General features: G+C 63.3%; 44 protein-coding genes and 1 tRNA gene (1 of these 45 running past the window's edge). 25 read left to right on the top strand and 20 right to left on the bottom strand.

What is annotated here, in order from left to right; all coding sequences use genetic code 11:
* The 4 genes from HV823_RS12885 to HV823_RS12870 form a co-directional block, all read left to right on the top strand.
* Positions 1–974 carry the 3' portion of a PrkA family serine protein kinase gene (locus tag HV823_RS12885; RefSeq protein WP_176950130.1) on the top strand. 976 nt of this gene lie to the left of the window's left edge, so 974 of the gene's 1,950 nt are visible here — the last part of the coding sequence; its start codon lies off the left edge, out of view; the stop codon is at positions 972–974.
* A gap of 69 nt (positions 975–1,043) precedes the next feature.
* Positions 1,044–1,184: a hypothetical protein gene (locus HV823_RS12880; RefSeq protein WP_176950129.1), complete on the top strand. Its 141-nt coding sequence runs from the start codon at positions 1,044–1,046 to the stop codon at positions 1,182–1,184.
* A gap of 1 nt (position 1,185) precedes the next feature.
* Positions 1,186–2,493, top strand: coding sequence for a YeaH/YhbH family protein (locus HV823_RS12875; protein WP_176950128.1), 1,308 nt, complete (start codon positions 1,186–1,188; stop codon positions 2,491–2,493).
* A 13-nt stretch (positions 2,494–2,506) separates the two neighbouring features.
* A complete protein-coding gene (locus HV823_RS12870) occupies positions 2,507–4,045 on the top strand; it encodes a SpoVR family protein (RefSeq protein ID WP_176950127.1) in 1,539 nt (512 codons plus the stop codon).
* Between the two features lie 15 nt (positions 4,046–4,060).
* On the opposite strand, the gene HV823_RS12865 is transcribed toward HV823_RS12870, so the two are convergent.
* The 6 genes from HV823_RS12865 to xdhC all read right to left on the bottom strand — a co-directional run bounded on the left by HV823_RS12865 (position 4,061) and on the right by xdhC (position 14,159).
* Positions 4,061–4,648, bottom strand: a complete 588-nt coding sequence (locus HV823_RS12865) for a DnaJ domain-containing protein (protein ID WP_176950344.1) — start codon at positions 4,646–4,648, stop codon at positions 4,061–4,063.
* Positions 4,649–5,026: 378 nt separating this feature from the next.
* A complete protein-coding gene (locus tag HV823_RS12860; protein WP_176950126.1) occupies positions 5,027–7,219 on the bottom strand; it encodes a cellulose synthase in 2,193 nt (730 codons plus the stop codon).
* A 264-nt stretch (positions 7,220–7,483) separates the two neighbouring features.
* On the bottom strand, positions 7,484–9,967 hold the full coding sequence (locus HV823_RS12855; protein ID WP_343051859.1) for a cellulose biosynthesis cyclic di-GMP-binding regulatory protein BcsB: 2,484 nt from the start codon (positions 9,965–9,967) through the stop codon (positions 7,484–7,486).
* Positions 9,964–12,141 carry a UDP-forming cellulose synthase catalytic subunit gene (gene bcsA / locus HV823_RS12850; RefSeq protein WP_176950125.1) on the bottom strand — a complete coding sequence of 726 codons (2,178 nt, stop codon included), beginning with the start codon at positions 12,139–12,141 and terminating at the stop codon, positions 9,964–9,966. Before bcsA ends, HV823_RS12855 begins: the two co-directional genes overlap by 4 nt.
* A gap of 88 nt (positions 12,142–12,229) precedes the next feature.
* On the bottom strand, positions 12,230–13,168 hold the full coding sequence (bcsN, locus tag HV823_RS12845) for a cellulose biosynthesis protein BcsN (RefSeq protein ID WP_210270777.1): 939 nt from the start codon (positions 13,166–13,168) through the stop codon (positions 12,230–12,232).
* Between the two features lie 133 nt (positions 13,169–13,301).
* Positions 13,302–14,159: a xanthine dehydrogenase accessory protein XdhC gene (xdhC, locus tag HV823_RS12840; RefSeq protein WP_176950124.1), complete on the bottom strand. Its 858-nt coding sequence runs from the start codon at positions 14,157–14,159 to the stop codon at positions 13,302–13,304.
* Positions 14,160–14,311: 152 nt separating this feature from the next.
* On the opposite strand from xdhC, the gene HV823_RS12835 reads away from it, so the two are divergent.
* From HV823_RS12835 to mnhG, 7 genes are all read left to right on the top strand, one after another.
* Complete coding sequence (locus tag HV823_RS12835) at positions 14,312–15,136, top strand: bifunctional allantoicase/(S)-ureidoglycine aminohydrolase (protein ID WP_246301298.1); 825 nt, start codon at positions 14,312–14,314, stop codon at positions 15,134–15,136.
* Positions 15,137–15,407: 271 nt separating this feature from the next.
* On the top strand, positions 15,408–18,317 hold the full coding sequence (locus tag HV823_RS12830; RefSeq protein ID WP_176950122.1) for a monovalent cation/H+ antiporter subunit A: 2,910 nt from the start codon (positions 15,408–15,410) through the stop codon (positions 18,315–18,317).
* Entirely contained in the window at positions 18,317–18,652 is a 336-nt protein-coding gene (locus HV823_RS12825) for a Na+/H+ antiporter subunit C (protein ID WP_176950341.1), read from the top strand. Before HV823_RS12830 ends, HV823_RS12825 begins: the two co-directional genes overlap by 1 nt.
* Complete coding sequence (locus tag HV823_RS12820) at positions 18,652–20,295, top strand: monovalent cation/H+ antiporter subunit D (RefSeq protein WP_425487659.1); 1,644 nt, start codon at positions 18,652–18,654, stop codon at positions 20,293–20,295. The genes HV823_RS12825 and HV823_RS12820 overlap by 1 nt, the downstream gene beginning before the upstream one ends.
* Positions 20,292–20,774 carry a Na+/H+ antiporter subunit E gene (locus tag HV823_RS12815; RefSeq protein ID WP_176950121.1) on the top strand — a complete coding sequence of 161 codons (483 nt, stop codon included), beginning with the start codon at positions 20,292–20,294 and terminating at the stop codon, positions 20,772–20,774. The genes HV823_RS12820 and HV823_RS12815 overlap by 4 nt, the downstream gene beginning before the upstream one ends.
* Complete coding sequence (locus HV823_RS12810; protein WP_176950120.1) at positions 20,771–21,052, top strand: K+/H+ antiporter subunit F; 282 nt, start codon at positions 20,771–20,773, stop codon at positions 21,050–21,052. The genes HV823_RS12815 and HV823_RS12810 overlap by 4 nt, the downstream gene beginning before the upstream one ends.
* A complete protein-coding gene (gene mnhG, locus HV823_RS12805) occupies positions 21,049–21,432 on the top strand; it encodes a monovalent cation/H(+) antiporter subunit G (RefSeq protein WP_176950119.1) in 384 nt (127 codons plus the stop codon). The genes HV823_RS12810 and mnhG overlap by 4 nt, the downstream gene beginning before the upstream one ends.
* Positions 21,433–21,480: 48 nt before the next feature.
* Here mnhG and HV823_RS12800 read toward each other — a convergent pair whose 3' ends face one another.
* Positions 21,481–22,422 (bottom strand): LysR family transcriptional regulator, encoded by a 942-nt coding sequence (locus HV823_RS12800; protein WP_176950118.1) that lies wholly within the window; start codon positions 22,420–22,422, stop codon positions 21,481–21,483.
* Between the two features lie 172 nt (positions 22,423–22,594).
* Between HV823_RS12800 and HV823_RS12795 the strand changes: the two genes are divergently transcribed.
* The 9 genes from HV823_RS12795 to HV823_RS12755 all read left to right on the top strand — a co-directional run bounded on the left by HV823_RS12795 (position 22,595) and on the right by HV823_RS12755 (position 33,174).
* Entirely contained in the window at positions 22,595–23,803 is a 1,209-nt protein-coding gene (locus HV823_RS12795; protein ID WP_176950117.1) for an ABC transporter substrate-binding protein, read from the top strand.
* A 17-nt stretch (positions 23,804–23,820) separates the two neighbouring features.
* Entirely contained in the window at positions 23,821–24,603 is a 783-nt protein-coding gene (locus tag HV823_RS12790) for an ABC transporter ATP-binding protein (protein WP_176950116.1), read from the top strand.
* Position 24,604: 1 nt separating this feature from the next.
* A complete protein-coding gene (locus HV823_RS12785) occupies positions 24,605–25,306 on the top strand; it encodes an ABC transporter ATP-binding protein (RefSeq protein WP_176950115.1) in 702 nt (233 codons plus the stop codon).
* 4 nt (positions 25,307–25,310) lie between these two features.
* Entirely contained in the window at positions 25,311–26,198 is an 888-nt protein-coding gene (locus tag HV823_RS12780; RefSeq protein ID WP_176950114.1) for a branched-chain amino acid ABC transporter permease, read from the top strand.
* A gap of 22 nt (positions 26,199–26,220) precedes the next feature.
* On the top strand, positions 26,221–27,183 hold the full coding sequence (locus HV823_RS12775; RefSeq protein WP_176950113.1) for a branched-chain amino acid ABC transporter permease: 963 nt from the start codon (positions 26,221–26,223) through the stop codon (positions 27,181–27,183).
* Between the two features lie 133 nt (positions 27,184–27,316).
* Entirely contained in the window at positions 27,317–28,912 is a 1,596-nt protein-coding gene (locus HV823_RS12770; RefSeq protein WP_176950112.1) for a GMC family oxidoreductase, read from the top strand.
* A gap of 104 nt (positions 28,913–29,016) precedes the next feature.
* Entirely contained in the window at positions 29,017–29,907 is an 891-nt protein-coding gene (gene mmsB / locus HV823_RS12765; RefSeq protein WP_176950111.1) for a 3-hydroxyisobutyrate dehydrogenase, read from the top strand.
* Positions 29,908–30,047: 140 nt separating this feature from the next.
* Positions 30,048–30,503, top strand: a complete 456-nt coding sequence (locus HV823_RS12760) for a MarR family winged helix-turn-helix transcriptional regulator (RefSeq protein ID WP_176950110.1) — start codon at positions 30,048–30,050, stop codon at positions 30,501–30,503.
* A 109-nt stretch (positions 30,504–30,612) separates the two neighbouring features.
* The gene (locus HV823_RS12755) at positions 30,613–33,174 is read left to right on the top strand and encodes a GcvT family protein (RefSeq protein ID WP_176950109.1); all 2,562 of its coding nucleotides are present in this window, start codon (positions 30,613–30,615) and stop codon (positions 33,172–33,174) included.
* A gap of 163 nt (positions 33,175–33,337) precedes the next feature.
* On the opposite strand, the gene HV823_RS12750 is transcribed toward HV823_RS12755, so the two are convergent.
* The 5 genes from HV823_RS12750 to HV823_RS12730 all read right to left on the bottom strand — a co-directional run bounded on the left by HV823_RS12750 (position 33,338) and on the right by HV823_RS12730 (position 42,233).
* The gene (locus tag HV823_RS12750) at positions 33,338–35,290 is read right to left on the bottom strand and encodes a methyl-accepting chemotaxis protein (protein ID WP_176950108.1); all 1,953 of its coding nucleotides are present in this window, start codon (positions 35,288–35,290) and stop codon (positions 33,338–33,340) included.
* 272 nt (positions 35,291–35,562) lie between these two features.
* On the bottom strand, positions 35,563–35,841 hold the full coding sequence (locus HV823_RS12745) for a hypothetical protein (protein WP_176950107.1): 279 nt from the start codon (positions 35,839–35,841) through the stop codon (positions 35,563–35,565).
* A 93-nt stretch (positions 35,842–35,934) separates the two neighbouring features.
* Entirely contained in the window at positions 35,935–37,638 is a 1,704-nt protein-coding gene (locus HV823_RS12740) for a hypothetical protein (RefSeq protein WP_176950106.1), read from the bottom strand.
* A gap of 77 nt (positions 37,639–37,715) precedes the next feature.
* Complete coding sequence (locus tag HV823_RS12735) at positions 37,716–40,820, bottom strand: autotransporter family protein (protein WP_176950105.1); 3,105 nt, start codon at positions 40,818–40,820, stop codon at positions 37,716–37,718.
* Positions 40,821–40,985: 165 nt separating this feature from the next.
* Positions 40,986–42,233 (bottom strand): hypothetical protein, encoded by a 1,248-nt coding sequence (locus HV823_RS12730; RefSeq protein ID WP_246301290.1) that lies wholly within the window; start codon positions 42,231–42,233, stop codon positions 40,986–40,988.
* A gap of 471 nt (positions 42,234–42,704) precedes the next feature.
* Here HV823_RS12730 and HV823_RS12725 point away from each other — a divergent pair, with 471 nt between their 5' ends.
* Positions 42,705–44,360, top strand: a complete 1,656-nt coding sequence (locus tag HV823_RS12725; protein ID WP_176950104.1) for an arylsulfatase — start codon at positions 42,705–42,707, stop codon at positions 44,358–44,360.
* 178 nt (positions 44,361–44,538) lie between these two features.
* Here HV823_RS12725 and HV823_RS12720 read toward each other — a convergent pair whose 3' ends face one another.
* The 6 genes from HV823_RS12720 to HV823_RS12695 are packed head-to-tail and all read right to left on the bottom strand — an operon-like array spanning position 44,539 to position 50,982.
* Positions 44,539–45,915: a BatD family protein gene (locus HV823_RS12720; RefSeq protein WP_176950103.1), complete on the bottom strand. Its 1,377-nt coding sequence runs from the start codon at positions 45,913–45,915 to the stop codon at positions 44,539–44,541.
* The gene (locus HV823_RS12715) at positions 45,912–47,480 is read right to left on the bottom strand and encodes a VWA domain-containing protein (RefSeq protein ID WP_176950102.1); all 1,569 of its coding nucleotides are present in this window, start codon (positions 47,478–47,480) and stop codon (positions 45,912–45,914) included. The genes HV823_RS12720 and HV823_RS12715 overlap by 4 nt, the downstream gene beginning before the upstream one ends.
* Positions 47,477–48,481 carry a vWA domain-containing protein gene (locus HV823_RS12710; RefSeq protein WP_176950101.1) on the bottom strand — a complete coding sequence of 335 codons (1,005 nt, stop codon included), beginning with the start codon at positions 48,479–48,481 and terminating at the stop codon, positions 47,477–47,479. The genes HV823_RS12715 and HV823_RS12710 overlap by 4 nt, the downstream gene beginning before the upstream one ends.
* The gene (locus HV823_RS12705; RefSeq protein ID WP_176950100.1) at positions 48,468–48,998 is read right to left on the bottom strand and encodes a DUF4381 domain-containing protein; all 531 of its coding nucleotides are present in this window, start codon (positions 48,996–48,998) and stop codon (positions 48,468–48,470) included. The genes HV823_RS12710 and HV823_RS12705 overlap by 14 nt, the downstream gene beginning before the upstream one ends.
* Complete coding sequence (locus HV823_RS12700) at positions 48,999–49,994, bottom strand: DUF58 domain-containing protein (RefSeq protein WP_176950099.1); 996 nt, start codon at positions 49,992–49,994, stop codon at positions 48,999–49,001.
* A gap of 16 nt (positions 49,995–50,010) precedes the next feature.
* A complete protein-coding gene (locus HV823_RS12695; RefSeq protein ID WP_176950098.1) occupies positions 50,011–50,982 on the bottom strand; it encodes an AAA family ATPase in 972 nt (323 codons plus the stop codon).
* A 280-nt stretch (positions 50,983–51,262) separates the two neighbouring features.
* Between HV823_RS12695 and HV823_RS12690 the strand changes: the two genes are divergently transcribed.
* The 4 genes from HV823_RS12690 to HV823_RS12675 all read left to right on the top strand — a co-directional run bounded on the left by HV823_RS12690 (position 51,263) and on the right by HV823_RS12675 (position 54,955).
* The gene (locus HV823_RS12690; protein ID WP_176950097.1) at positions 51,263–51,514 is read left to right on the top strand and encodes a hypothetical protein; all 252 of its coding nucleotides are present in this window, start codon (positions 51,263–51,265) and stop codon (positions 51,512–51,514) included.
* A gap of 33 nt (positions 51,515–51,547) precedes the next feature.
* Complete coding sequence (locus HV823_RS12685; protein ID WP_176950096.1) at positions 51,548–52,534, top strand: HAD family hydrolase; 987 nt, start codon at positions 51,548–51,550, stop codon at positions 52,532–52,534.
* A gap of 71 nt (positions 52,535–52,605) precedes the next feature.
* Positions 52,606–53,973 carry a DUF3300 domain-containing protein gene (locus tag HV823_RS12680; protein WP_176950095.1) on the top strand — a complete coding sequence of 456 codons (1,368 nt, stop codon included), beginning with the start codon at positions 52,606–52,608 and terminating at the stop codon, positions 53,971–53,973.
* 25 nt (positions 53,974–53,998) lie between these two features.
* On the top strand, positions 53,999–54,955 hold the full coding sequence (locus tag HV823_RS12675; RefSeq protein ID WP_176950094.1) for a DUF2950 family protein: 957 nt from the start codon (positions 53,999–54,001) through the stop codon (positions 54,953–54,955).
* Positions 54,956–55,009: 54 nt separating this feature from the next.
* Here the strand turns inward: HV823_RS12675 and HV823_RS12670 are convergent, their stop codons facing one another.
* Both HV823_RS12670 and HV823_RS12665 read right to left on the bottom strand, forming a co-directional pair.
* A complete protein-coding gene (locus HV823_RS12670; protein WP_176950093.1) occupies positions 55,010–56,818 on the bottom strand; it encodes a hypothetical protein in 1,809 nt (602 codons plus the stop codon).
* Between the two features lie 726 nt (positions 56,819–57,544).
* Positions 57,545–57,621: transfer RNA gene (locus tag HV823_RS12665), tRNA-Met, on the bottom strand.
* Positions 57,622–57,671 lie beyond the last annotated feature (50 nt).

The following is a 57,671-nucleotide window of genomic DNA, read 5'->3' as shown; positions in this document are numbered from 1 at the left end:
TCGACCGCATCCTCGTGGTGAAGGTCCCCTACTGCCTGCGCGTCACCGAGGAACGGCAGATCTACGAGAAGCTTTTGCGCGAAAGCGAGCTTGCGAAGAATCCTTGCGCGCCGGAAGTGCTGGAAACGCTCAGCCGCTTCACCGTCTCGACGCGGCTTGCCCCGCATGAGAATTCCTCGCTCTACACCAAGATGCGGGTCTATGACGGCGAGAACCTGAAGGACGTCGACCCCAAGGCGAAGTCCGTCCAGGAATATCGCGACGCCGCCGGCGTAGACGAGGGCATGACCGGGGTCAGCACCCGCTTCGCCTTCAAGGTGCTGTCGGAGACCTTCAACTACGATACCAAGGAAGTGGCCGCCGATCCGGTGCACCTGATGTACATCCTCGAGCAGGCGATCCGGCGCGAGCAGTATCCGAAGGAAACCGAGGCTGCCTATCTGGACTTCATTCGCTCCGAGCTTGCCAGCCGCTATGCGGAGTTCATAGGCCATGAGATCCAGAAGGCCTATCTGGAATCCTACAGCGAATATGGACAGAACCTGTTCGATCGCTACATCGCCTATGCCGACGCTTGGCTGGAAGACCAGGATTTCAAGGATCCCGACACCGGCCAGATCCTCAACCGGCAGATCCTCGACAGCGAGCTGTCGCAGATCGAAAAGCCGGCCGGTATCGCCAATCCGAAGGACTTCCGCAACGAGGTGGTCAAGTTCACGCTGCGTGCGCGGGCGAAGAACAGCGGCCGCAACCCGTCCTGGACGAGCTACGAGAAGCTTCGCGAGGTGATCGAAAAGCGAATGTTCGGTCAGGTTGAAGACCTGCTTCCGGTGATCAGCTTCGGCTCCAAGAAGGATAGCGCCACCGAGAAGCAGCATGCCGAGTTCATCCACCGCATGATCGAGCGCGGCTACACCAAGCGGCAGGTCCGGCGCCTCGTCGACTGGTACATGCGCGTGAACAAGGCCGGATGATGCGTATCTCCCGGGGGCTCCCTCCCCCGGACGGTTGTCAGTGTCCCATCGCCCCGGAAGGAATTGGCCATGGTTGCGATTTTCGTCGAAGGGCATACCCTGAGGTACGGCCGCGGCGAAGCGAGACGGTTCGAGCGCAAGACATCGGACGATGCCGAACGCGCAATGTCGCCGGGGCGTGCGCTCGATATCAACCATCCGGGGCTTTAGCATGCCGAATTTCATCGACCGGCGCCTCAATCCCAAAGACAAGAGTATCGGCAACCGGCAGCGCTTTCTGAAACGGGCGCGCGAAGAGTTGAAGCGCGCGGTGAAGGAGCAGATCAAGTCGGTCGGCATCGCCGACGTCGGCGGCGGGCAGAACGTTTCCATGCCGACGCGCGGCGTCTCGGAGCCGACGTTCCAGCCCGCGGGCGATACCGGAGACCGCGAACGCGTATTGCCCGGCAACAAGGAGTTTTCCCCGGGCGACCGGCTGCGCAAGCCGCAGGGCGGCGGAGGCGGAAAGGGCGGTGCGGGCACGGGCGAGGACGAGGACGACTTCCAGTTCTCGCTATCGCAAGACGAAGTGCTCGACCTCTTCTTCGAAGACCTCGAACTTCCCGATATGATCAAGCTGTCGCTGAAGGAGACCCTGACCTTCAAGCCGCGGCGGGCGGGCTACGCCGTCACCGGTTCTCCCACCAACATCAACGTCGCCAAGACGATGCGCAACAGCCACGGCCGCCGCATCGCACTGCGCCGCCCGAAGCAGGCGGAGATCGACGCGCTCGCCGCAGAAATCGTAGAGCTTGAGAAAAAGCCGGGTGCAGAGGCCAAGGAAAGGCTCGCCATGCTGCAGGCCGAACTGGACTGGCTGGAGCGGCGGCGGCGGCGAGTTCCCTTCATCGACACGGTCGATATCCGCTTCAACCGCTTCGAACAGCAACCGCTGCCCAATGCCAACGCGGTGATGTTCTGCCTGATGGACGTCTCCGCCTCGATGGGCGAGCGGGAGAAGGACCTGGCCAAACGCTTTTTCGTGCTGCTGCACCTGTTTCTGAGGCGCCGCTACGAACGGATCGACATCGTCTTCATCCGGCATACGGACGAGGCGCACGAGGTGGACGAGGAAACCTTCTTCTACAGCACGCAGAGCGGCGGAACGATGGTCTCCACGGCACTCGAGGAGATGCTGCGCGTGATTGCGGCGCGCTATCCGGCCAACGAGTGGAACATCTATGCCGCCCAGGCTTCCGACGGCGACAACATCTCCGGCGATTCGGAGCGCTGCGTCAGCCTCCTGAGCGCGGCGATGAAGTATTGCCAGTACTATGCCTATGTGGAGATCATCGACGAGCGCGAGAGCGAGATCTTCGCGCGCACCGACAACGGCACCTCGCTCTGGCGCGCCTACCGCACGGTCAATGGCGAGTGGCCCAATTTCCAGATGACGCGGATCGCCAAGCCCGGCGACATCTACCCGGTTTTCCGCAAGCTCTTCGCCAAGCAGTCGGCGCAGCACCAGCCGCGCAAGTAGATAGGGAGCCGCCATGACGAAGAGCGCCGGAAAGCTGCTGTTCGACGGATCCGACTGGAACTTCGCCACGCTGTCGCGCACCTACGACGCGATCGAGGAGATCGCGCTCGGCGAACTGAAGCTCGACATCTATCCGAACCAGATGGAAATCATCTCGTCCGAGCAGATGCTGGACGCCTATTCGTCCGTCGGCATGCCGCTGATGTACCAGCACTGGTCCTTCGGCAAGCGCTTCGTCTTCGAGGACCACCTCTACCGCAAGGGCCGGCGCGGGCTCGCCTACGAACTGGTCATCAACTCCAATCCCTGCATCGTCTATCTGATGGAGGAAAACACGATGGCGATGCAGGCGCTGGTCACGGCCCATGCCGCCTTCGGCCACAATCACTTCTTCAAGAACAACTACCTGTTCCGGCAGTGGACCGACGCCAGCGCGATCCTGAGCTACATGGAATTCGCCAAGAAATACATTGCCAAATGCGAGGAACGGCACGGCACCGCTGCCGTGGAGGCAATCCTGGATTCGGCGCACGCGATCATGGACCAGGGCGTCTTCCGCTATCGCCGCCCGCCGCGGCTTTCGTCGGAGAAGGAACGCGAGCGGGCGCGCGAGCGGCTGGAATACGAGGAACAGACTTTCAACGACCTCTGGCGGACGCTGCCGCCCTCCACCAGGGATCAGGAGGAAGCCGAACGGGACGCCTCGGAGCGCAAGAAGGCGCTGAACCTGCCGGAAGAAAACCTGCTCTACTTCCTCGAAAAGACCAGCCTGATCCTCGAGCCGTGGCAGCGCGAACTGCTGCGAATCGTGCGCGTCATCGCCCAGTACTTCTATCCGCAGCGGCAGACGAAGGTGATGAACGAAGGCTGCGCCACTTTCGTACACTACACGATCATGAACCGCATGTTCGAGAAGGACCAGGTCAGCGAAGGCACGATGCTGGAAGTACTGCAGAGCCATGCCAACGTCGTCTTCCAGCCGGGCTTCGACGACCCGCGCTACTACGGCATGAACCCCTATGCGCTCGGTTTCGCGATGATGCAGGACATCGAACGGATCTGCACGGCGCCCACTGCGGAAGATCGCGACTGGTTTCCCGACATCGCCGGCAACGGCAACTGGCGCGACACGCTGCTCGACGCCTGGGCGAACCACCGCGACGAATCCTTCATCCTGCAATATCTGAGCCCGGCGCTGATCCGGAAATTCCGGCTGTTCCTCCTGACGGACAATGCCGGCGACAACTTCCTCGAGGTCGCCTCCATCCACAACGAACGCGGCTACCAGGCGATCCGCGCCGCGCTGGCCCGCAGTTACGACATCGGCGCGAACCAGCAGGACATCCAGGTGGTGGACGTGGATCTGCTGGGCGACCGGCAATTGCGGCTGCGGCACAACGTCAAGGACGGCGTGCAGCTGGAAGAGACCAACCGCGACGCAACCTTGCGCCACATCCGTCATCTCTGGGGCTATGACGTCAGCCTTGTGGGGGTCGATGCCGAGACAGGCGAGACGCTCTACGAGTGCTCCACCGACGGGGACATGATGTAGAAGGCGGAAGCGCGGCTACTCGGCCGCGTTGCGCGTCTCGATCTCGACTTCGACGTCGTAGGAATAGCCGTCAAGCATGCCGTAGGCCTGCTCGATATCCTTGATCTGCGCCTCGGCCTTCTCAATCGCCTCGGCGATTGCCTCGCTGCGGGAGCGCAGCATGCTGCCGAAGACGTCGGTCGAGGGCCGCTTGCCGACGCGGTCCATGTGATTGCGTATGCGCGCACGGTGACGCTCCATTTCCATGATGTGGAAACGGGCGTTGACGATCTCGTTGGTGAGCTTGCGGCGAATGGCGGCGATCGGGTCGAAGCTTCCCGGCTCGCGCTCGTCGAGGATCACCTCGTTGATCAGTTTTTCGAGCACCATCAGACCCTTGAGGTCCTTGGTGTCGGCCAGCTCCGGGTCGTAGCCCGTATCGTCATAGACCTTGCGGCGGACCGGATCGAGCAGCAACTCGTAGGCTGCCTTGAGCCGTGCGAAGGTATCGACGTCGCCCCCGGAATCGGGATGGGCCGTCTTGGCGCGGCGGCGATAGGCGGCCTTGATGGAGGCCGTGTTGGCATCGCGCGCGACACCGATAATGTCATAGGGATCGATCACAGTTTCACCCGTCTTCGGCAAGTTCAGCCCTGACGCTTCTCCTAAAGGCTGGCGTCGCTCGCCTCAACCCCGGACTACGCGTCGTGCCCAGTTCCTTGCCCGGCCACCCGGAACGGTGCCGGATCGTCGATCCGGCCATCGCACCGCCTTTTCGTCTCGGTGTGGATGCGCAAACCGTTTCCCGGCTTTCGACATACGCTCCGACCCGCGCGACCATCATAGCCGAAATCCGGCATTCCTATGGTCCTGCTGCAGCCGGCCGGCCACATTTCGGCATTCATCCACGGAAATACGCGCCGCCAACAACCATCCGTCGCCGGCGCCGGCACCGTTCCGTCAATTCGGACGGGACAAAATGATCGTGGCACCAGGGCCTTGTCAGTGCGCCCTCGTTCCCTGGTCACGCATGTCGCCCAGCGCGCGAACCGCGTCCCGCTGACCGGTGGCTGCCAGTGCTTCGAAGATCGCACGCGCGTCGGCCGTGCGGTTCAGGCTCTTGTAGGCATAGCCGCGCAACACCATCAGGTCCTGGCGTTCCGTGCGGAGCTGCGCGAGCTGGTCCAGGAACAGAAGGGTCTCGCGGTATCTGCCGGAATCGAACGCCGCCACGGCTCGATCCGAAAGGATCGCCGACTGGAGCTCCACGGCCCGCTCGCGCGGCTGCTTTGCCTTGGTCGCAGCGACGGCGGCCTCCTTGAGCAGGCCGGCGCGGATATAGGCGAGGCTCTGCCCGTAGGCCGCATCGCGCCGGACGTTCTCGGCAGTGGCGCGCAAGCCGACGCCGAAGGACGCTGCCGCCTCCAGCGGCCGGTTCAGTTCCATCAGGCACCACCCCCGCGACAATGCCGCAGCCGGCGCCAGGGTCTGCGGGTCGAGGGTGGCCCTGCAGCCGGCAACGGTGCGGGCGCGCGCGGTCTTTTCGTTTCTCGCCATCGGGCGCTCGTAGGCGACCACACGCGGTTCTTCGGCAGCGGCCGTCGAAACCACGCCGGTCCCTGTAACGTGAGGGACCGTCTGCTCGACCAGACCAGGCACGGTCGGCTTCTTCTCCGGCTCGCCGACACGCGCGATGCGCTCGGAACGCCCCTTCCACAGCGCCTGCACGGCCTGAAGCCCCGTCATGTCCTTCATTCGCAGCCGGGAGACGGCAAGGCCGTAGGCGGACGGCTCGTCGTCGGGCTTCCAGTTCAGCACGGAAAGGAACCATTGCTCCGCGGTCTTCGGCTGCTCGAAGGCCAGCGCGTACCAACCGAACTGCTGGCCGCTCGCCGGATCGCGCTCCTTCAATGTCACCGCTGCCATTCGCTGCAGGATATCGGAGGCGATGACGACGACCGGCTCGACCGCCAGCGTATTGGCGACCGCGGCAAGGTAAGTGGCCTTGGTCTCGTCGGAAGTGTCGTACCAGCGGTACATGACCGCTTCCGCCTCGAGGGGTGCCTTGCGATCGATCAGCACCAGAGCAAGCCCTTGCGAGGCCGATGCGGTGTCCTCGATGTCGCGCGCCTTGCGGAACCAGCGTTCAGCGGTCGGCATGTCGTCGCGCCGAAGCGCGTACCACCCGACCAGGAGCGCGTCCGATGCGAGCCCCTCGCGCTCGACGAGACGCTCGACCCGCTGGATATAGGGCAGTCCCACCACCAGCTTTTCGTCGTCATCGCCTTCCGCCACGAAGCGGCGGGCGAGATCGTCGCGAATGCTCTCAAACTCGCGCGTGCCGTCGGCCAGCGTCTTCTCGTTTCCGAGCAGTTCCTGCATGTCGGCATAGTCGAGCAGCGCCGCGGCCTTCTGGATCGTGGCGACCCGCTCCGGCTGGTCCGTGCAGTTCTTCAGGATATAGGAATAGGCGTCTCGTGCGCGGATCCTGCGATCGGTGCCGGCGAACGCTTCGGCCACGCGCCAGAGGATATCGACGTCGCTGCAGGTCAGCAGGCTCGGCGCGTCCGCGGCAAGGCTCACCACTTCGGCAAACTTCTTCGCATCGGAGGCAGCGATCAGCTGGCTGCGCCGTTCGGCGAGCGCCAGGCGCTCGAGCAGATCGGCCGGAGGCGTCCAGCCGGGCTCGCGTGCCTGCCGGTCGGCGATTGCGGCGCGGACCTCGGCATAGCGCGATTCCGAATAAAGCTGCCACATGCGCTCCAGCGCCTGGTCGGCGTTCTGCGGCACGGCAAGCGGATCGCGCGGAGGCGTCCAGGTCGGATAAAGCGCCCGCAGGCGGGCGATCTCGGCTTCCAGCCGCGCCTTGTCCCCCTTGCTTGCAAAATAGCGAAGGGCACTTTCATCGACTACGACGGCTTCGCCGCCGGCGGTTGGGCTTTGCGCTTCGACGGGCGCTGGCGGTGTTTCGGCCGGCGGTGTCGCCACAGACGCCTGCGCCAGTTCGATGGGGTCCTCCACAACCCTGCCCGTCCTGGTGTCTGCTCCCGGCCCCGAGGCTCCCTGTTCCACCGACGATGTCTGGTTGAGCATGTCTATCGTGTCGCCGAACAGGTCGACGTCGGGCCTGAGCACGCCTATGACGCTGCCGGCCGCCGCGCCGACGCATGCAAGGGCCAGGATAGCAGATCTCATCGCGATGCCAGTCTCCATCACAGGCATGCATGACACATCACGCACGTCATTCCGTTTAAGGCGATCCGTCGCAAGAACCGCGCCGGAGGCGACGAGGCCAAGCGGCGTGCAAGCGACCGGTAACTATCCGGCGCCAAGCACCGCCGGTGCAATCCTGCTACGGGGGCGGCCTTCAGGTGATTCCACCCAAAAACAGCCCAGGGTCGAGAAAGCCAGATCATGGTAAACGCAGGGTAAATGATTCGGCCAGTTCCGCCGCATCGATCACCTATTCTTGCCAAAACGGCTAAGAAGCGCCGACGTCGCCAGGCCCAGCAGTACGGAGAAGCAGACCAGGAGGACGGCAAACGACAGGATGTTTGTCGAAAGCCAGTTCGCCGCGATCAGCCGGAAATTCCGGATCGAAAAGGGCTGTGTCGGCAGGAAGGACACCTGGGTCGCCGCACGCGTCTCCAAAGCCGGATCTCCGACGCCATACTGCGTCAGCGAACCGTCAAGCTGTTCCCATATCGTCTGCTGCGTCAGGCTGCTCGCTCCCCCCTGCAGCTTTTCGGAAGTCGGCGCCGTCAGGACGAGCCAAGTGCCATTGCCCGACGGGGCGACGCCCTGGCTCAGGACGACATTCGCCGTCTCGGGCGGCAGGAACATCTGCTCGTCGCCCGGAGCAAACCGCAGCGACCCCAGGGAAATGTCGAAGTTCCGGCCCAGCCAGTCGCTTATGGTGGCGAACGGAGAGATGACGCTGGTCTTCTGCCGCCACTCGTCCAGCATGTCCTGATTGAGATTGCCGGGCACGCTTTGGGCCGAGGTGCCCCAGACCTTCGGCGCCTCCTCGGACAGATGGGTCTGGGCGAGCGCGAGCGGCGGTATCTGCGAGATCTGGCCGACGAAAATGGCATCGCCCTCGCCCGTCGCGATCGCGGACGCCTTGGGTATGGTCCGCAGCGGCCGCCCCGCCACGACAGCCAGCTGGCTCAGGAGCGTGGCTGTTGCCGAGAGCGTCTGATTGTCGATGCGGTCGATGAAGAGGTCGACGCTTTCGCCGCGGCCATAGGGAAATCCGGTTCCGGCAACGGCGGCCAGATTGGGAATCTGCGCAATGCGCGCAAAGTCGCCGAGCCTTAATTCGGAGGTGTCGAACAGCGCGAAGCGGGGCTCCTTGCTGGCCGTCGAGCCGGGCGAGCAGACCTGGTCGGCGCGCGTCAACAGCACCGCCTCGAGCTCGATCAGGTTCGGCCCGGGGCGGAAGTGGCGCATGGTGAAGCGGATCGGCAGGTGCCGCAGCACGCTGCCGCCGGAACTGGTGATCGGCACCGTCGAGGCGATGTTGCCGTTGACGTAGATATCGATGTGGCTGCCGGGCAGGACGTCGCTCGAATAGGCGGCGTCGAGCAATATCCGCGCCTCGCCATAGGCATTGCCGAAGAAGTCCGAGGGGATGCCGACGTTGAAGCCGGTGCGGAAGCGCCGGCCGTTGAACTCCGTCGACTTCAGGCCCAGCGCCGAAAACGGCATGCGGGTGCTGCCGGTCAGGAGCGGCGTGTTCATCCCCGTCCAGCGCTGCGTCATCAGCACGGAACGCGAGACGTTCTCGGGGCGGTCGACAGGAGCGAGTATGTTTTCGACGATGCTCTCGACCGCCGGCCAGCTTGGACCGGTCAGCACCAGGAGCCGCGATGCCGTCGCCGGGTTTTCGACGAAGGCTGCGATGCCGCCCGAAAGGGCGCCGTCCGGCAACCTCGGAAGGACGCCTTCCAGCTCCGCCGCGGTACCGACAACCACCGTCAACTCGCCCGGCGACACCTGCGTCGGCAGGGTGGTCGAGAACTCGAAGACCTGGTTCGGCATCGCAGCCAGCATGCCGAGCGCCTGCGACAGGCGCAAAAGCGGCGTGGTCGACGCGGACTGATCCAGCTTCGGCACGACAATATTGAAGCGCGTCTGCCCGTGCCCGTTGACGCCAACGGCGCGGATGTCGTCGAGCGTCGGCGGCATTGTCATCTTCGCCGTATCGAAATCCAGATAGGTCTGCTCGGGAACGATGTCGGTCCAAAGCTCGTAGGTGGACTGGACCGTGCAATCCGTGCGGTGGCGCTGGGAGGCGCTGAAGCTGATCTTGTTGGAGCCCGGGCGCATCAGGCCGTAGGGAAGCTCGATGCTGTTCTCGGTCACGCCGGAAGCCGACCGGATCGTCGTCTCCCCGATGGCCGTGTCGTTGACCTGCACCGAAAGCGTGGAGGCTTCGGGGGCGACATAGATGCTGTTGCGGTAGCCGAAATTCAGCCGCGCGGCGGCCTCGGCCTGATCGGGCGTCAGATAGATCGTCCATTCCCGGCTGGCGAATTCGCCGGCGAGACTGAGGCGATCGGAAGGCACGACGAAATGGCGCTGGCGGGCAGTCGCCGCACTTGCCGGGCTTGCCGGCTGCGCGGCGGGCTGTCCTGCCGGTGTCGAATCCGGTGGCTGCTGCGCAGGCGTGGCCGGGCCCGTGGCGGGTGCGGCCGGTTGCGGCGGTGTGAGCGGTGGCTGCGCGGCGGCCGGCGGCGCCTGTGGCGTCTGCGGCGTCTGCGGCGCGGCCGGCGTGACCGGCTGTGGCCGTGCGGGCGCCGGACTTGTGGCCGGGGGGAGTTGCTTCGCCGGCTCGTCCGGCCGTTCGCCGCTCATATCGAAGGGCATGACCTGGGCATGGAGCGTGCCTGCGAAAGCGCAGGATGCGATCAGCGTTGCAGCAAGCAGCGATCTCATCATGCAGCCCTCTTGGCGGCGCCCGCCTTGGGCTTCATGCTGCGCGCGAGATAGACGAGGCCACGGCTCGTCTGAAACAGCGCCAGCCGCAGGAACCAGAGCGTCCCGAAGAAGATGCCGGGATTGCCACGGCGAGCCATCTGGAAGTCGCTCCACTGGTTCGAATTGGCGAAGATCAGGTCGGCGACGAGGCTGTGATGGCGGGCAACGCACGGGGTGAAGCGGCAACCCACGGCGGTCAGTTCCCCCTGCCCTTCGAAATTGCGCACCAGCACCGGCAGTTCCTCCGGCTCCTCGCCGCTATAGGGCTTGAAGCGGATCGCCGCATCCATGTCCTCGCCGATGATCTGCCGGTCGAGGCCGAACACCTGCACGCGGGCGCCGTTTGCCGAAACATTCTCGATCGTCGCGGGGTAGCTGCGGCCATCGAGGACGAATTCGCAACGGCGGCTCAGCCGGACGCGGCGGCTTGCCGAGCGCTCGCCGCGCTCGGAGACGACGCCCAGCGCGCAGCCGGCGATGATGAGGTTCAGAAGGTTCCAGCCGCCGACCACCGCCGTCACGTCCGCCTTGTAGGGTTCGGCGTAGAAGCGGTAGATGCTGACGAGAAGCGCCACGAAAAGCACGGCGAAGATGACGAAGAACGGCCGGCTGATCTCCGACAAGCGGCTGACGAGCACCGACTCGTCCTTTGCCGTCACCTTGAAGGTCGGCTTGCGCGGATTGATGATCGCAGAAACGACTGCCGGCAGCAGGTGCACGCTCTGCACATATTCGTAGAGTTCGGAAATCCACGGCCAGCGGAACGAACCGTAGAGGTAGTTCTGCATCATCATGTTCACGAGCATGTAGGCGAGCGTGTAGCCGAGGAACTCGCCGCCGGATGCGGTGAAGATCTGCAGGTCGAAAAAGAGATAGAACAGGGGCGCGATCAGGAACATCGTCCGCGGGAACGGGAAGAACCAGAACATCGTCGACGACATGTAGCACAGGCGCTGCGGGAAGCTCAGCCCGCGCTTCAGGAGCGGAAAACGGAACCGCAGGATCTGGATCATCCCCTGCGCCCAACGGCTGCGCTGGCCGATGAAGCTTGCAAACGTCGCCGGTTGCAGGCCGGCAATCAGCGGCTTGTCGACATAGACGCTGTTCCAGCCGAGCGAGTGCAGCGCGATCGCGGTCTCGCAATCCTCGGTGATGGAGACGCCGCTGAAGCCATCCGTTTCCTTCAGCGCCTTGCGACTGAGGACGGCGGCCGAACCGCAGAAGAAAGCGGCGTTCCACTTGTCGAGCCCGCGCTGGATGATGCCGTAGAACATCTCGTTCTCGCTCGGCATTTTCTCGAACGTCTGAAGATTGCGTTCCAGCGGGTCCGGATTGAGGAAGAAGTGCGGCGTCTGGACCAGGAAAAGCTTGGGATCGTCTTCGAAATAGCCGACGGTCTCGAGCAGGAAGTCGCGCGCGGGCGCATGGTCGGCGTCGAACACTGCGATCAGTTCGCCGTCGGAATGGTCGAGGCCGTTGTTCAGGTTGCCCGCCTTGGCATGCGCGTTCTTCGCGCGCGTGAGATAGCGCACGCCGAGATCATCGCAGAGCTGGCGCAGCGAATTGTGCCGGGCGATCGCCGCCTGGGCCTCCAGCACATTGACCGAATTGCGCTTCTGCTCGGTGCCGCCGTCGTCGAGCAGCCAGACCTGCAGGCGATCCGGCGGATAGTCGAGCGCCTTGGCGGCCGCCAGAGTGTTTGCCAGCAGCGCCTCGTCCTCGTTGTAGGTCGGAACGAAGACGTCGACCTTGGGAAAATACTTGAGCTCGCCTTTCCGCTCGGTGCGCTGCGGCAGCGGCATGGAAACGACGAAAAGGCTGAGCGCCAGCATGCCGACGCTGTACATCTCGGCCAGATACAGCAGGATGCCCGGAATGAAGTTCTCGATCTGGTTGACCGGCGGCAGCGTGCTCGTCGTGCGCCAGTAGACATAGCGCAGGACGATCGCCGTGCCGAAGGCCAGCGCGATCAGCCGCCAGATGCCGTCACCTTTCATGATCTTGATCACCGCCATCAACGCCACGATCGTGATGCTGGCGATGAGCTGCGTCTGCATGTTGATGGGGAGCGTGATCAGGCTGATGACGCAGAACGCGACGATGGCCCAGATTGCGACCGTACCAAACCTGTTCATTCCCATTCCTTCGTATGCGGGCGGCTTGGTAAAACTAGCCGCGTCGCGTTAACGAGAAATTAGCCCGCGTGGATATTGCGGGCCGGGCTCAATTGCAGGCGGAGCCGCCTTCGACACAACCGGGTGCCGGCACGACGGGTGTGCCCTTCTGGGTGGCCGCCCCCTCCACGGCCACGGGAGAAGGAACAAGCACCGCAGGCTGTCGGTGCGCCCCTGAAACGTCCGCCGCCGTCGCGGCCGGCGCCGCATTCTCCACTGCCACGCGCCGAACCCTCGGTGCTGCGACCGGTACCGGACGGGTCGACAGCTCCTCTTCCCTCGGCAGGATGGGGCTCGAGTCCTCGCCAAGGGTCGGGTCGACGGGGCGCGGCGCGCCGTAGGGGTTCCAGCCGCCGGGCACGAAAGTGCCGCTGATGGTGTATCCGTACATGAGGGCGAGAAGCTGCCGCTCGTCCGCCTCGCTGTCGCAGACGCGGGCACGGATCTGGATGTTGCCGCGGTTCTGGAACATCGTTCGCTCGTTGTCGCGGGCGCGAATCTGTTGCCAGCCGTAGAGGCAGGCGTCGCCGCTGGCGCTCCGCCCGAAGGCGTATCCGAACGGGCCGTAGTTGTTCTGCAGATAGAGGCCGGACGTTCGCAGCGGCACGCCGGGAACCTGCTGGCGCATCTCGCGGGCTAGCTGCGCCACATGCACGGGACGGAATCCGAGCCTCGTCTCCCCGTCGTGCTCGGCCTGCATCGGGCCGAACATCTGGATGTTGAGGTAGTTCTGTCCGGGAACGGCGGAAGACGTGAACAGCGACACCTTCTGCTCCACCGCATTGGTATAGGTGCGCTCGACCACATCGAGGACGGCAGGGCCGCCAGCGGCAGGCAGGATCAAGGCATCGCTCTCGGCGACGACCCGGTTTCCGGCCGGAATACGCACGCCATCGCGCGCCGCGCAACCGGCAAGCGCGACCACGATCGCGAGCCCGACAAGGCAATGAGCCGGTATGGATTGTCTTGCGACGCAGACCGTTGGCAAAGCAACGCTCCCCGAATCAGTACTGCTGTTCCTACCTCCGTCTATAGTTCACATGAACAGGCAGATAAACCGCAGAACTTGCAGGGCGGCCCGCAGCAGACGGTATTCAAAGGAAGGGCGGGAACGCGCCCGGTCAGGTCGCCACAGAAGCGCCGGATGTGAGCCTGGAGGTGACGGCCGTGCGATAGGCGAGCACCGCGGTGAGAATTTCCGCAGCTGCCAGGGTCGCGATCACGGCGGGGCGCTTGTCCCTCAGCGCGCCCCCGCCGATCGGGCAGACCAGACGGCGAAGCTGAGACGCATCTCCCCCCTCGCGCGCCAGCCAGTTCCTGAACGTCGCACGCTTCGTCTTCGAGCCGATCATGCCGACATAGGCGGCATCCGTGCGCTTCAGGGCTTCGGCTGCAATGAGAAAATCGAGCGCGTGGTCGTGCGTCAGGACGACGAAAGCCGAGCCGGCCGCGGCATCGCGAACAAGCTTCTCCGGCATCGCGGTCAGTTCGGTCTCGATGCCGCGGGCGCGCGCTGCCGCAAGTTCATCTGAACGGCTGTCGACGAGGATGGTACGCACCGGCGCAAGCGAAAGGGCAAGGGCGAGCGCGTCGCCCACATGGCCGGCGCCGAACACATGGACGGTGGGCCTCGCCTCGAGCTCCGCCTCCGCCCGCTCCACCAGCCAGCGGGAGAGGTCGGCGGTCACGCCGGTAAAGGCCAGCGAAACACGGCCGCCGCAGCACTGGCCGATCTCGGGCCCGAGCGGAACCGTCAGCGCCTCGGCTACCGTTCCATTGCGCAAGGCGCGTCTGGCATGGTCGATCGCCAGATATTCGAGCTGGCCGCCGCCGATGGTCGAAAACAAGCCGCCGCGCGACACCAGCATCCAGGCGCCAGCCTCGCGCGGCGTAGAGCCGTCCGCTGCCGCGACCTCGACGAGCATGCAATCGGGTGCATTGCGCAGGAAGTCTCTTATATCCTCGCAGTTGCAAGGCATTGTCAGGCTCCTTGGTGCGGCCGCTCCGCCTCCCCCCGGCCCGAACCGGAACCACGGAAAGCTTCAACAAGCCGCTGCATTTTCGGCGCGTATGCGCTATCGGTCAGCAAATCACGAAACGTCGAAATCACCAAGTCCGCATGGAGGGCCGAATGACCGAGCAAAGCTATTACGCACCGAAGGGCGGTGCCCCCCTGCAGACGCAGCTTCTGACAGGCCGCGCCGTCTTCACCGAAGCCTATGCGGTCATTCCGAAGGGCGTGATGATGGATATCGTCACGAGCTTTCTGCCCTTCTGGGAAAATACGCGCGTGTGGATTCTTGCACGTCCGCTCTCCGGCTTCGCCGAGACCTTCTCGCAATACATCATGGAGGTCGGACCGGGCGGCGGAAGCGAGCGGCCGGAACTCGATCCGGGTGCAGAGGGCGTGCTTTTCGTGGTCGAGGGCGAAATCACCGTCGAGCTCGACGGCAACACCCACCGGCTGACACCGGGCGGCTATGCGTTCCTGCCGCCGTCGAGCGGATGGCGCCTGCGCAACACTGGCTCGGAAGCGGCGCGGTTTCACTGGATCCGCAAGGCCTACGAGCGCGTCGACGGCCTGGATGTGCCGGAGGCGATCTTTGCCAACGAGAAGGACATCACGCCCGCGCCGATGGCTCACACGGAGGGCAAGTGGGCGACGACGCGCTTCGTCGATCCCGCCGACCTGCGCCACGACATGCATGTCACCATCGTCACCTTCGAGCCCGGTGCGGTCATTCCCTTCGCAGAGACGCATGTGATGGAGCACGGCCTGTACGTGCTGGAAGGAAAGGCCGTATACCGGCTCAATCAGGACTGGGTCGAGGTCGAGGCCGGCGACTTCATGTGGCTGCGCGCCTTCTGCCCGCAGGCCTGCTATGCCGGCGGTCCCGGCCGGTTCCGCTACCTTCTCTACAAGGATGTCAACCGGCACATGAAACTCACCCGATAAAGGTCGACAATCGAAACCCGGCTGGCGGCGGCAGATCGCCGCCGGATGCGGCGGGCGGCGCCCGCAATCAAGACGCGCATGACGTGCCCGGGAGAAGGAAAACGCGCCCGTTTTCCCCCAAACCGCTCGATTTCCCCCTTCGGCGGATTGCAACGAGCGTATTGATCGGTAAAGATAATTTTACAGCGCGCCACGCGCACACGGGCGCGACCTGCGCTACACATACCCCAATGTGACAAAGAGGTTCCGATTCGAGACGATATGTTTGCTGATGCCTGAATATTTACTGCTGCTTCTTTTAGTTCTCCCCTTTGCCGGCAGCCTTGCGATCGCTTCGCTGCTTCGCACCGCCGCAAGAACTCTTCCCTCCTGGCTTGCCGGAGGCGTTGCCCTTCTGGCGACAATCCTTACAGCCTCCTATTACCCGTCGGTCACCAACGGAAAAGTCGTCCGCTACGAAATCGCGTGGCTGCCCGAACTCGGGCTCAACTTCACGCTGCGGCTGGATGGTTTCGCATGGCTCTTCACCATGCTCGTGACCGCGATCGGCTTCCTCGTCGTATTGTACGCCCGCTACTACATGTCGGCGGAAGACCCGATCCCGCGCTTCTTCTCGTTCCTGCTTGCCTTCATGGGCGCGATGCTGGGCGTGGTCCTGTCGGGCAACATCATCCTCTTGTCGATCTTCTGGGAACTGACGAGCATCTTCTCGTTCCTTCTGATCGGCTACTGGTACCACAACGCCAATGCACGCGACGGCGCGCGCATGGCGCTGACGATCACCGGCATCGGCGGCTTCTGCCTTCTCGTCGGCTTCCTGCTGATCGGCCATATCGTCGGCAGCTACGATCTGGACCGCGTGCTGGCCTCCGGCGACATCATCCGCGAGCACCCGCTCTACCTGCCGGCGCTGGTCCTGATCCTGATCGGCGCGCTCACGAAGAGCGCACAGTTTCCCTTCCACTTCTGGCTGCCGAACGCCATGGCGGCGCCGACGCCCGTATCGGCCTATCTGCACTCGGCGACGATGGTGAAGGCGGGCGTTTTCCTACTCGTCCGCCTGTGGCCGGCCCTTTCCGGCACGTTCGAATGGTTCTGGCTGGTGGGGTTTGCAGGCATCAGCACGCTGCTGCTCGGCGCCTATTTCGCGATCTTCCAGCGCGACCTGAAGGGCCTGCTCGCCTATTCGACGATCAGCCATCTTGGCTTGATCACCACCCTGCTCAGCCTCGGAAGCCCGCTGGCCGCCGTCGCCGCAATCTTCCACATGGTCAACCATGCCACCTTCAAGGCGTCGCTGTTCATGGCGGCGGGTATCATCGACCATGAGACCGGCACGCGCGACATGCAGAAGCTCAGCGGCCTGTTCCGCTACCTGCCCTACACCGCGTCGCTGGCCATGGTCGCCTGCGCGGCGATGGCTGGGGTGCCGCTGCTGAACGGCTTCCTGTCGAAGGAGATGTTCTTCGCCGAGGCGGTCGAGACCCATGCGGACTCGATCCTCGACCAGGCCCTACCCTATATCGCAACACTCGCCGGCGCATTCAGCGTCGCCTACTCCATCCGCTTCATCCATACCGTCTTCTTCGGGCCGCCACCGACGGATCTTCCCAAGCCCCATCCGCACGAGCCGCCGCGATGGATGCGCTTTCCGGTGGAATCGCTGGTCTTCGCCTGCCTCATCGTTGGCATCGTGCCGGGCCTTTCGATCGGACCATTCCTGCACACGGCGGTTCTGTCGGTGCTCGGCCCCGAAACGCCCTATTACAGCCTTGCGGTCTGGCACGGCTTCAACCTGCCGCTGGTCATGAGCATCGTTGCGATGCTCGGCGGCGCGGCGCTCTATTTCGCGCTGCATAACTACCTGGCGCGGTGTGAGGACGGGCCGCCGATCTTCCGCCACCTGCGCGGACAGCGCATCTTCGAACGCATCCTCGTTACCGTCTCCTGGAAATGGGCCCGCTGGCTCGAAACCAATATCGGCACCCGGCGCCTGCAGCCGCAATTGCGGATCGTTGCGGTGGTCGCATTCCTCGCGGCCTTCCTGCCGCTTCACCTCTCCGGCTTCGACGCCAAGCTGCCGCCGGTGAGGGGCGTCGATCCGGCCTTCGTGATGCTCTGGATCATCGGCATGCTGTCGGCGCTCGCCGCCGCCTTCCTCGCCAAGTATCACCGCTTCGCGGCACTGCTTCTGATCGGCGGTTCGGGTATCGTCACCTGCGTCACCTTCGCGTGGCTGTCGGCGCCGGATCTCGCCATCACCCAGTTGCTGGTGGAGATCGTGACCACGGTTCTGCTTCTGCTCGGCCTGCGCTGGCTCCCAAAGCGGCTGGACAAGATCGACGAGAGCGCGACGTTCTCGGCACGCCTGCGGCGCCTGCGCGACTTTGCCATAGCGGTCGCTTGCGGGGTGGGCATGTCGATCCTCGCCTATACGGTGATGACGCTGCCGGTGCCGGACACGATCGCGAACTTCTTCCTCGAGCGTGCCTATAGCGAGGGCGGCGGACGGAACGTCGTCAACGTCATCCTCGTCGATTTCCGCGGCTTCGACACGATGGGCGAGATCGCGGTCCTCGGCATCGTCGCGCTGACGGTCTTTGCGTTGCTTCGCCGTTTCCGGCCGGCGACGGAGAGCATCGGGCTGCCGGAGCAACAGCGCATCCAGAATGCCTATGACGACGCCCAGCCGGAGCGGAACAAGGGCGACACGGTCAGGGACTATCTGTTCGTCCCCTCCGTCGTCATGCAGTGGCTGTTCCCGGTGGTCATCACGTTTGCGATCTACCTCTTCATGCGCGGCCATGACCTGCCGGGCGGCGGTTTCGCGGCCGGCATCACCATGGCGATCGCCTTCCTGCTGCAATATCTCGCAGGCGGCACGCGCTGGGCGGAGGACCGGCTGAGGATCCTGCCCTTGCGCTGGATCGCCTTCGGCCTTTTGATCGCGGCTGCGACCGGTGCCGGGTCCTGGTTCTTCGGCTATCCGTTCCTGACCTCGCATTCGCAGTATCTCACCCTGCCGCTGATCGGAAAGGTTCCGACCGCCTCCGCCCTGCTCTTTGACCTCGGCGTATTCAGTCTTGTCGTCGGCGCAACCGTGCTGATCCTGATTGCGATCGCCCACCAGTCGATCCGTACGTACCGGGTCAAGGCCGCGCCGAAGACGGAGGACGCGTAATGGAATTCATTCTCTCCCTCGGCATCGGCGTCATGACCGGCTCCGGCGTCTGGCTGATCCTCAGGCCGCGCACCTATCAGGTCATCATCGGTCTTTCGCTGCTGTCCTATGCGGTCAACCTGTTCATCTTCGGGGTCGGCGGGCTGAAGGTGAACGCGCCCGCCGTCCTGCAGGACGGCGTGGACATTTCCGCCTACACGGATCCGGTACCGCAGGCGCTGGTGCTGACGGCGATCGTGATCGGCTTTGCCACGACGGCGCTGTTTCTCGTCGTGTTGCTTGCCGCACGCGGCCTGACCGGCACCGACCACGTCGACGGCCGGGAGCAGCCCTGATGAACCTCTCCCACCATCTCATCATCGCCCCGATCCTAGTGCCTCTGGCGACCGGCGCCCTACTTCTGCTCATCGACGAGCGGCAGCGCACGGTGAAGGCCCTGGTGGGGCTTGGCTCCACGCTGCTGCTTTTCGTCGTGGCGCTCGGTCTCTTCCGCTTCGCCGCCAGTATCGACGGCCCCGAAGCGGCACAACAGGGCGTCTACCTGCTCGGCAACTGGGCTGCGCCCTTCGGCATCGTGCTCGTCGTCGACAGGCTGTCCGCGCTGATGCTCGTGCTCACGGCGACGCTTGCGATCGCCGCGCTGATCTTCGCGCTGGCCCGCTGGCATACGGCAGGCGCGCATTTCCACAGCCTGTTCCAGTTCCTGCTGATGGGCCTGAACGGCGCCTTCCTGACGGGCGACCTGTTCAACCTGTTCGTCTTCTTCGAGGTGATGCTCGCCGCATCCTACGGCCTGCTATTGCACGGTTCCGGCCTCCTGCGCGTCAAGGCCGGCCTGCACTATATCGCGGTGAACCTCGCGGCAGCTCTGCTGTTCCTCATCGGCGTCAGCCTGATCTACGGCGTCACCGGCACGCTGAACATGGCCGATCTCGCCGTCCGCGTCTCGACGGTCGGTCCGGAACAGCGCATGCTTCTCGAAGCGGGCGCCGGCATTCTCGGCGTCGCCTTCCTGATCAAGGCGGGCATGTGGCCGCTGAACTTCTGGCTGCCGCCGGCCTACACCGCCGCATCCGCGCCGGTCGCCGGCATCTTCGCCATCATGAGCAAGGTCGGCATCTATGTCGTCCTGCGGCTTTCGCTGCTGGTGTTCGGCCACGACTCTTCGGCGTCGTCGGGGTTCGGCCTTCATGTGCTGCTGGTCGGCGGGCTGGCCACGATCACCTTCGGCGCGATCGGGGTCCTGGCCTCGCAGGCGCTGGGCAGGCTTGCGGGCTTCTCGGTGCTTGTTTCCTCGGGAACGCTGCTGACGGCGATCGGCATGGGGAGTGCCGGCATCACCACCGGCGCCCTCTTCTACCTCGTCAGCTCGACGCTCACGATCAGTGCCTTCTTCATGCTGATCGAACTCGTCGAGCGAGGGCAGGACGCGGGTGCCAGCGTTCTCGCCGTCACCATGGAAGCCTATGGCGACGCCGATCCCGACGAAGAGGAACAGGAAGGCGATCTCGGCTTCGCAATGCCCGGCACGATGGCCGTTCTCGGCATCTGCTTTGCCGCCTGTGGAATCCTCCTGGCCGGGCTGCCGCCGCTTTCCGGCTTCGTCGCCAAGTTCGCGATGCTTTCGGCAATGCTGAATCCGATCGGCGGCGACACTACGGCCACCATCCCGGGCTACGTATGGTTCGTCGTCTTCCTCGTCATCCTCTCCGGTCTGGCGGCACTGATCGCGATGACCCGCTCGGGCATCCGCACCTTCTGGGCGTCGATGGAGGGCACGGAACCGCGCGTGCTCGTCATCGAAGTGGCCCCCGTCTTCCTGCTCATCGCCGCCACGCTCTATCTCACCGTACAGGCGGGACCGGTCATGCGCTTCATGGACGACACGACACGTGCGCTGACCACCCCGCAGCAGTATATCGAGGCGGTGTTCGATGCGCGGCGCGCCGGCGTTCCGGGCACGGAGGTGCAACCATGACCGTCCTTCCCTACCCGCTGTTGACGGCGTCGCTGCTGTTGATGTGGATGACCCTGAACAGCTTCTCGATCGGGCATTTCATTCTCGGCGCCATCATCGCAACGGTCGCCTCCTGGGCGATGGCGGCACTTCGGCCGGCAAAGCCGCGCCTGCGCAAATGGTACCTCCTGCCGAAGCTTCTGGGTATCGTGCTCTACGACATCGTCCGGTCGAACATTGCCGTCGTCGGCATCATCCTGACCGGACGCACGCGCACGCGCCGGTCCGGTTTCATGACCATCCACATCGAACTGAAGGATACGACCGCGCTCGCCCTCCTCTCGGTCATTTTGACCAGCACGCCCGGCACGGCCTGGCTCGAATACAATTCGTCGGACGGCACGCTCCTGATGCACGTCCTCGACCTGGTCGAGGAACAGGAATGGACCGATCTCGTCAAGAACCGCTATGAAAGGCTACTGATGGAGATCTTCGAATGAACATCACCATCCTCGAAGGCGCCCTGACGACGGCGCAGGTCATGCTCACGGTCGCGATGGCGCTTGCCCTCTTCCGCATGATCCACGGCCCGCGGGCGCAGGACCGCGTGCTCGGCCTCGACACGCTTTACGTCAATTCGATGCTGATGCTTCTGACCCTCGGCATCAGCAGCGGCCGAACCCTCTATTTCGAGGCTGCCCTGATCATCGGCTTGCTCGGCTTCGTGGCGACGGTGGCGCTCGCCAAGTTCCTCATGCGTGGCGAGGTGATCGAATGAACGAGGCCTTCAACCTGCCGTTCTGGGCCGAAATCGTCGTTTCCGCCTTTGTGCTGCTCGGCGCATCGCTGGCGCTGATCGGCACGATCGGGCTGGCGCGCCTGCCGACCTTTTTCGAGCGACTGCACGCGCCCACGCTCGGCACCAGCTGGGGCACCGGCGCCATGGTGATGGCGTCGATGATCTTTTTTACCGTCACGAGCGGAAGGCCGGTCTTCCACGAGATCCTCATCGGCATCTTCGTGACGGTGACGACGCCGGTGACGCTCATGCTGCTCGCCCAGTCGACGCTGCACCGGGAGCGCGCAGAGGGCAATCCAGACGTTCCCGCCTCCATCAGCAAGACGCCTGCCGCGGACAGCGATCCGAAAGAAGCTTGACCCTCCCGGTGAGGGCAGCGTTCGCGGCCTTTCCCAACTCTGACGAAGTCAGCGCAGCGGTGCGTTGACCGTGCTGTCATCCAGCTCCCGAAGGAAAGACGCTACGTTCGATCGGACGATGGTGAACAGGAAATCGATCACCCAGCGCACGCGCGGGACGTTGCGCAGGTCGTGGTGGCAGATCAGCCAGTAGTTGCGCTTCAGCTCCACCTCGTCGGCCAGCACGATCTCGAGTTCGGGATGCTGCTTGGCCACGAAATGCGGCAGGATGCACAGCCCGAGACCGTTTCGCGTCGCCGTCAGCTGGGCAAAAATGCTGGAGCTCTGGAAGCGCGCCTTGATGCCGGGATGAACGTCGCCCAGATAGTCGAGGCCCGGTGCGAAGATCATGTCCTCGATATAGCCGATGAACGGGTGCTGGAGCAGCTCGTCGCGGTTTTGCACAGGACCGTGCTCGCGCAGGTACCGCCGCGAGCCGTACACATGTAGACTATAGTCTGAGATCTTCTCGTAGAAATACGGTCCGGCCTTCGGCGGATCGAGGGCGACGGCGAGGTCCGCTTCCTTGCGCGAGAGCGACATGATCTGCTGGATCGTCACCAGTTCGAGCGAGAGATTGGGAAATCCGGCGGTGAAATCCTGCAGCCGGTGGGTCAGGAAGAAATTGGCGAACCCTTCCGGCGCGCTCATGCGGATCACACCGCGTTGCGCCGTGGCACCGCCGGAGATTTCCGCCTGCAGCCGATCCGCCTCGGCCTCGATTTTCTCGGCTGTTTCAACGAAACGCTGGCCCACCCCGGTCAGCACGTAGCCACGCGGATTGCGTTCGAACAGCTTCACCTTGAGCGCGAATTCGAGCCGGTCGATACGACGGGAAACCGTCGCGTGGCTGGTCCGCAACCGACGCGCCGCCGTCGACAGCTGCCCGGTCCTGGCGACCGCCAGAAAGTACATCAGGTCGTCCCAGGTGAAATGCGGATTGCCCGTCATGCTTCCCCTTTCTGTCCAAAAATGAACAGACCTTGTTTGGAATTAGTCCGGGCAAGGCCTTGCGTCAATCGGACAATTCGCGAAACTGAAACATGAAGGGTCAATCGTCGGGAGAGCGATCGGCCAATTTCTGAACAGATCCGCTGTCTGTTTGTCTCTGGGAGGAGAAATCATGCGTTACAGCCTCATTGCGTCCACCGCCATCCTGCTCACCATGGGCGCCAGCGCCCAGGCCGCCGACGTTTCCGACGGCAAGGTGAAGATCGGCATCCTGAACGACCAGTCGGGCGTCTATGCCGACTTCGGCGGCAAGTGGTCCTACGAAGCCGCGAAGATGGCGGTCGAGGACTACGGCGGCAAGGCAGCCGGCGCACCGGTGGAAGTCGTGACCGCCGACCACCAGAACAAGGCCGACATCGCCTCCAACATCGCCCGCCAGTGGTACGACACCGAGCAGGTCGACAGCATCATGGAACTGACCTCCTCGTCGGTCGGCCTTGCGGTGCAGGCGCTGTCGAAGGAAAAGAAGAAGATCACCATCAACACGGGTGCGGCGACGACCGAACTCACCGGCAAGCAGTGCAGCCCCTACGGCTTCCATTGGGCCTACGACACCCATTCGCTGGCCGTCGGCACCGGCGGCGCGCTTGTCAAGCAGGGTGGCGACAGCTGGTTCTTCCTCACCGCCGACTACGCCTTCGGCTACTCGCTCGAAGAAAACACGTCGAACTTCGTCAAGGAGAACGGCGGTTCGGTCGCGGGCTCCGTCCGCCACCCGCTTGCAACGACCGACTACTCCTCCTTCCTGCTGCAGGCCCAGTCCTCCGGCGCCAAGGTGATCGGCCTGGCCAATGCCGGCCTCGACACCTCCAACGCCATCAAGCAGGCGGCCGAATTCGGCATCGTTGCCGGCGGCCAGCGGCTTGCCGCACTCCTCTTCACGCTTGCCGAAGTGCACGGCCTCGGCCTGGAAGCGGCGCAGGGCCTGACGCTGACCGAGGGCTTCTACTGGAATCGCGACGAGGAATCGGCCAAGTTCGGCCAGCGCTTCTTCGAGCGCACCGGCCGCATGCCGAACATGGTCCAGGCCGGCACGTATTCCGCCGTCACCCAGTACCTGAAGGCGATCGACAAGGCCGGCACCGACGATGCCGACGCGGTCTCCAAGGCAATGCACGAGATGCCGGTCAACGATGTCTTCGCCCAGAACGGCACGGTTGCCCCGAACGGCCGCATGATCCACGACATGTACCTGCTCGAGGTCAAGAAGCCGGGCGAGAGCGACGTTGCCTGGGATTACTTCAAGGTGCTCGCGACCATTCCCGGCAAGGAAGCCTTCATCGATCCGGCCAAGAGCGGCTGCGATCTGGTGACCCAGTAAGCATCTTGGAACAAGACATGGCTATGTCTGAAAGACAGACACGGCCGGATCCGCGGGTGGTGCTTTCCGCCCGCGGCCTCCGGCGCGATTTCGGTGGCTTCACGGCGGTGAAGGACGTCGACCTCGACGTGCATCATGCCCGTGTTCACGCCCTCATCGGGCCGAACGGCGCCGGCAAGACCACGGTCTTCAACCTCCTGACCAAGTTCCTGCAGCCGACCCACGGGACGATCACCCTGCTCGGCACCGACATCACCAAAACGCCGCCCGACAAGGTGGCGCGCATGGGGCTCGTCCGCTCGTTCCAGATCTCCGCCGTCTTCCCGCATCTGTCGGTGCTGGACAACGTGCGGGTGGCACTGCAGCGACCCAACCATCTCGCCACGCAGTTCTGGAAGCCGCTCTCGTCGCTGAACAGCCTCAACGCGCGCGCCGACGAACTGATCTCGATGGTCGGGCTTGAGCGCTGGCGCAACGGCATGGCCGCCGACCTCTCCTATGGCCGCAAGCGAGCGCTTGAGATCGCCACCACGCTCGCACTCGATCCGAAGGTGCTTTTGCTCGACGAGCCGATGGCCGGCATGGGCCAGGAGGATGTCGGCGTCATCGCCCGCCTCATCACCGACCTGTCGAAGGACCGGGCGATCCTGATGGTCGAGCACAATCTCAACGTCGTCGCCGACATCTGCCACCACGTCACCGTGCTCCAGCGCGGCGAGATCCTGGCCGAGGGCGACTATGCCACCGTCAGCCGCAACGAGCAGGTCCGCGTCGCCTACATGGGCACGGAGGAGGCCTGAGATGAAACCCATGCTTCAGGTCAAGGGTCTCAACAGCTGGTATGGCGAAAGCCATGTGCTGCACGGCGTCGACATGACGGTCGGCCAAGGTGAGATGATCACCATTCTCGGCCGCAACGGCGTCGGCAAGACGACGACGCTGCGCACGATCATCGGCATCCTGCGTGAGCGCAAGGGGCAGATCGTCTTCGACGGTCGCGACATGATGGCGGTGCCGCTGCACAAGACCGCGCATGCCGGCATCGGCTTCGTGCCGGAGGAGCGCGGCATCTTCGCCACGCTGACGGTGGAGGAAAATCTCATGCTGCCGCCGGTCGTTGCAAAAGGCGGCATGTCGCTCGACGAGATCTACGAACTTTTTCCCAACCTCGCCGAACGCCGCTCCAGCCCCGGCACGAAGCTTTCGGGCGGCGAGCAGCAGATGCTGGCGATGGCCCGCATCCTGCGTACCGGGGTCAAGATGCTGTTGCTCGACGAGCCCACGGAAGGCCTGGCGCCCGTCATCGTCCAGCGTATCGGCGAAGTCTTGAAGAAGCTGAAGGAGCGCGGAATGACCGTTCTCCTGGTCGAACAGAACTTCCGTTTCGCCAGCAAGATCGCCGACCGTTTTTATCTCATGGACCACGGCCAGATGGTGGCGGATTTCCCCGTATCCGACCTGCCGAACCAGATGCCGATGCTCCACAAGCTTCTGGGGGTCTAGCGCCATGACCACGATATTCGGAATTCCCATGCAGGCGCTGTTCGGCCAGTTGCTGATCGGCCTGATCAACGGCTCCTTCTATGCGCTACTGAGCCTCGGGCTCGCCGTCATCTTCGGCTTGCTGCGCGTCATCAACTTCGCCCATGGCGCGCAGTACATGCTGGGCGCCTTCGTCGCCTATCTGCTGCTGCAGTATCTCGGCATCGGCTACTGGGCGGCGCTGATCGTGGCGCCGGTGATCGTCGGCCTGTTCGGAGCGGCGGTCGAGCGGACCATGCTGAGCCGCCTGTACAAGCTCGATCCGCTCTATGGGCTGCTGTTTACCTTCGGATTGGCGCTGACGATCGAAGGCACTTTCCGTTATCTCTACGGTGCGTCCGGCCAGCCCTATGCCGCGCCGCCGCAGCTGGCCGGCGGCACGAACCTGGGCTTCATGTTCCTGCCGAACTATCGCGGCTGGGTGGTCGTCGTCTCGCTGCTCGCCTGCCTCGGCACCTGGCTCTTGATCGAGAAGACCAAGCTCGGCTCCTACCTGCGGGCGGCGACGGAAAATCCGGTGCTCGTCCAGGCCTTCGGCGTCAACGTGCCCTTGCTTCTGACCTTCACCTATGCGCTCGGCGCCGGCCTTGCAGCCTTCGCGGGCGTCCTTGCCGCCCCCGTCTACCAGGTCTCGCCGCTGATGGGCACCAACCTCATCATCGTCGTCTTCGCGGTGGTCGTCGTCGGCGGCATGGGATCGATCATGGGGGCAATCGTCACGGGCTACATGCTCGGCATCGCGGAAGGGTTGACGAAGGTGTTCTATCCGGAAGCATCCAACATCGTGATCTTCGTCATCATGGCGATCGTACTTCTGCTCAGGCCCGCCGGCCTCTTCGGACGGGATGCGTGACATGGTGGAGCTATCCGAGAAAATGACCACGACCATCGAGACCGAACGCAGCACCTCCAGGCTCCAGGCGGTCCTGCTCCTCTTGGCTGTCGGATGCCTGATAGCCGCGCCGCTGTTTTTCTATCCGATCTTCCTGATGAAGCTGCTCTGCTTCGCCCTGTTCGCCTGCGCGTTCAACCTTCTGCTCGGCTATACCGGGCTGCTGTCGTTCGGCCACGCCACCTTCTTCGGCGGGGCCGCCTACTTTACCGCGCATGCGATGAAGGAATGGGGTGTCACGCCGGAGATCGGGGTGCTGATCGGCGTGGCGGGTGCTGCCTTGCTCGGCCTGATAGTCGGCTTTGTCGCGATCCGCCGCCAGGGCATCTACTTCGCCATGATCACGCTGGCGCTCGGGCAGATGTTCTATTTCTTCTGCCTGCAGGCGCAGTTCACCCACGGCGAGGACGGCATCCAGTCCGTGCCGCGCGGCCACCTGTTCGGCATCGTCGATCTCGGCAACACGACGAACATGTATTATTTCGTGCTGGCCGTCTTTGTCATCGGTGTCGCGATCATCTGGCGCTTCATCAATTCTCCATTCGGCATGATCCTCAAATCGATCCGCGAGAACGAGGCGCGCGCCACCTCGCTCGGCTATTCGGTCGCGCGCTACAAGCTCGGCGCCTTCGTGATGTCGGCCGCCCTCACCGGGCTCGCCGGCGGGGTCAAGGCGCTGGTGTTCCAGTTCGCCACGCTGACCGACGTCGGCTGGCAGATGTCCGGCGAAGTCATCCTGATGACGCTGCTTGGCGGCATCGGCACGCTGATCGGCCCGATCGTCGGCGCAGGGCTGGTGGTGACGCTGCAGAACTATCTCGCGACCTCCGACTTCCCGGTCACGATCATCACCGGCATCGTCTTCATGGTCTGCGTGCTGCTCTTCCGCCGCGGCATCATCGGCGAATTCTACGCCTCGAGACTCGGCAAGAAGCTCGGCTTCTAGATCAACGGCGCTGTCCGGTCGCCATCCGGGCACGGCGCAACCGGCGGGCCGGCACCCGCAAACGGCAAGGATCAGGGAAACCGGCCTGTAGCGTCCGTGCGGCGTGCGGGAAAGGTTCCGCTCGGAGTTCAACATGGAACAGTTCGACTACATCGTCATCGGTGCCGGAAGTGCGGGCTGCGTAATCGCCAACCGCCTTTCGGCCGATCGCAACAACCGCGTGCTGCTGCTGGAAGCCGGCGGCAGCGACAACTATCACTGGATCCACATCCCGGTCGGCTATCTCTACTGCATCAACAATCCGCGCACGGACTGGTGCTTTACCACCGAGAAGGAGGCGGGGCTCAATGGCCGGGCGCTCAACTATCCGCGCGGCAAGGTGCTCGGCGGCTGCTCCTCCATCAACGGCATGATCTACATGCGCGGCCAGGCGCGCGACTACGACCTGTGGCGCCAGCTTGGCTGCACCGGCTGGGGCTGGGACGACGTGCTGCCGTTCTTCAAGAAGTCCGAGGATTTCTACAAGGGCGCCGGCGACATGCACGGTTCAGGGGGCGAATGGCGGGTGGAGAAGGCGCGCGTGCGCTGGGCGGTGCTGGACGCATTCCAGCAGGCGGCAGGCGAAGCCGGCATCCCCGAAATCGAGGATTTCAACCGCGGCGACAACGAGGGATCGAGCTATTTCGACGTCAACCAGCGCTCGGGCATCCGCTGGAACACCGCAAAGGCCTTCCTGCGGCCGGCGCGCGGCCGCCCCAACCTGACCGTGCTGACCAAGGCGCATGCGCGGCGGCTGATCATCGAGGAGGGCGAGGTTCGCGGCGTCGAGTTTCAGCATGACGGTGTGGCGAAGAAAGCGCGCGCGACCCGGGAGACCGTACTCGCCGCCGGTGCGATCGGCTCGCCGCATCTGCTCGAACTCTCCGGCATCGGCCGTGGCGACGTGCTGCAGAAGGCGGGGATCGAGACCGTGAAGAACGTCGCCGGGATCGGCGAAAACCTGCAGGACCACCTGCAGCTTCGCATGATCTACAAAGTGACCGGCGTGCCGACGCTCAACGAAAAGGCGAGCACCATGTTCGGCAAGGCCGCAATCGGCCTTGAGTATCTTCTGAAGCGTTCCGGGCCGATGGCGATGGCACCGAGCCAGCTCGGCATCTTCACCCGCTCCGGTCCGGACAAGGAGACCGCCGACCTGCAATACCATATCCAGCCGGTGTCGCTGGAGAAGTTCGGCGAGAGTGTCCATCCCTTCCCGGGCATGACGGCGAGCGTGTGCAACCTGCGCCCGGACAGCCGCGGCTCGGTGCATGCGAAGGGTCCGGACTTCGCAATGCAGCCCGAAATACGGCCGAACTATCTGAGCGAGCAGAGCGACCGCGACGTGGCGGTGCGAGCGATCCGGCTGACCCGCAGCATCGTCCGCCAGCCCTCCTTCGCGCGCTTCAAGCCTGTCGAGTACAAGCCCGGCCCGAGCTTCGAAACGGAAGCCGAACTGGAGAAGGCGGCCGGCGACATCGGCACGACGATCTTCCACCCCACCGGTACCTGCCGCATGGGCGGCGATCCCGAAAGCGTCGTCGATCCGCAACTGCGGCTGCGGGCGCTCGGACGCCTGCGCATTGCCGACGCCTCGGTGATGCCGCGCATCACATCGGGCAATACCAACTCGCCGACGATCATGATCGCCGAGAAGGCCGCAGCGATGATTCTCGCGGGCGCGCGCTAGGCGGCCCCACCTCGACGAAGACCCGGGCGAACGGCGGCCCTTTCGTGGCCCCGGCCCTGCCAGATCCCGGCCAAGCCGGCTGGAGAACACCGAAGGAAACGACAATGAAGCAGATCGCCTTTATCGGTTTGGGCAACATGGGCGGCCCCATGGCTGGCAACCTCGCAAAGGCCGGCCACCGCGTGACGGGTTTCGACCTGTCGCAGGCCTCTCTCGACGCCGCGGCGAAGGCCGGCGTCACGGCTGCCGGCACCCTGCGCGATGCCGTCAAGGATGCAGAGGTGGTCATCACCATGCTGCCCAAGGGCGAGCACGTCATTGCCGTCTGGCGCGAGCTTTGCGGCCTCGTGCCCGCGGGCACGCTCCTGATCGACTGCTCGACGGTCGACGTGGAGAGCGCCCGCAGCGCCCATGCGCTGGCCGAAGCCGCCGGCTGCGCCTCGCTCGACGCGCCGGTCTCCGGCGGCACCGGCGGTGCTGCGGCCGGCACGCTGACCTTCATGGCGGGGGGAACGGAAGCCGCCTTCGGCCGCGCAAGGCCCCTGCTGGAGGCGATGGGAAAACGGATCGTCCATTGCGGCGGCAACGGCGCCGGACAGGCGGCGAAGATCTGCAACAACATGATCCTCGGCATCTCGATGATCGCCGTCGGCGAGGCCTTCGCGCTGGGGGAAAAACTCGGGCTGTCGCATCAGGCCCTGTTCGACGTCGCCTCCACCTCATCGGGGCAATGCTGGTCGCTCACCTCCTATTGCCCCGTCCCCGGCCCCGTGCCGGCCTCACCCGCCAACAACGGCTACAAGCCCGGCTTTGCCGCGAGCCTGATGCTGAAGGACCTGCTGCTGTCGCAGGAGGCGGCAGCCGCAAGCGGTGCCTCCACCCCGCTGGGTGCGGCCGCGACCGGCCTCTATGCCGCCTTCGACAAGGACGGAAACGGCGGGCGGGATTTCTCCGCGATCATCGAGATGCTGCGGCGTGAGGGCGAGCCGGATTAACATCGCCGCCCGACGGCCGAGGGACGCGGCGGGCCGGCACGCGTCCGCCGCGATTGACATGCCTTGAGGCTGGACAGGTATCCCGGCACCGTCGCATAGTCCGTCGCAAACGCAACGGTCTCACTTGCAACGAATATCCGATGACGAAGCTCCGGCTCGAACAGTTTCTCCCCTACAGGCTCAACCGGATCAGCGCCGCGGTCTCCCGCGACTTCCGCTCCGTCTACGGCCCGGATTTCGACCTTACGATCCCCGAATGGCGTGTGCTTGCCACGATCGGCCAGTTCGAGACCATCACCGCCCGCGAAATCGGCCATCACTCCTCGATGCACAAGACCAAGGTCAGCCGCGCGGTGAAGGCGCTGGAGGACCGGCGCTGGTTGCGGCGCAAGCCCAACGACGCCGACAGGCGCGAAGAGCACCTCGCCCTGACCGAGCTTGGGCGAAGCGTCTATGGAAAGATCGTTCCACGCGCGCTGGATTTCGAAAAACGCATCGTCGCAGCGCTCGGCGATCAGGCCGAAGCGTTTCTTGCCGCGCTGGAGCGGCTGGAAGCGGCCCATGCCGGCGGCGAAACTCCCGGCGATGTTCTGTGAGCGACATCGTGCTCGTCGTGCAGCACGACGAGAATGTCGTAGACAGGCTCTAGTGACGGTGACACAAGCCCTAATATCCGCCTCCGGAACATAATCAGGGTCGCACGCAATGGCTGAATTTCCCCAACAAGCAAAGGTCGTCATCATCGGGCTCGGAGGCATCGTGGGGGCATCGATAGCCCACCACCTGATCGAACGCGGGTGGGACGACATCGTCGGTATCGACAAGTCGGGCATCCCGACCGACATCGGCTCGACCGCACACGCCTCGGACTTCTGCTACACCACCAGCCACGACTACCTGTCTGTCTGGACGACCCAGTACTCGATCGACTTCTACGAGAAGATGGGCCACTACGCCCGCATCGGCGGCCTCGAGGTCGCCCGCACCGGCGACGACAGCTGGATGGGGGAAATCAAGCGCAAGCTGACCTCCGCCAGAGCCTTCGGCACCCGTGCGCATTACGTCTCGCCCTCGGAAATCAAGGAGATGTTCCCGCTGATCGAGGAAGATCAGGTGATGGGCGGCATGTTCGATCCCGATGCCGGCCTGGTTGTTCCGCGCTCGCAGACCGTTGCCGGCAAGCTGGTCGACGCTGCGGAAAAATCCGGGAAGCTGCAGGCTTTCGCCAATACCCCGGCCAAATCGCTGATCGTGGAGAACGGCCGCATCAAGGGCGTCGTCACTCATCGCGGCACGATCATGGCTGATCACGTCATCGTCTGTGCCGGCATCTGGGGCCGCCTGATCGCCGAGATGGTCGGCGAGGACCTTCCCGTCATGCCGGTCGACCATCCGCTGACCTTCTTCGGCCCCTATAATGAGTTCGAAGGCACCGGCAAGGAGATCGGCTATCCGCTTCTGCGCGACCAGGGCAACTCCGCCTACATGCGCGACACCGGCGACCCGAAGACGACCGAGGGCGGCCAGATCGAATGGGGTTACTACGAGACCGCCAATCCGCGTCTCTGCCATCCGCGCGACATCCTGGAGAAGAACGAGGCGCGACTTTCGCCCTCGCAGCGCGACCTCGACATGGAGCAGATCCTCGAGCCGCTCGAGCGCGCCATGGAGCTGACGCCGATCCTCGGCGAACTCGGCTACAACGAGAGCCATTCCTTCAACGGCCTGCTGCAGGTGTCCGCAGCCGGCGGCCCCTCCTGCGGCGAGAGCCAGAAGGTCCGCGGCCTCTGGTACTGCGTCGCGATCTGGGTCAAGGACGGCCCCGGCTACGGCAAGCTGATCGCCGACTGGATGACGGACGGCCGCACGGAGATCGACCATAACTCCATCGATTATTCGCGGTTCTACCCACACCAGCTGGAGGAGAAGTTCATCGAGGGCCGCTGCTTCGAGGCGGCGCAGAAGATCTACTTCCCCGCCGTGCACCCGCGCGAACCCTATGCGACGGGCCGCAACGTCAAGCGGTCGCCCTTCTACGAGCGCGAGAAGGAACTCGGCGGCTACTTCATGGAGCTCGGCGGCTGGGAGCGTGCGCATGGCTATGCCGCCAACGAGCATCTTCTGGAAAAGTACGGCGACAGGGTTCCCGTCCGCGAGAACGAGTGGGACAGCCGCCACTTCTGGCGCGTCTCCAACGCCGAGCATCTGGCGATGAGCGAGGACTGCGGCATCGTCAACCTCAGCCACTTCCACATGGTCGACATCGAAGGCCCCGATCATGTCGAGCTGCTCGAATGGCTCTGCGCCGCCAAGATCGGCGGGGACGCGAATGTCGGCAAGGGCATCTACACGCACTTCCTCGACGACGAGGGCATGGTACGCGCCGATTTCACCGTGTTCCGCATGGCCGACCGCTGCCGTCTCGTGAACGGTGCGGATGCCGGCCCGCGCGACTTCCACTACATGAAGCGCGTCGCCGAAGATCGCGGCCTTGATGTCACCATCACGGACGTCTCGGAGAAATACGTCACCATCGGCATCTGGGGCCCGAACGCGCGCGCAACGCTGAAGAAGGCCGTTGCCGATCCGGCCGGGCTCGATCCGGAAAACTTCGCGTTTGCGGCGATCAAGCCGATCGAGATCGCCGGCAAGCCCGTCACCGCCTTCCGCATCTCCTATGTCGGCGAACAGGGCTGGGAACTACACATGAAATACGAGGACGGCCTTGCCGTCTGGGATGCGCTGCGCGCCACCGGCGTCATGGCCTTCGGCGTCGAGACCTATGCGAACTCGCGGCGCATGGAAAAGAGCCTGCGCCTGCAGAACGCCGACCTGCTAACCCAGTACAACCTGATCGAAGCCGACCTGGCGCGCCCCAAGGTCAAGGAAGCCGACTTCCGCGGCAAGGCCAAGCATCTGGAATACAAGGCCCGAGAACGGCAGCCGGCCATGCTCTGCACGCTGGTGATGACGGAGAATACCGACAGGAATGGCGTCAAGCGCTATCCGGTCGGCTCGATGCCGGTGGTTGATCCGGAAACGGGCAAGCCGCTGGTCGACAGCCTCGGCCGCCTCTCCTACACGACCTCGGTCGCCTTTGGCCCCACGGTCGGCAAGAACATCGCGCTCGCCTACCTGCCGCAGGAATACTGCCAGGTTGGGCGCAAGCTGAACGTCGAGTATTTCGCAGAGACCTATCCAGTGGAGGTGGTCGGCATCGGCTACAAGCCGATCTACGACCCGGAAAACCTCAAGCCCCGGACCTGAGATCTCAGCTATTCGAAGAGCGTGCCGGCCCGTCCGAGGCCGGTGCGTTTTTCCTTCGATCCGACCTCGAAAAAGAAAGGCCCCGTCCGCGAACATGCGGACGGGGCCTTGTCATTTTGCCGATCGGCGTCCGAGGAAGGATAAGGTCCTTCCCCGGACGTTCTCAGAACTCTTCCCACTCGTCCTTGACGGCAGCGTTGCCCGAGAAGGCCGCGGTCAGCTTGCGGCCGAGCGCGCGCACCGGCGAGGCAGCCGGGGCATCGGTCGTGCGGGCGGCACGCACCGGGGCTGTGGATGCGCTCACCGGCGCGCTTGCGGCATAGCCGGTTTCCGACAGCTTGAACTGCGCGAGGAGCTGGTTGAGAGAGACCGCCTCCTTGGCCAGCCCGTGGCTGGCGGCGGTGGTTTCCTCGACCATGGCCGCGTTCTTCTGCGTATCCTGGTCCATCTGGTTGACGGCCGTGTTGATCTGCTGGAGGCCGGAGGACTGCTCCTGCGCCGCCTCGACGATTGCCACCACGAGGCCGTTGATCTCCTGCACTTCGCTGACGATCGTTGCCAGCGCACGACCGGTGTCGCCCACGAGCTGGACGCCCTCCTGCACGTGGGTGTTCGAGGTCGTCACCAATGCCTTGATCTCCTTGGCGGCGTTGGCCGAGCGTTGCGCCAGTTCGCGCACTTCCTGGGCAACGACTGCGAAACCCTTGCCGGCGTCGCCGGCCCGCGCGGCTTCCACGCCGGCATTGAGGGCCAGAAGGTTCGTCTGGAAGGCGATCTCGTCGATCACACCGATGATGTTGCCGATCTCGCTCGACGACTTCTCGATGCGCTCCATCGCCACCACCGCGTGGCGCACGACCTCGCCGGACCGTTCCGCACCGTTGCGGGTGCGCGAAACCAGCTCGCCGGCTTCCTGGGCGCGCCGGGCCGAATCCTTGACGGTCGTGGTGATCTGCTCGAGTGCTGCTGCTGTTTCCTCGACAGCCGCCGCCTGCTGTTCGGTACGCTTAGCAAGGTCGTCGGCGGCCGATCGGATCTCGTTGGCGCCAGCGTCGATGCCGCGGGCGTTCTGGGCAACCAGGACGAGGGCTGCCTGCAGCTTTTCAGCCGAAGCGTTGAAGTCCTTGCGCACGCCGTCGAGGCTTTCGACGAAGGTCTGCGTCAGGCGGTAGGAAACATCGCCATCGGAGAGATGCGACAGGCCAGCGGCCAGACTATCGACGGCGAACTGGACGTCAGCTGCTTCCTTCGCCTTCTGCCGCTCGCGCTCGATGCGTTCCCTGTCGCCGAGACTGCGGGTGGCTTCCGCCTCCTGCTCCAGCCGGATGCGCTCCAGTGCATTGTCACGAAACACTGCAACTGCGTCCGCCATCTGCCCAACTTCGTCCTTGCGGCCGAGGCCGGCGATCTCCTCCTGCGTCTCGCCAGCGGCAAGCGACAGCATCCGCGCGCGCAGCTTGTCGATCGGACCGGTGATGCCGCGCGAAGCGACAAGCAGACCAAAGCCGATGGCGGCCAGTGTGACTGCCACGAGCAACGCCATGGTGGTCATGATCGTGCTGTTCGTCCGTTCGCTCAGCGCATTGCTGCCGTCCGTCATAGCCTTCATCATCTGGTCATTGCCGCTCGCAAAAAGGGGCAGCAGTTCCATGATCTTGTTGCCGGCAACGACCATGTGCTGCTGCGCCTCGACCTTCTGGCCGACCTTTGCCAGCGAGATCACCTTCGCGCCCGCCTCTTCGATCACGGTCAGCCCCTGCAGCATCTTCGCTACCGGCTCGGCGCGGGAGGGAACCAGCTCGGCGCTCCTGGCGATGCGCTTCTTGATCTGATCGCGATCGGCATCGTATTTCATCACTGCAGCGCCGAATTCCTTGCTTGCCGGGTCCGCAAGCGTCACCAGGCTGAGCTGGAAGCCCATCTGCAGCAGATTGCCGGTGGCCCGCGCATTGAGCATCGCGGCAGTCGCATCATTGGCAATGAAATCACTATAGACAGTGTCTGTATTCTTGTACTGCAAACTCACAAAACACAGGCCCGCAAGCGAAATGAAGCTCGTCAGCGCAATGACGGCGACGACCTTGGTGCGGATCCTGGCATTCCGAAGGAAAGACATTTTGCCTCGCTATCGGTCGATACGACCGGCGCGGGAGTATCCAAGATGGCGGACACCAGCCAGCTGAAGCGCCAGCACGGCATTCGCATCTCCCGCGATTGAAATTATGAAAACAGGCAGAGAGGTTTCGCCGTCATGGCACCCGATAACTCTGCCATCCATCCGTAGCGCAGCAGACGTTTAATTTCCGTAAGCTCACGCGCCCAAGAAAACGCACCGTGCTTCGTTGTATGCCGCGGCGCCTCACGCCTGGTCGTATTGATCCGCACACCTTACTGCGAGAAGCTGAAAACCGACTTCGCTGCAGGTTCGACCGCTGGCGTGTCCGGCTCGGCGTTCGGCAGCGCAGCCGCCGGTTTGACAGCCGAGGGCTCGGTCGCGGTCGCGGGCGTGGGCCCCAGCGCAGCGGCGATTTCTCGGTCGAATACCTCGCTCTCCGCCTTATCCAGCCCTAGCAGGGTAACGCCCGCGACAATGCGTTCGTCCGGTTTGCGTCCGCTCAACAGCGGTTGGGCAAGATCCGGGAAATGCCGCATCAGGAGACTGTCCACGTTGGCCGCCAACGTTCATGTGCCAACGCCTTCGTTTCCTCGCCAAGGCGGTGATGGTCGCCGCGGCCGGTTTCTCTGCTCGCCCGACGGGCATCATCTTTCCGCTTGCCTGGACATTCTTCGCCTTATGCGCACGACATTGTACAGGTACAGGCAATAGCCCGAGATAAAATGCTCGACGTCGTCGATGCGGACCCGGAAGGCATGGTGCCTGCTGAAGAAACTTCCAGCGATTCTTTGCGGCGCTTTGAAGTACATGGCCATCTCTGGATAGAAGCAGGCGAACCGCTGGTGTTCGGCACGGTGATCGATCGCCTCGACCAATGCCCGGACATCATATGGCGGCGGGAGCGGATTGCCGGTGGTCTTCATCGTGTCGACGAGCAGCAGCGTCGCCATCAACAGCTCCAGAAAGGTCGGATATGCCGTTTCTCGTTCTCGAATGAATGGCAGGTTGCCGAAGCCGTTCTTCAACCCGAACTCGAAGTAGCGTTGTTCCGGATGGTGGCGCGTGATCTCATTGGCGCAGTAGGCGAGCCAATGATCGTGATGCTTCCAGTGATCCGTGCGAATGAAATGCTCGAACGCCTTGATCGCCGACGTCAGCCAAAGCGGATCTCTGTCGATCTCGTGAAGACGAAGGAGCGCCAATACCGCCTCTCCGTCGTAGAAGACGATGCGGAAGCGATCCTTGACCGCGAGAGCCTCGCCGTGAAGAACATGCACGAACGCGCCGCTCGCTGGATCAAGGAATCGCTCGACGATGCCTTTGGCCAGGGCGCGAGCAACGGGCAGATAACGCGCATCGCGCGTCAGCGACGTGAATTTGGCAATCGTGAGGACCAGAACCGCCTGCGCACCGAGCTTGATTTCGCCGTGGTTCGCGTGATCGACGACGAAGAGCCGGTCGCCATCCCGTCGCATCGCGGTGCGCAGCACATGGTCGATACCCCGCGGCACGTGACGGCCGATCTCGCCGTTTCCGGCTGCCTCCCACGCCTCGAGCATCGCATAGAGTGTCCCGCAATGGCGAAGGATGTTGTAGGTGGGAATGACCGCGTCATATGCGGGGAAGTAGCCGTAGACGAAGGAACCGTCATCCCGCATTTGTCTGGTCAGGTACATGCCGGCATTGTCGATGAGATTTTCGATTTCGTCGGCGACCATCGGTGCGGCCCGGATTCCCTGGCCGAAGCCGCAATCGGCAAGGATGCGGACCTCGCCCGTCCGATCGCCAAACAGGCTCTTCGTATCGAACAGGTACCATGCGGGCAGTTGCTGCACGCCGCTGGAAAGCGGCGGCTGTCTGCGTGACGTCTGCAGATACCGGTTTATCCGTTCAAAGTTCAGTCCGATCGGACGGCCGCCGTCACAGGCCCAGGCCGCGATACCGTTCAATTCCTGTTCAAGGAGAGCGGTATTGAAATTCGGGTCGAAGGCGATGCCGTGGCGGAAGTAGTTTCGACGTCGGCCGGACAACTCGGCAAGGACCTCCGGCGGCGTGGCGACACGAATGGAACGTACGACGTCGATCTTGATCCATTGCCAGCGATCTTCATCGGGCATTCGCTTCCTGAGGTGTGCGATGGCCGCGCGCCAGGCGGTGTCCAGCGTGTTTCCGACACCCGTGGCGCAGATCGCCCGGGTTTGGGCATCCGAAACAGACACGATCAGGACGAGCTTGGGCTTGCGCCGAAAGTGCGATGAAGTGCCGTCGATGGCTTCCCCCTCGAGAGCGGCGGCCGCCTGGCGAAGGTTCGCGAGCACTCTCTCTGTCGGAACTTGCAGTTTGGTCATCCTCCAGGTTCCGCGACCGCACACCCCCTGCGGCATGTCTCACAGCTTCGCAAGCGGCGCGCGACGGGGCAGCTACGTCACCACCTGATACGCAGGCCCACATTCCCCTCGATGCCGTTGAAGTCATTTCCCGAAACGTCCATGTTGTATGACACGTTTGCGTAGATGCGTGTGTTCTGGTCGAAATCCGCTGTAAGCCCGGTGCCAAGCTCCAAGGTGGTTGCCTCTCGCGTCGAGGTGAAGCCAGTGGCGTTGAATGCGACTGTGCTATCGGCACCGAATTCGTGCCAGAGGTTGGCGAGAAGGAATGGATTGACCTTCGCGTCATTCACATCGTAGCTGCTGACGAGCCGTGCGCCGATGCGCCCCGTCCAGGCATTTTCATCGTCAATGGCGATGCGCCCGCCGGGATCCTGGACTGTATCGAAGTCCTGATGCTGCCAAATCAACTGCGCTTGCGGTTCGATGGACCAATTCTCATGAACGTCAAATTTCGTCCCAGCCTCGAGCGAAGCCGTGAGCGCAGTTCCGTCGACATTGGAGGTGTATCGGCCGATTGAACTCGTTTCCGCGTCCAGCCAGGAATGCATGAGAACCGCGTCGACATAGCCTCCGCCGGGCCACGTGTGGGTCCAGTAGCCGCCAATGCTGTAGGCATCGATATCCAGTGTGCCGACGGTTATGTCGAAGCGACCGAGTGCAAATCCTTCGATCTCGCCGCTGGCACGACTATAGCCCAGGAAGAGGCCCAACGTATCGTCCTGGCCATTGGCATGCTCGACCTTGTAGACAGGCGCGCCGGCCTGGATACCCCAGGTCGTCCCGTCGAAACTGGGGTTCAGAATTCCTTCCAGATCCTGACTGTAGCTTTCTGCGAACATCCGCGTCCAAACGAGGTGCTTCGGATTCTCGCTGTCGAACCAGTTCTGCTCGCCGTGACGTTCGTGGAACGTCCCGAGCGTCGAGCGGAGCAGACCGCGCGATACGCTGGGGAGAACGGTGAAAATTGGAACTTCCGGCCGGTAGGACGGTATGAACCCACTCCCGCCGCCACCATCTCCGTCTCCGTCGCCATCGCCGTCGCCATCGCCGTCTCCATCCCCGTCTCCGTCCCCGTCGCCGTCTCCATCGCCGTCCCCGTCACCATCCCCATCCCCATCCCCATCGCCGTCGCCGTCGCCGTCCCCGTCACCATCCCCATCCCCATCCCCATCGCCGTCGCCGTCGCCGTCCCCGTCGCCATCCCCATCACCGTCGCCATCCCCATCGCCGTCGCCGTCGCCGTCCCCGTCGCCGTCTCCATCTCCGTCGCCATCGCCGTCGCCGTCGCCGTCCCCGTCCCCATCGCCGTCGCCGTCCCCATCACCGTCGCCATCCCCATCTCCGTCGCCGTCCCCATCGCCGTCGCCGTCCCCGTCGCCGTCTCCATCTCCATCGCCGTCGCCGTCGCCGTCTCCGTCGCCGTCGCCATCCCCATCGCCGTCCCCGTCACCATCGCCGTCCCCGTCTCCGTCTCCGTCTCCGTCGCCGTCCCCATCGCCATCGCCATCACCGTCGCCGTCCCCGTCCCCATCTCCATCCGCGTCATCGCGGAGATGATTGCGCAGGTACCAGTTTTCGGCCGTCTCATCGTCTTCGCCGCCTCTGAACAATAAGTACTCGTAGGCCCCGGCGGTGACCCGGTGGAGCAGGCGAAAGGATCGTGGCGCGGTAGTGCCGCCATTGGTCGCTTCCACGACGAGGATGCCATCTTCCTGGGTTCGCGCGCCCTCACCGCCAACATTCTCAACACCCACTCGGGTCACACCGGACGCTTCACCGCCAGAGACGACGAGCTTGTCTGCCGGCGAAGTGTCATCGCCCAGCACCGATTGGAGGAGCAACTGCCCGGAATCGCCAAGGTAGTCGCCCTGTATCGTCAGGCTGTCGGTCGTCGAGTTGGAGCCGGATGCCAGGTCGATCACGCCGCTGTTCTCGACGCTCACGAGGGCAGATCCGAAGGGCAGGACCGACGTTTGACGCCCGCCGCCGAAGAGCGTGCTCGTCTCGTCGATGGTCAACGTTCCGGTGGCCGTCCCGCTGTCCCCGAGCGTAAGGTTTTCCGTCATCTGCAGGGACGAACTCTCCGTAAGGGCAATGAGCTCCCAATTCACAAGTCTCTGGGGACCGGCGCCTTGGGTATCTTCCCATGTCAGGGTGTCCCTGTTCATTCCGCCGTCAACGCGGATTGTCTTGAGCTCGGCGTCGTCAAGGCCCCGGAACAGCGCGCGGTCGCGGTTGTCGCCCATATCGATGCCGCCGATCAAACCGCCGGTCCACACCATCGTATCCCGCCCGGTGCCCGCTTCCAGGTTGCCGGTGACCTCACCACCGATCAGCCGAAAGGTGTCGCGGCCGGCGGCCTGCTGAACACTGGCGCTGACGCGGCCACCTTCCATGCGGAAGAGATCGTTGCCGCTCCCCTGGTCGACGCTTCCATTGATGGAGCCCGGATCGTAGTTGATGATCGTATCATCGCCGCTTCCAAGTGCGACCGTGCTCTGAATGGTGCCGTAGTTGGTTATGTCCGTCTCGCTTGCGCCGATGACGAACACCCCGTTGTTGATGAATGCGCCCGAATTGTTGACGATCCCTGTCGTGCCGTTGCCGTCGATCGTTACACCGTTGTTCAGCGTTCCGCTGTTGGCGATGCTGTTATCGCTGTCACCGGTAAAGCTGAACGGTGAATTGATCGCAGAACCGGCATTGTTCACGACGGAGTAGTTCCCATCTCCGGTGATGACGAGCCCATTGTTCATGTTGCCGGAATTCTCGAAAATCACGACATCGTTGTCGTCGAGCGTCACACTGTTCAGATTGCCGGCACTGGTGACGTCAAGCAAGCCTGTGTTCGAGGCGCTGAACGGCCCGTTGAAGTTTGTGCCAGCGAGGATGTCAACATAGAGTTCATCGAGGCCGTTGGTGGTGTATCCGGCCGGATTGCCATCGCAGACGACCGTGTCTCCCGAGGAAGGAGCCGCCGGATTGCAGTCCGCGAGCGCAATGCCGGCATCGGGAAGTAAGAAGATACTCGCAAGGGCGGCCTTGCGCAGCGGATGGGGCGACTTCCGGCGTGCGATGGAGGGCGGCCTGCGATGGCGTCGCTGGAACGTGCTCCTTTTACCAGACCCGCTGTTCGACATGGCTCTCTCCCCGATCCTTGCAGTCCTTCGAGATGCTATCGATGGTGATTTCGTTCGATGTTCCAAACGCTAACAGAGTGGAAGGTTAACGCTTGATGCCGCCGCGATCGCCAGCGCCGAAGCAGTGTCCCCAATTGGCTCCCGCCCGTGAGTTTCTCGGGCAAATCAAAGAAGGAGGAGCTTCTTCAGGACGGACACGACCTCCTTGTATGGCAGCTTCGTCGCTCCTGCGACGGCGAATGGGATGAGAGCACCCGCGGCAACCGGAACCACTGCTGATCGACTGACCAGGACGACCGAAAGCTTTCGCGATGCCTCATAATGCTTTGCCGGATCCGACATCTCACTGTCAGGTTCGGGTGTGGGATCAGAAAATACGTTTCGCCCGATTGCCTTCCGTTCTGCCGTCCTGCAGTATTGGGTGGCCTGTGCGCCAAGCAGCGCCAGCCCCTCTTCCCTGAGGCGGGAAAGCGGAGGCGTAAACGCGGACAGCGGATAGGCGAAGAAGCTGATAACGATCGCCAGCCAGCCGCTCATCACCATGGTGAAGGTGGTCATCGTCAAGCCTTCGTGAAGAAAGTTCTTGGCAACCGCTGCGGCCACGGCACAGCTCATCCCGAAAACAAAGAAAACATACGCATTGGGGTATTGCGCAAGAAAGGCCAGCCCGCCCTTGCCGTCAGGATGGGTAGCGACCAGGCGCAAGTCCAGCCTTGCAAGCCCACGCAAAAGTTGCGCCCATACGAAATGCCGCCAGATCCCGCGCAAGAAGAGGAAGACAAATAGCGGCAGGCTGAAGCATATCGACCACCATCCTGCCGCCGAGATCCTGTTGCCTGCCGGGAGGTGTTCAACCGCCCAGGAAGAGGTACCGACCGTGTGGAAGTTGAGATAGGAGAGACAGGACGCAAATATCGCCATCAGCAAGCACACGAGTTCTGCTGCGCGCGAATCGCGCTTCCGAAGCGCCGCCGAAACGATCGCCGCAGCTTCTGGAATGGACGCCGGCGCAATGATCGGTGCGCGGACCATCTGCGATAATTTTGCCTGTAGCCCTCGTTCCACTTGCTGCTCGGCGAGAACAAAAGCGCCGATTCCGATGAAGAACTTCGCCCACACCCCAAGATCGGCCAGATAGGCACCGCGGCCGTGGTCCAGCGAAAAGCTGCGCGGAAGGCCGAGCAGGAACGGCACGCCCCATGCCAGCGCCACGAATAGCGCAGCACGCGCGGGGGCACGCAACGCACTTTGGCGCAACAACTTGAGTTGCTCCTGCAATTCGAAGAACGGACCGCCATGCGAGGCAAGAAACTCGCCAAGCTCCGTCGCGTTGGAGGCCGTCCGGGGATCTTTTGGTCCCAGGTCAGAGGAGGGCTCGGAGTGAGCTTCATTCATCGCTTCGGTCACTCCCATGGGGAAGCAGATCTTGGGGCGAAACGCCGACGCAGAGAAAGCCTATCGTGCTGACGGAACTGCGCAAGTCGTTCGCCCGGGAGAACATGTTCGTACCTGTTCGCACCTGTCGGTTTTAGGTGATTGAGCAAGTATGTACCGGTCGCACACAGCCGCGGGAGGCGACCCCATCCGTGAGTGCGGGGACCCCATCCGTGAGTGCAGGAGTGGCGGGAGTTACATCCGCGACAATCCAGGCAGCGACCGCACTGTCAGAACGGAACGCAAGATTTCTTGCGAGCGCCACGAGGGAGACTTGTCGAGATCAGTTCCTTTCCCATTTCCCTTTTTGGACCATCGGTCGACGACGCCCGATATCGCTTCGTCCAACCATGAAGTTCCTGCGCTGATGGAGCCGGCCGATGGCCGGCTCACGACAACCTCGCATAATCCCAGGCTTTCCACGCATTCAAGCTGATCGAGGAGCAGAAAATGAGCTTTCCAGATGCCGAAAAATCCAAGGCCGACCGTCCGCTGAACATCAATCGCCGCGATCTGCTGCTGGGCGGCACAGTGCTCGCGGCTGCCTCTGCAGCCATTGCGTCAGGTGCCCCGGGCACGGCCCGGGCGCAGGAACAGCCGGCCGCCGGCGGCACGAAGCCTCCGAACATTCTCGTCATTTTCGGCGACGACATCGGCGTGCCGCAGATCAGCGCCTATACGATGGGGCTGATGGGATACCGCACGCCGAACATCGACCGGATCGCAGCCGAAGGCGCGATCTTCACGGATTCATACGGACAGCAGAGCTGCACGGCGGGTCGCGCGTCGTTCATCCTTGGGCAGGAGCCGTTCCGCACAGGATTGCTGACGATCGGCATGCCGGGCGATCCGCATGGCATCCAGGACTGGATGCCCACCATCGCCGACGTCATGAAATCCAAGGGCTATGCGACGGGCCAGTTCGGCAAGAACCACCTTGGCGACCGCGACGAGCATCTGCCGACCAATCACGGCTTCGACGAATTCTTCGGAAACCTCTACCATCTTAACGCGGAGGAAGAGCCCGAAGGCTACTTCTATCCGAAGGATCCGGAGTTCCGGAAGAACTTCGGTCCGCGCGGCGTCATCAAGTCAAGCGCCGACGGCAAGATCGAGGACACCGGCGCGCTGAACACCAAGCGCATGGAAACTGTCGACGAGGAGTTCCTGGCCGCAGCCAAGGATTTCATCGGCCGGCAGCATGAGGCCGACAAGCCCTTCTTCGTCTGGTTCAACGCGACGCGCATGCACGTCTTCACGCATCTCAAGCCGGACTCCCTTGGCAAGACGGGCAAGGGCATCCATGCCGACGGGATGGTCGAGCATGACGGGCACGTCGGGCAGCTCCTGCAGCAGCTAGACGATCTCGGCATCGCTGAGGACACGATCGTGCTCTACACGACCGACAATGGCGCGGAGCTGGCCTTGTGGCCGGATGGTGCGATGACGCCGTTCCATGGCGAGAAGGGCACGACATGGGAAGGCGGCATGCGCATCCCGATGATGGTGCGGTGGCCGGGCGTGGTGAAACCCGGCACGCAGATCAACGAGCCGGTGACGCTGATGGACTGGATGCCGACGTTTGCGGCAGCAGCCGGAATTCCCGACCTCAAGGAGCAGATGAAGCAGGGGTTCCAGGCCGGGAACAAGAACTTCAAGGTTCATCTCGACGGATATGATCTCACCAGCCTCCTGAAAGGGGAAGCCGAAGAGCCGCCGCGCGATACGGTCTACTACTTCGACCAGGGCGGCAACCTTAATGCCATCCGCTGGAATGACTGGAAGCTGAGCTTCGCCATCGCCAGCCACGGAAACATCGCAACGGCAACACGCGAGACGCCTAGCTGGGCGCTGATTACCAACCTGCGCATGGACCCGTACGAGCGCGGCATGGAAGAAGGTGGCGGCGCGATGGAATTCCTGGGGCGAAACATGTGGCTCCTCGTGCCGATACAAGCGAAGATCAAGGAGTTCTTCTCGGACTTCAATGAGTATCCGTTCCAGACGGGCAGCACGCTCAATGCCAGCGGCATCAACTATGCCTGGCTGCAGCAGCAGGCCGCGCTTCAGCGGCTGAACGAACTGGAAGGTCTGGCTCCGCGCTAATCAGACAAGTGGTGGGAAGGCGGGCAATCCTGCCTTCCCGCAACCCCCTTCCAAATGCGCCGCCGATCAGTCGTTCTTTCCGGTTCTGGTCAGCGATGCGCCTGCACTTCGTTACCACTGCTGAGCGCGCCTGCGTTTCTGCGGCAACGTCGTCAATCGCCCCTCGCAAACTCAAGCGCTACTGAACGGTTTCGACATCCGGCCGGGCATGCTCCACCGGATTGAGGGGCGGCAGTGCCGGTGACTGGTGCGCCTTTCCATTCTTGCCGGCAGCGGCTAGCCACGCATTCCGAGCCTTGCCAAGGCCGGACAAAAGCACGGTTGTGGTCGCCAGCGGCTCGCGCCCTGTCGGAACTCCATAGATGGCCTGCAGATGGGCATTGTAGGCCGTCAGTGTGTCCGCGTCGGCGAAGCGCCCGAGCCAGGATTGCAGCGGAGCAATCCCCGCCTTGCGCGACCACGCATCGATGGCCTTGCCGATCCCGGCCGCCGAACCGTCGTTGCAGGCATCCACGACGTGCCGGAAATAGGCTTCCTCCGATTGTCGCTGCTGTGACCGGCGCTCGGCCCACCGTGCCTCGAGCCGGGACAGGCCGCGCGCGAGAAGGGCCAAAACGAGACCGGTGGCCAATGCTCCCACGACGACGGTGCCCAGGCGGAGCCAGTCGAACGGCGGCTCATCGGATGGCGAGGCGGGCGGCGCGATTGCCGGCGGCGATGCGAGTGCCGGGGCGACCGTCACAGTCACCTCCGGAGTTCCCGCCGATTGCGTCTTCTCCGTCGCCGGGTCGAACCAGCTCAGTTCGATCGCCTGCAGCACATAGGTGCCGGGATCGGCAAAGAGATAGCTCACCACATCCTTGCGTATGCCTGCGACCGCCTGCCCGTTGCGGTCCGTTTCATCAGAGAGCGACGGGTCCCGGTGGTAAATGCGCACGCCGTCGGGCGCCACAAGGTCCGGCTCGGGGATCATCATGGCACGCATGCCCTCGGCCCGGACGGTAATCGTCCGCACCAGCGTGTCGCCGGCGCTTAGCTTCGAGGGGTCCTGATCGAGTTCCTGCGTGACGCTTACCTTGGCCGCCACGACGCCCGGGCCGCCTTCGACACCAGGAGCTGCCTGCACGGAAAATCGCAGCGGAGGAATTGTGACCCTGCCCTGCGACACCTGCCCCGGCACTGCGGCGTAGCCGAACGGGATTTCAGCCGGCGGCAGGGCGAACGCGCCTGCGCGCTGCGGCGTGACGACATAGGTGCGTCGAATGCCCGAATATGCGGTCCCTTCGATCGTCTCGTTGAGGTTCAGGGCCTGCCCGTCCTGAAGCGTCACGATCGCGCCCGGAAGATCGATCGGCGGGAACTGCGGCGGCTGCAGGAAATAGTTCGGAACAAGGACATCGATGTCGACGAGGACCTCCTGACCGACATACAGCGTCCCCTTTGATTGCAGCGCAGCGCGCGCAAGCGGATCGGCGGCCTGGCTGGTGGACGCCCCCACGAACAGCCCAAGCAGCAGCGCGAGAAGACGGGCGAAGAAGGAGGGGGTAAAGGTCACTGTTTTGCCGCTCCGGATGCTTCGATTGCGAACTTGCGCGCCAGGAGATCGGCAGGCGAGATCTGGATGTTGCGCATCCACAATTCCGCCGATTGCGCACCACCTTCGACCCTGCCCTCCTTGCCGCGCTTGCCCTTGTCGTCGAACTGGATCTTGTCCGGCGAGAGATCCGCAGCCTCCTGCTGCTGCTCCTCTTCTTCGTCGTCCTTCTGCTTCTTGCGGCGCTCCGCCAGCGCCATGTTGGCTTTCGCCTCTTCCCATTCCGGGCGCTGCTTCAACGCCTGCTGATAGGCCTCAATTGCTTCATCCGCCTTGTCCAGGTGCATCAGGGCATTGCCCTGGTTGAAGTAGCTCTCGGCCGTGGTCGATCGCGCGAACGCATCGATCGCGTCCTGATAGCGCCCGGCGCGGTAGAGCGCAGCGCCCAGCCAGGCCGGGTCAATGAAATGCTCCCCCGCCGCCTGATAGTCGCCGCGGTCGAAGGCCCGCCGCCCCTGCTGGTCCGGTGTCAGCCAGAGATCGGCGAAATCGGCAGCCTGCGCCGGTGGCGCGCCTCCAAGTGAGAGAAAAAGGAAGAGAGCACCAAGCCAGTGGATCTTCTGCCCGCGGCGGAAGGTTAGCGCCGTTAGAAAGGCCACAGGGATGGTCAGGTACCAGCCGAAATCGCGCCAGCGCGTCAGCCCCTCCTCGGACTTCTGCGCGAACGAAGTCTGGATGCGGCGGACGATCCAGTCGACATCGCCGTCATCGAGCGTGACGGTCGCGACCTGTACGGGGGACGATGATTGAAGTTCCTTCAAGGCGTCGACATCGAATTGCGCCAGAACGCGCGCACCCGTGCTGTCGGTCAGATACTCGCCGTCTCCGATTTTGACAGGGCCACCTTCCGGCGTACCGATGCCAAGGACCATCAGGTCGTTGCGTCCCTTGTAGCCACTGAAGGCGGGGAAGGCACCGCGCTCGACGCCATCTGTCAAGAACAGGATCGTGCCGGGGGCCGTCTCGTCGGCGAGTGCTGCCTCGACGGCTTCCAGGGCACTCGCGGTATCCTTGCCGGGAACCGGCATCACCGCAGGCGAGAGGGCGGCGAGATAGGTGGCGACCAGCGAGGCGTCGTCGGTCAGCGGCAGCGCCATATGCGCAGAGCCGGCATAGGCAAACAGCGCCGTGCGCGCGCCCTGCCGCCGCGCCATGATGTCCTGGACCTTCAGCTTTGCGCGCTCGAGCCGGGTCGGCGTGATGTCGGTGGCGTTCATCGTCGGGCCGAGGTCGATCACCACCGCCAGCGGTGCCGTATCCTCCACGAAGGGCGGGCGTTCGCGCTCCCAGGTCGGCCCCGCAACGGCAATCCCTGACAATGCGATCAGGAAGGCGATGTGGTGGACGGGTCGCAGACCGCTAGCCCGTTCGCGGCCGACCAGAAGATGATCGAGCAGATTTGGAGCGATGAAGTTCTTCCACCTCGACCGCATGTCCGATTGCCGATCCAGCAGCCAGATCAGAAGGAGCGCTGCCGCTACTGCCAGAAGCCACCAAGGCCGCAGGAAGTGAAACTCGGCGATCATGCCCCTGCCCCGCTGTCCCGGCGGTGGGACGCACCGATCGACAGGAGCCACATCACGACGTGATAGGCAAGCACCAGAAGCACGGCAGCACCGAGCGGATAGTGGAACAGCTCTATGCGTGGCCGCCAGCTCAGGGTCTTCTGGTTGGCCGGCGTGATCTCGTCGAGCAGCGTGTAGATGTCGGCGAGCGACTTCTGGTCCTGGCCGAAGAAGTAGCGCCCGCCGGTCGTGGTTGCGATTTTCTCCAGAACAGCCGCATCAAGCTTCTCTTCCCCCCGCGCGGCCGGATCGCCAATCCCGACCGTATGGATGCGAACATGATTGTCTTTCGCGATCTCCGCGGCCTTGTCCGCCGGCATCTTGCTGGCCGTATCGTTGCCGTCCGTCAGCACGATCAACACCTTGTCCGGTGCCTGGCTCTGTTCGAACATCTTGATCGAAAGGCCGATCGCATCGCCGAGCGCCGTTCGCGGCCCGGCCATTCCCGGCAGCGTGTCGGCGAGCATGGTGCGCACGGTGCCATGGTCCATCGTGAAGGGCACGAGCGGGTAAGGCGCGTCCCCGAAGGCGACAAGGCCAAGTCGATCGTTCGGGCGGCGCTCGATGAAGTCGGCGACCACCGTCTTCACGGCATCGACGCGGGCGTCCAGATTGCCCTCGGGATCGCGGAAGTCACGCGTGTCCATCGACTGCGAAAGATCGAGCGCCAGCATCAGGTCGCGTTGAGGCTCGGTCTTCTCGATCGGCGGCTCGACATATTGCGGCCTTGCCAGCGCCAGTACCACGAGAACCCAGCAGATCGGGCCGATGATCTTCTGCAGCAGGTTCGCCCGCGGCACGACGGAACCTTCGGTCGGGCCGATACCGGCAGCCTTGGTGATGTCTTCGAAGAAGGGGATGCGCACCGCCGCGGTCTGCTCGCGGTAGGGTGGCAGAAGCCACCAGACGAGAAACGGAAGCGGCAGAAGCAACAGTAGCCAGGGATGGTCAAGGGTGTACATCGTGGCCCTCTATCCATCGGCGCGCGCCGGCAAACGCCCGCCGGGCCATGTCTTCATTCGCAGGTCCGGCCGCCGGCAGGCGATACTCGGTTTCGGCAAAGAAGCGATAGGTCTCGTCGTCGAGCACGGCCTTGCCTGCGTGTGTCCTGAGGAAGTCCGACCAATCCTGTCCGGCCAGTTCAGCCACTGCGTCGCGCGGCCAGACGGCAAGTGCCGTGCGCTTGATCAGCGACGGCAGGCGCTGCAGGGCGTCCGCCCGGCCGGCTGCCTGTCCCACGGCTGCCTCCAGCGCCGCGAGTTCCGCGAGCGCTTCGCGTCGATAGCGGTTCTGTGCCCGATGCCGACGCCAGCGCCAGAGGGCGAAGGCAAGCGCCAAGGCAATGAGTGCGGCCAGCGCCACCCATCCCCATGTCGCCGGCATCATCGATACCGGCGGCGGCAGGGCGATGTCGGCCAGTTCGCGCAAGGTGGCTGCCAGCATGGGGTCGGTCGGCGGGGACGCGGTGGCGGGCTCCATTCAACGCCTCCTCTGCCGCCATGCGAGCTGACCGAGGAGCGTGCGCAACTGCGGGGCAACCTCCTCCGCAGCGGAGACCGGCAGCATCGGCAGCCCCATCTCCTTCTGCCAGGACAAGAGGTCCCGGCCCCGATTGCGGGCGAAGCTGTCGACGGCATCGCGGACATTGCTGCGGCCGAACTGCAATTCCGCCTGCAGCGCCCCGCCGCTGATCACCATGTCGCCCTGGCGCGGAAGCTCGAGCAGGAAGGGATCGTAGATGAGGATGGCGATCACGTCGTTTGCGACCGACATCTTCAAGAGAAGGTCGCGTGTAGCCGGCCCATGCCCGTCGAAATCGCTGACGACGATCACCAGATGGTCGTGTCGGGCGACTGCGGCAACCTTCGAGAGGACGGCGTCGAGTTGTCCGGGCGCCCGCGTTGCGTCCGACGTCGCGCTGAGTGCCCTGTTCTTGACCGATATCGCATCGGAAAAGCGAATGACGGCTTCGCGGCTGCGATGCGGGCGCACGGCTTCCTGCTCCCCGTCGTTGAACACCAGGCCGCCGACCCGGTCGCCCAGCGCCATGACACGCCAGGCACAAAGGGCGGCGACTTGCGCCGCCGCAACCGACTTCATCGAACGCCGGCTGCCGAAGAACATGTTGACGCGCTGGTCGACGACGATCAGCGCGGGTCGATCCTTCTCCTCGTCATAGACCCGCACGAAGGGCTGCCCCGTACGGGCGGTAACGCGCCAGTCGATGGTGCGGATGTCGTCGCCGGGCATGTAGTTGCGCAGTTCCTCGAAGCTCAGGCCGCGACCGCGCATGCGCGACTCGTGGCGGCCGGCGAGCAGCCGGCGGACCGGTGCCTTGCGCAGAAAGGTCAGGTCGCAGGCGATGGGCTCGAGTGCGGCGAGATCATCGACCGTGACATAGACACCTTCCGTGCCCTTCGCAGCCGGCGGCGCCATCCCTTTCGTCCTGCCGAAGGCGGGTAGAGAAATCGCCATCGCAAGTCCCTCCCTGTCAAGCCGTCGCCACCTTCTCGACGATCCTGTCGATCGCCTGGTCCGCAGTCGTCCCGCCCGCATGCGCCTCGTAGGAGAGCACGAGCCTGTGGCGGAAGATGCCGTGGACGGTCGCCTGGACGTCGTCGGGCGTGACGAAATCCCGGCCGTCCATCCAGGCGTGGGCGCGCGAGACCCTGTCCAACCCGATCACGCCGCGCGGACTGACGCCGACCTGGATCCACTTTGCCAGGTCGGCATCGATCTTGTCAGGATATCGCGTCGCCATCACGAGTGCGACGATATAGTCCTCGATGGCCTTGGAGACGTTGATTTCGGAAATTTCCCGGCGCGATGCAAGCACGACATCGGCGGCGAGTTTCTCCGCGGCGGCCGCCTTGCCATGGGTCGTCTTTTCCTCCGAACGGACAAGCTTCATGATTGCGGCCTCGGAGGCCGCATCCGGATAATCGACGCGGATGTGCATGAGGAAGCGGTCGAGCTGCGCCTCGGGCAACGGATAGGTGCCTTCCTGCTCGATGGGGTTCTGCGTCGCCATGACGAGGAAGAGTTCCGGTAGCGGATGGCTCTCGCCACCGACCGTGACCTGCCGCTCCTCCATCGCCTCCAGCAGCGCCGACTGGACCTTGGCCGGTGCGCGATTGATCTCGTCCGCCAGGATCAGGTTGGCGAAGACGGGCCCCTGCTGGAACTTGAACTCGCCCTTCCCGCCTTCGCTGAAATAGACCTCCGAGCCGGTGATGTCGGAAGGCAGCAGATCAGGAGTGAACTGTATGCGCGAGAGATCGGCGTCAAGGTTCTTGGCGAGGCTCTTGATTGCGCGGGTCTTGGCAAGGCCGGGCAGCCCTTCGACAAGCAGGTGGCCATTCGACAGGAGGCCCAGCAGGAGGCGCTCGATCAACCCCTCCTGCCCGATAATCGATTGTCCCATTCTCGCAGCAAGTTCGCGGATGTCGTCTCGATTTCCCATCGTTTAGTCCTTCGACCGTTGGCATATGCATGGAGCACAAAGGTGCGTCTGAGACGGCTACAAATCCTCGCTGTCGGAGAATGCGGCAAAGAGCGGTTGGCATAAGATCTTCGCGGCTTCGACACCTGACAGATCACCACCGGGCGGCAAGGGCTGCAACAGAATTCTCGTCGAATGCCGCTGCGCAACCCGACGAACATGTTCGTACCTGTTCGCACCTAGCGTGTTTCGAACAAGGCGCAACAATTGTTCCATCGAACGTCCATCCGGGTTTGCCGTCATGTCGGACTTGACCGCGGTGATTGACCACTTTCCGGCCCATGAACTCACAATCCGGCGGCTCTATGCGAACGCACCGGATTTCCGGGTGCTTTGCGAGGACTACGAGGCCGCCCGCTGTGCGCTCGAGCATTGGGGTTCCGATGGAAGCAAGGCCGAAGACTTTCAGCGACTGCTTGCGGAGATCGAGGACGAGATATTCGAGGCCCTGCAGAAATCGCTCAATCGGATCCGACGCAACCCGGAAACCTGAACATTCCGGCTTCATCACCCTGGAGGTCCCGCAATGACAATACTCCGCCATGTCGCCGCCTGGACCGCGGCACTCACCTTGCTCATCGCTCCCAGCGTGGCGATGGCGGATGACCTGCCGTCCTGGAACGACGGGGCAGCGAAGCGGAACATCATCGAATTCGTGACGGCTGTTTCGACCGCGGGCGGTCCGGACCATGTCGCGCCTGCCGATCGCGTGGCGGTCTTCGACAATGACGGCACGCTCTGGGGCGAACAGCCGATGTATGTCCAGCTAGCCTTCGCGCTGGACCGCATCAAGGCGCTTGCCCCAGATCACCCGGAATGGAAGGAGACCGAACCCTTCAGATCCGTGCTTGCCGGCGATCTCGCAGGGGTTGCCGCTTCCGGCGAAAAAGGGCTCGTCGACCTCGTCGGCGTCACCCATGCGGGCATGACCAGCGACGAGTTCACCAGGATTGCCGGCGACTGGATCGACACCGCCAGGCACCCGAAGACCGGGAAGCCGTATACGTCGATGGTATTTCAGCCGATGCTCGAACTGGTCACCTATCTCAAGGCAAACGAGTTCAAGGTGTTCATCGTCTCCGGCGGCGGGATCGAGTTCATGCGGCCCTGGACGGAACGGATCTACGGAATTCCCGCCGAGAACGTCGTCGGGTCATCGATCAAGTCGCGGTACGACGACAAGGACGGAAAGCCCTCCATCGTCCGCCTGCCGGAAGTCGACTTCATCGACGATGGCCCGGGCAAGCCGATAGGGATCTATGGCCACATCGGCCGACGCCCAATCGCTGCCTTCGGGAATTCGGACGGCGACTTCCAGATGCTGGAATGGACGACGTCGGGACCGGGGCGGACCTTCGGCCTGATCGTCCATCATGACGACGCCGAAAGAGAATACGCCTACGACCGCAACTCACACTTTGGGAAGCTTGATAGAGGTCTGACGGAGGGCCCGAAACGCGGCTGGAACATCGTCAGCATGAAGAACGACTGGAACAAGGTGTATCCGCAGTAGCCGCAAATGCCGCGTTCGCTGTGCCTCACAGCTCGTTTCTATTCGTATTTTTACCCCGGGAGCATCTGACAGTGACCATTGCCTTCAGCCTCGTCGGCCGCACAGTCGGTTCGTTGATCGTCACACTCCTTCTTACGAGTAGCCCGCTTCTGGCTTCCAATGCCAGCGCGCAAGACAGCTCTCAGAGCCAACCTGCCGTCGATGGCAGCGAGAACACGCCCGACCTGCTCACGGAGGAAGAACTCGAAGTGCTCGTGGCACGGATCGCGCTCTATCCTGATGAACTCGTCGCGGTGATCTCGTCTGCCTCGCTGTTTCCCCTCCAGATCGTGGAAGCAGAGCGGTTCCTTCAGCAATCAAAATCAGACAAGGACCTGAAGCCCAAGGATAGCTGGGATGGCAGCGTGATCTCGCTGCTGAACTATCCCCAGGTCGTCAAGATGATGAGCGACGACCTCGAATGGACCCAGGCGCTCGGCAGTGCGCTGTCCTTCCAGCAAAAGGACGTGCTGATCGCCGTTCAAACCCTGCGTGACAAGGCTGTGGCGGGCAACGTCATCAAGAGCGACGACAAGATCACTGTCGTGAACGAGGGCGATAATGTCGTCATTCAATCCAAGGACCCGGAGAAGATATACGTTCCGCAGTATGAGCCGCAGATGCTCTACGAGCCAGGCTATCCCCCTGCCCCGGTTGCCTATTATCCCGATCCCTATCCGAACTACTATTATCCAACAGCGCCATTTTTCGCTGCCGCCGTCACCGGCGTCGCATGGGCATCCGTGATGGACTGGGACGACTGGGGCGTGTGGGGAGGCGACTGGCACGGAGGCGACGTCGATATCGATTGCGACGGCTGCTTTAACAACATCGACATCGATCGCGACAAGCTGAAGTTCAACGACGTCGACTGGAAGAATGTCGACCGATCCAAAATCAAGTTCGACCGGAACCAGTTCAACAGGATCGACCACAACGCGTTGAAAAGCGACTTCAAATCGAACCGGAACAACAACATTTCCGCGCGCGCAAAGAATGTAAGGCGCGGGCACGGGGATACGATTTCTGGCAATCATCCCAAAGTGTCGGTCGGCGACATCCGGAAGAGCAAGGTCGATGCGGACAGAATTCGTAATCGCGAAAGCAACATCAGGCCGGGGAACGCGAGGCAGGCTGCGGGTTCCCACCGACAGGGCGCTTCCGATACGCACATCGGTTCGAAGCACTCGCCCCAGCACGTGACGCGCCATGCAAAACAACCGAAACCGGGGGCACATGCCCAAAGACATGCCACCGGAAACCATTCCGTGCTCGGCCATCCGGGAAATCGCCATCAGACCCACCTCTCGTCAAATCGAGGACGGCACTCCATGGGTGGCGGGCATCGCGGCGGCGGCGGGCACAAAGTCGTCAGGCACGGCGGCGGTCGCCACCGCTGAGGAAGGTGCAAAGGAGATGTTCACGATGAAAGCACTTCGCAATGGTATCGCCGCCTCCCTGTGCGCCCTCCTGCTCGGCACCACGGCACTGACCGCGGTCGCGCAGGTCACAGATTCCGGTACCGAATCCCTGAACGCGTACGTTGCCTCCGAGGAGCCGCAGAGATTTGCAACAGCAGAGGAGGCCGTCGAGACCTTCAAGTCGACGGTGGCTGGAGGGGACTTCGACAAGCTGGCCACTCTCCTCGGGCTCGACGTCGCCAGAACAAGGCAGAGCGACGGCACAATCGACGCCTACACCGACATCCAGTCCCGCGTGAAGGAGTATGTCGGCGTTCAGGACGTCAACGGCAGAAAGGTGCTCGAACTTGGAGGCGAGCGTTGGCCGTTTCCGTTCCCGATCGCAAAAGGCGCCGACGGCAAATGGGCTTTCGACACCTATGTCGGCCTGGAAGAGGTCGCCAATCGCCGGGTCGGCGAGAACGAGCTTTCGACGATCGCGACCCTGCATGCCTATGTGGAAGCGCAGGAGCGGTATGCCCTTGCGGACCACGATGGCGACGGCGTTCTCGAATACGCGCAGAAGCTCATCAGCTCGGACGGAGCGCAGGACGGGCTGTACTGGCCGGCTGATCAATTTGGCGGCGAGGAAAGCCCTGCCGGGCCTGCGTTGGCGGATGGCGATGCGTTGCAATCTGCCAAAGCGGGTGACGGCTTCAACGGCTATCACTATCGCATCCTGACCCGCCAGGGAGATGCAATTGCCGGCGGGGCGCACGACTATCGTATCAACGGCAACATGATCGCAGGCTTTGCTCTGGTGGCATGGCCGGTCAACTATGGAATGAGCGGCGTCAAGACCTTTGCCGTCGACCGGCACGGGATCGTCTACGAGGCGGACCTCGGTGAAAAGACGAGCGACATTGCGGCAGGGATAGAAACATTCAACCCCAACGATGACTGGCATATCGTTGACGACTGAAACGGACGATTCGCTCCGGATCTCAGCCCCCTGAGCACACGCCGCGCGAACGCTTCACGGAAAGCCCGTAATCTCTTCGGGTTCCCGCCACCCTGCTTTGCGAAGACCTGCCACAAGGCCGACAATAATGGGATCGATCGCCTGGTGACGGCGGTACGCGGCCGCAGGGTCCCTGTAGAGCATCGGCGAGATCTCGGCCATCTTTGCCAGGGCTTCCGCTGCGGCTGTCTTGTGGCCAAGGGCACCTTCGGCAATTGCCACGAGGGACCAGCTTACGCTCGATCCGTCAATGCTCGAGGCCCTGGCGGTTTCGAGCATCTCCTCGTATCGCCCCTGCAGGTAAAGATCGATCGCTATAAGGTGCCGATACCAGCCAGGCGGATTGACCGTGTTCGCGATCGCCTGCTGGAGGTAGGGAACCCCCTCGTCGAAACGTCCACGCACGGCAAGCCGCCAACCGAGTTGCGCCAGCGTGTCGGGATCGTTCGGATTCAGTTCCAAGGCCCGCCGCTGGATGCGCTCGCTCTCGGGATAATTGCCCATGTAGTGATGAATGGAAGCTTGGGCCTTAAGGGCGGTGATGTTGTTTCTGTCTATCGACAGGGCGTGAGCGACCGTTGACAGTCCACGTTGGAAGGCCGCCCAGGCGTCTCCGTCGACTGCCCAGCCAAAGCGCCCGGCGTCCATGTGCAGCCAACCCAGCATCGCCCATGCGTCAGCATACTTCGGGTCTCGGACGACGGCCTGCTCGAGGCAGGTCATGACAGCCTTGTGTCCCGCTGCCGTGAACGATCGCCGATAGGCGAAGGCGCGCAGAACGCATTCATAGCTTGACGTACTCGGCACGGCTTCATCCCGCAGTTGGCTGCTCTCTTCCGTCCGGATGACGCCGTAGGGTTGACCAAGCGCCGACGCCACCGCCGAAGCGATTTCGTCGCGAATTGCGAATAGCGAGCGCGCTGATCTGGGCCGTTCGAAAGTGCCGATCCACATGATCCGATGCGTGTCGACCTCAATGAGGCGCGCCGAGATCCGAATGGAATCGGCCCCCGCATCAAAATGGACGCTACCGTCCACGATATAGGTCAGGCCGAGCCGATCGCCGATTTCCATAGGATCACCGGTCATCGTCCCGCTGGTCGTTGCCGGCGGCAAGTACAAGCGATAACCGGAAAAGCGGCTCAGGTCCGCCATGATTTGATCGGCGAACCCGCTTCCAAGCGCGGCATGATCGGCGTTGCCATCCGTCGCAAACGCCATGACTGCAAGTGCGGGACCGCGACCACTTTCTTGACGATCCAGTCCCGACCGCGACCAATAGACATAGCCGATACTGACAACGATTAGCGCGAGAACGAGCGCTACGCCCCATGCCAGCCGTCGTCGTCGAGCCGGCAAGCCCAAAGGTGCCCGTGGAGAGGGACTGTTGGCAGCGACGTCCTCGGCCTGCAGTGAAACGGTTGTCGCAACCTGCCCAATGTCTTCTTCCGACCATTCGATGGTCGGTGCATATTGCCCTTTGGGAATGGAGATACGTATCGCGTTGCCTCGTCCAGATGAGGCGTAGTAGCCGTCGAGGTCGTGTCGCAGTCGACGCGCTTCGAGACGCACGATGGGATCGGTCTGGGGGTCGAAATCGTCATCGCGGCCGAAAACGACGGTGGCGATCGTATACCCCTTGAGCTCGCGATCCCTGCCTGCAAGCATCTCTTCAACGAGATATCTCAGCAGCTTTCGGCGACGGGGTGTGCCCTTGAAATCAGAACTGTCGAGGATTCTTTGAAGCTCATCCTGCACCGTCTCCGGGGGCGGGCACGAACTCGACGACGCTTCGGCATATTCTTTCTGCCATCGTGTTGGCATACGGACCTCCCGCGGGGCGTGTGCCGCATTCAACGTCGGAACCGTAGGGAAATCCAGTGCAAAAAGTTGCACTGGGTATATTTTCCGTTTCGTCCCCGTTGCGAACATTGCCAAAGTCCTGACCATGATCCTGGCATCGTGGCGGTCGCAACCGTGCGACATGTCTAGAGCTGTCACCACCCCAAAATAGGCACTCACGACACAAAACACCTCAACCCTGCAGTTTGGCCGTTCCCTCCGCACCGGCGCTTTGTTTCCGGCCACCTCTGCGACATCACCGAGGCATGGCGCACACGCTGGCGCACCGGAGAAGCAGGATGGCGCTCATCTCGGACGAGGGTGAGCACGCTCGCCCGGAAGCGATCCAGATCCGCTTTCAGATCGAGCGCCCAGTATTTAGCCTTGCCGTACCCGCAGAGTGTTTCGACGGACACCGGCGGCTTGTGGCCGGTATCGGCCGCCGTAAGGGACGGCCGGTTAATCCCGATGAAGATAACCTCCGCCCTATTGAGATCATCCCGCGAGAAACCGGCAACCGCCACAGTAAATGCGGTAGGTATCGACGATCTTGGAGAAGCGGTTCGAGGCTCTGGCGCGTCACGACTATCTGGAACGGCTGCGCGCCGGCGAGTTGGACACGGCGCAGAAACGCAAAAAAGCTCCTCGACGCTTACGCGGAGGAGCTTTTTGAGAAGCGACTTGAATGGGTAAATATTCAAGTTTCAGTGGTTGCGGGGGCAGGATTTGAACCTGCGGCCTTCAGGTTATGAGCCTGACGAGCTACCGGGCTGCTCCACCCCGCGTTATCCGGTTTTTGTCCTGCTTTAAGGCTACCAAAGCAAAAGGGCCGCTT

Source organism: Mycoplana rhizolycopersici, assembly GCF_013378445.1.
GTDB classification, from domain to species: domain Bacteria; phylum Pseudomonadota; class Alphaproteobacteria; order Rhizobiales; family Rhizobiaceae; genus Mycoplana; species Mycoplana rhizolycopersici.
Note: the sequence above shows the minus strand (reverse complement) of the source record. Positions and strands in the feature narration are given on the sequence as shown.

Excerpts from the sequence above, each read along its gene's own strand:
- HV823_RS12800 (WP_176950118.1), bottom strand. The coding sequence starts at position 22,422 with ATGACGGGCAATCCGCATTTCACCTGGGACGACCTGATGTACTTTCTG.
- HV823_RS12775 (WP_176950113.1), top strand. The coding sequence starts at position 26,221 with ATGACCACGACCATCGAGACCGAACGCAGCACCTCCAGGCTCCAGGCG.
- HV823_RS12855 (WP_343051859.1), bottom strand. The coding sequence starts at position 9,967 with ATGATGAGATCGCTGCTTGCTGCAACGCTGATCGCATCCTGCGCTTTC.
- HV823_RS12705 (WP_176950100.1), bottom strand. The coding sequence starts at position 48,998 with ATGGAGCCCGCCACCGCGTCCCCGCCGACCGACCCCATGCTGGCAGCC.
- HV823_RS12875 (WP_176950128.1), top strand. The coding sequence starts at position 1,186 with ATGCCGAATTTCATCGACCGGCGCCTCAATCCCAAAGACAAGAGTATC.
- HV823_RS12715 (WP_176950102.1), bottom strand. The coding sequence starts at position 47,480 with ATGATCGCCGAGTTTCACTTCCTGCGGCCTTGGTGGCTTCTGGCAGTA.
- mnhG (WP_176950119.1), top strand. The coding sequence starts at position 21,049 with ATGAACGAGGCCTTCAACCTGCCGTTCTGGGCCGAAATCGTCGTTTCC.
- HV823_RS12740 (WP_176950106.1), bottom strand. The coding sequence starts at position 37,638 with ATGACCAAACTGCAAGTTCCGACAGAGAGAGTGCTCGCGAACCTTCGC.
- HV823_RS12785 (WP_176950115.1), top strand. The coding sequence starts at position 24,605 with ATGAAACCCATGCTTCAGGTCAAGGGTCTCAACAGCTGGTATGGCGAA.
- HV823_RS12770 (WP_176950112.1), top strand. The coding sequence starts at position 27,317 with ATGGAACAGTTCGACTACATCGTCATCGGTGCCGGAAGTGCGGGCTGC.
- HV823_RS12830 (WP_176950122.1), top strand. The coding sequence starts at position 15,408 with ATGCCTGAATATTTACTGCTGCTTCTTTTAGTTCTCCCCTTTGCCGGC.
- HV823_RS12700 (WP_176950099.1), bottom strand. The coding sequence starts at position 49,994 with ATGGCGATTTCTCTACCCGCCTTCGGCAGGACGAAAGGGATGGCGCCG.
- HV823_RS12835 (WP_246301298.1), top strand. The coding sequence starts at position 14,312 with ATGACCGAGCAAAGCTATTACGCACCGAAGGGCGGTGCCCCCCTGCAG.
- HV823_RS12675 (WP_176950094.1), top strand. The coding sequence starts at position 53,999 with ATGAAAGCACTTCGCAATGGTATCGCCGCCTCCCTGTGCGCCCTCCTG.
- bcsA (WP_176950125.1), bottom strand. The coding sequence starts at position 12,141 with ATGAACAGGTTTGGTACGGTCGCAATCTGGGCCATCGTCGCGTTCTGC.
- HV823_RS12825 (WP_176950341.1), top strand. The coding sequence starts at position 18,317 with ATGGAATTCATTCTCTCCCTCGGCATCGGCGTCATGACCGGCTCCGGC.
- HV823_RS12820 (WP_425487659.1), top strand. The coding sequence starts at position 18,652 with ATGAACCTCTCCCACCATCTCATCATCGCCCCGATCCTAGTGCCTCTG.
- HV823_RS12750 (WP_176950108.1), bottom strand. The coding sequence starts at position 35,290 with ATGTCTTTCCTTCGGAATGCCAGGATCCGCACCAAGGTCGTCGCCGTC.
- HV823_RS12725 (WP_176950104.1), top strand. The coding sequence starts at position 42,705 with ATGAGCTTTCCAGATGCCGAAAAATCCAAGGCCGACCGTCCGCTGAAC.
- HV823_RS12795 (WP_176950117.1), top strand. The coding sequence starts at position 22,595 with ATGCGTTACAGCCTCATTGCGTCCACCGCCATCCTGCTCACCATGGGC.
- xdhC (WP_176950124.1), bottom strand. The coding sequence starts at position 14,159 with ATGCCTTGCAACTGCGAGGATATAAGAGACTTCCTGCGCAATGCACCC.
- HV823_RS12755 (WP_176950109.1), top strand. The coding sequence starts at position 30,613 with ATGGCTGAATTTCCCCAACAAGCAAAGGTCGTCATCATCGGGCTCGGA.
- HV823_RS12695 (WP_176950098.1), bottom strand. The coding sequence starts at position 50,982 with ATGGGAAATCGAGACGACATCCGCGAACTTGCTGCGAGAATGGGACAA.
- HV823_RS12710 (WP_176950101.1), bottom strand. The coding sequence starts at position 48,481 with ATGTACACCCTTGACCATCCCTGGCTACTGTTGCTTCTGCCGCTTCCG.
- HV823_RS12790 (WP_176950116.1), top strand. The coding sequence starts at position 23,821 with ATGGCTATGTCTGAAAGACAGACACGGCCGGATCCGCGGGTGGTGCTT.
- HV823_RS12730 (WP_246301290.1), bottom strand. The coding sequence starts at position 42,233 with ATGGGAGTGACCGAAGCGATGAATGAAGCTCACTCCGAGCCCTCCTCT.
- HV823_RS12670 (WP_176950093.1), bottom strand. The coding sequence starts at position 56,818 with ATGCCAACACGATGGCAGAAAGAATATGCCGAAGCGTCGTCGAGTTCG.
- HV823_RS12690 (WP_176950097.1), top strand. The coding sequence starts at position 51,263 with ATGTCGGACTTGACCGCGGTGATTGACCACTTTCCGGCCCATGAACTC.
- HV823_RS12880 (WP_176950129.1), top strand. The coding sequence starts at position 1,044 with ATGGTTGCGATTTTCGTCGAAGGGCATACCCTGAGGTACGGCCGCGGC.
- HV823_RS12685 (WP_176950096.1), top strand. The coding sequence starts at position 51,548 with ATGACAATACTCCGCCATGTCGCCGCCTGGACCGCGGCACTCACCTTG.
- HV823_RS12870 (WP_176950127.1), top strand. The coding sequence starts at position 2,507 with ATGACGAAGAGCGCCGGAAAGCTGCTGTTCGACGGATCCGACTGGAAC.
- HV823_RS12780 (WP_176950114.1), top strand. The coding sequence starts at position 25,311 with ATGACCACGATATTCGGAATTCCCATGCAGGCGCTGTTCGGCCAGTTG.
- HV823_RS12760 (WP_176950110.1), top strand. The coding sequence starts at position 30,048 with ATGACGAAGCTCCGGCTCGAACAGTTTCTCCCCTACAGGCTCAACCGG.
- HV823_RS12815 (WP_176950121.1), top strand. The coding sequence starts at position 20,292 with ATGACCGTCCTTCCCTACCCGCTGTTGACGGCGTCGCTGCTGTTGATG.
- mmsB (WP_176950111.1), top strand. The coding sequence starts at position 29,017 with ATGAAGCAGATCGCCTTTATCGGTTTGGGCAACATGGGCGGCCCCATG.
- HV823_RS12735 (WP_176950105.1), bottom strand. The coding sequence starts at position 40,820 with ATGTCGAACAGCGGGTCTGGTAAAAGGAGCACGTTCCAGCGACGCCAT.
- HV823_RS12810 (WP_176950120.1), top strand. The coding sequence starts at position 20,771 with ATGAACATCACCATCCTCGAAGGCGCCCTGACGACGGCGCAGGTCATG.
- HV823_RS12860 (WP_176950126.1), bottom strand. The coding sequence starts at position 7,219 with ATGAGATCTGCTATCCTGGCCCTTGCATGCGTCGGCGCGGCGGCCGGC.